This is a genomic window from Planomonospora sp. ID82291 (assembly GCF_015711645.1).
Lineage (GTDB): Bacteria > Actinomycetota > Actinomycetes > Streptosporangiales > Streptosporangiaceae > Planomonospora.
Map to the genome: position 1 here is coordinate 1,365,809 of NZ_JABTEX010000002.1, position 56,638 is coordinate 1,422,446.

Below are 56,638 nucleotides of genomic sequence, written 5' to 3' on the forward strand. Positions count from 1 at the left end.
GCTCGTCGTGAGCCCGGAGGAGGAGGACCGCGAGCTTCTCGAGTCCTTCGACATCGAGTTCGGCGAGGACGAGGGCGACGACGCCGACCTGGTCGCCCGTCCGCCGGTCGTGACCGTCATGGGTCACGTCGACCACGGTAAGACCAGGCTGCTCGACGCCATCCGCAAGACCAACGTGGTGGCGCGCGAGGCCGGCGGCATCACCCAGCACATCGGCGCCTACCAGATCGGCACCGAGCACGAGGGCGAGCAGCGGCGGATCACCTTCATCGACACCCCGGGTCACGAGGCGTTCACCGCCATGCGTGCCCGTGGTGCCAAGGTCACCGACATCGCCATCCTGGTGGTCGCGGCCGACGACGGTGTGAAGCCGCAGACCATCGAGGCGCTGAACCACGCCCAGGCGGCCGACGTGCCGATCGTGGTCGCGGTCAACAAGATCGACAAGGAGGGCGCGGACCCGAGCAAGGTGCGTGCCCAGCTCACCGAGTACGGCCTCGTCGCCGAGGAGTACGGCGGCACCACGATGTTCGTGGACATCTCCGCCAAGAACGACATCGGCATCGAGAGCCTGCTCGAGGCGGTCCTGCTCACCGCGGACGCCGAGCTCGACCTGCGGGCGAACCCGACGATGGACGCCCAGGGCGTCGCCATCGAGGCCCACCTCGACAAGGGCCGCGGTCCGGTCGCGACCGTGCTGGTCCAGCGCGGCACGCTCCGCGTCGGCGACTCGATCGTCTGCGGTGAGGCCTTCGGCCGCGTCCGGGCGATGCTGGACGACAACGGCGAGTCGATCGAAGAGGCCGACCCGTCGCGTCCGGTGCTGGTCCTCGGTCTGACCGCGGTGCCCGGCGCCGGTGACAACTTCATCGTGGTCACCGACGACCGGATGGCGCGCCAGATCGCCCAGCAGCGGGCGGCGCGCAAGCGCATCGCGGACATGGCCAAGTCCGGCCGCCGCCGCACCCTCGAAGAGCTCTTCAGCGAGATGGAGAAGGGCCAGGTCGACGAGCTCAAGCTCATCATCAAGGGTGACGTCTCCGGTTCGGTCGAGGCCCTCGAGGACGCCCTGCTCAAGATCGACGTCGGCGAGGAGGTGCGCCTGCGGGTGCTCCACCGCGCGGTCGGCGCCATCACCGAGTACGACGTCAACCTGGCCGTGGCCGACGACAACGCCGTCATCATCGGTTTCAACGTGCGTCCCGAGGTCCGGGCGCGCGACCTGGCCGAGCGCGAGGGCGTCGACATCCGCTACTACTCGGTCATCTACCAGGCGATCGAGGAGATCGAGGCGGCCCTCAAGGGCATGCTCAAGCCCGAGTTCGAAGAGGTCCAGATGGGCACCGCCGAAGTCCGCGAGGTCTTCAAGGTGCCGAAGATCGGCAACATCGCCGGTGCGCTGGTCCGTTCGGGCACGATCGTCCGCAACAGCAAGGCGCGGATCATCCGCGGTGGTGTCGTCATCTCCGACAACCTCACCGTCTCCTCGCTGCGCCGGTTCAAGGACGACGCGACCGAGGTCCGCGACGGCTACGAGTGCGGTATCGGTGTCGGCTACAGCGACATCAAGATCGACGACGTCATCGAGACGTTCGAGATGCGGGAGAAGCCGCGCGTCTGACGCCTCGTTCCCTCCCCGCGCCGGTGCGCACCGCCGCACCGGCGCGGGCCGGGAGTGAGCATGCGCGGTGAACTGACATGTACGTAGGTGCCCTGACGTTGGACATCCTGCTCGGCGACGTTCACTCGCTGAAGCAGAAGCGCTCCGTGGTGCGTCCCATCATCGCCGAGGTGCAGAAGAGGTTCCCGGGGGTGGCGGTCGCCGAGACCGGCCACCTGGACCTGCACCGCCGTACGGAGATCGGGATCGCGGTCGTCTCCGCCACCGCCGCCAACTGCGGCGCGGTGCTGGACGACTGCGAGCGCCTGGTCGCCGGCCGCCCGGAGATCGAGCTGCTGTCCGCGCGGCAGCGGCTCTACAACGAGGACGAGGACTAGCAGACGCAGAGGACCGGTCGCGAAGACGCCTTCGTGCCCGGTCCTCTCTGTGAGAAGAGGGGAGCGACGATGGACGCCGCACGCGCGCGCAAGATCGCTGACCGTATCCAGCAGGTGGTGGCGGAGATGCTGGAGCGCCGGATCAAGGACCCGCGACTCGGCTTCGTGACCGTGACCGACGCCCGGATCACCGCCGACCTCGGGGAGGCGACGGTGTTCTACACCGTGTTCGGCTCCGAGGCCGAGCGGGCCGACTCCGCGACGGCGCTGGAGAGCGCCAAGGGGCTCATCCGCTCGGAGGTGGGCCGCCAGACCGGTCTGCGCCACACGCCGACGCTGACGTTCACCCACGACCCGCTCCCGGACAGCGCCCGCCACCTGGACGACCTCTTCGCCGAGGCCAGGGCCAGGGACGAGGAGATCGCCAGGAAGCGGGAGAAGGCCCGGCACGCCGGGGAAGCCGACCCGTACCGGCGGCCCAGGGACGAGGACGCCGAGGACGCCGGGGACACCGAGGACGCCGGGGACACCGGGGACGGGGAGTCGGGCCGAAGCACGGACGGAGCACCGGACCGCGCCGGACGTCCGGCGACGTGACGTCCGGCGAGATGGCGTCCGGTGAGATGGGGTCCGGTGGTGCGACGACCGGCGTGCGCGGCGGCGGTCGCGGGGGAGCGGTTCCGGACGCGGACTGGGACCGGGCCGTCGAGCTGATCTCGTCCGCGGGCGAGGTCGCGCTGGCCTGCCACGTGTCGCCGGACGGCGACGCCCTCGGCTCGATGCTGGCGGCCGGTGCGGCGCTGCGCGCGGCGGGCAAGCGGGTGGCGGCCTCCTTCGGCGACCGCCGCTTCGCGGTCCCCCGGCTGCTGGGCTTCCTGCCGGGCCAGGATCTCCTGGTCGAGCCCTCCGGGTATCCCGAGGCCCCGGAGCTGATGATCACCTTCGACGCCTCCACCCTGGACCGGCTGGGCACGCTGGCGGGGAACGCGGGCCGGGCCCGGGAGCTGATCGTGGTGGACCACCACCCGTCCAACCCCGGTTTCGGCACCCTCAACCTGATCGACCCCGCCGCCGCGTCCACCACCGCGCTCGTCGAGCGGCTGCTCCACCGGCTCGGCCTGCCGATCGACGAGGCCATCGCCACCTGCCTGTACGTCGGCCTGGTCACCGACACCGGCTCCTTCCGGCACTCCTCGACCACCCCGGCGGCCCACGAGATGGCCGCCAGACTGGTGGCCGCCGGGGTGGACACCGAGGAGATCGCCCGGCGGCTGTGGGACAGCTCGCCGGTCGGCTACCTGCGGGTGCTGGGGACCGTCCTCGGCCGGGTGAGGCTGGAGCCGGAGGTGGGCGGAGGCCTGGCGTGGACGTTCGTCACCCGCGCCGACCGGGCCTCGTACGGCCTGCCGTACGAGGAGGTGGAGGGGATCATCGACGTCGTCCGGCGCGCCGAGGGGGCGGAGGTGGCCGTCGTCCTCAAGGAGGACGACGACGGCGCCTGGCAGGTCTCCACCCGCTCCCGGGGCGGGGTGGACGTCGCCCGCGTCTGCTCCGCGCTGGGCGGCGGCGGGCACGCCAGGGCCGCGGGCTTCACCTCGCGCCTGCCCGTCGAGGAGACCATGGCCGGTCTGCGCGCGCTGCTGTAGGGCGGCGCACCCTGGACAACCGTGCGGACGTCCCCGCGCCGGGGACGCGTCGCCGGCCTCTCCCCGCTCCGGGGCGGAGGCCCCCGTGATCGAGGAGTTGTGATGAGTACGGCCCGCGTCAAGCGAACCCCGCCGCCGAGCGGACTGATCATCGTGGACAAGCCCGCCGACTGGACCTCGCACGACGTCGTCGGCAAGCTCCGCGGCATCGCGGGCACCCGCCGGGTCGGCCACGCCGGGACCCTGGACCCGATGGCCACCGGCGTGCTGGTGGTGGGCGTGGAGAAGGCGACCCGCCTGCTCGGCCACCTGGCGCTGACCGAGAAGGGCTACGACGGCACGATCCGGCTGGGCCGGTCGACCAACACCGACGACGCCGAGGGGGAGGTCATCGCGACGGCGTCGGCCGCAGGCGTGGCCGAGGAGGACGTCCGCAAGGGGATCGCGGCGCTGACCGGCCGGATCATGCAGGTCCCGCCGCAGGTGAGCGCCATCAAGGTGAACGGGCAGCGGGCCTACAAGATGGCCAGGGCGGGGGAGGCGGTCGAGCTCGCGGCGCGCCCGGTGACGGTGTCCGGGTTCGAGGTCACCGCCGTCCGCCGCGAGGGCGACCTGCTCGACGTCGACGTCTCGGTGACCTGCTCCAGCGGCACCTACATCCGGGCCCTGGCCCGGGACCTCGGCGCGGCCCTGGGCACCGGCGGCCACCTGACCTCCCTGCGCCGCACCCGGGTCGGGCCGTACGACCTGTCGATGGCGCACACGATCGAGGAACTCGGCCGGGAGTGCGTGATCCTGCCGATGGCCGACGCCGTCGCGGCGGCCTTCCCCCGGCGCGACGTGACCGCCGAGGAGGCCCGCACGGTCGCGCACGGCGGCCGGCTGCCCGCCGCGGGGCTGGGCCCGGGACCGGTCGGGGTGTTCGGACCGGACGGCGCCCTCGTCGCCCTCGTCGAGGAGCACGGCAAGGTCGCCACGTCCCTGGCCGTCTTCGCGGGCTGACCCGGACCGGACGCGGGCCGGACGCGGGCCGGGCCGACCTGGGCCGACCCGCCGGGACCGGTCGGGACCGCAGCGACCTCGCCCGACCTCGCCCGACCAGGACCGGACGGACCCGGATCCGCTGCGGATCGGGCGGGGTCCCCCGCGCCGTAGGGCCTCCCCGATGCGGTGGGAGCGCCCCGCGCATGGCACGCTTGAGACGTCGATCCGTCACCGGATACTCAGGGCGGAGGACCTGCCCCTCGGGTCAGGGCGGAACCCCCGATCCCCGGCGGTTCACGCAGGGGAGACGTCGAGAAGGAAGAGGCTGCGGTGCGAAGCTGGCACGGACTGGACGATGTTCCCGGCGACTGGGGCAGGTCCGTCATCACGATCGGCGTCTTCGACGGAGTGCACACCGGCCACCAGCAGATGGTGGCCCGCGCCGTCGCGATGGCCGGGAGGCTCGGGCTCCCCTCGGTGGTCGTGACCTTCGATCCGCACCCGGAGGAGGTGGTCCGCCCCGGCACGCACCCGCCCCGGCTGACGACGGCCAGGCACCGCACCGAGCTGCTCGGCGCGCTCGGCGTGGACGCGGTCTGCGTGCTCCCCTTCACCCTGGAGTTCTCCCGGATGAGCCCGGACGAGTTCGTGCAGACCGTGCTGGTGGACCGGCTGCACGCCGCGGGGGTCGTGGTGGGGGAGAACTTCCGCTTCGGCCACAAGGCCGCGGGCGACGTCGAGACGCTGCGGACGCTCGGCGAGAAGTACGACTTCGAGGCCGAGGGCGTCCCTCTGGTCGCCGACGGCGAGACCATCTCCTCCACCATGATCCGCGAGCGGCTCGCCGCGGGGGACGTGGAGACGGTCACCGCGGCGCTGGGCCGCCCGCACCGGGTGGAGGGCGTGGTGGTCCGCGGCTACCAGCGCGGCCGGCAGCTCGGCTTCCCCACCGCCAACGTCGAGTCGCCCGAGTTCACCGCGATCCCGCCGGACGGGGTCTACGCGGGCTGGCTCCAGGGCATCGCGGTGGGCAACCTGCCCGCCGCCTACGGCGGCGAGCGCTGGCCCGCGGCGATCTCCGTGGGCACCAACCCGACGTTCGAGGGGGTGGCCCGCACCGTCGAGGCCTACGCGCTCGACCGCGACGACCTGGAGCTGTACGGCGCGCACGTGGCGGTGGAGTTCGGCCGCCGGCTCCGCGACAACCAGCGGTTCGACTCGATCGAGGCGCTGATCGAGCAGATGCACGCCGACGTCGACGAGGCCCGCCGCTTCACCTCCTGAACGTCCGACCAGGCCCGGCCCGCGCCGGGCCGGGCCGGGAGGCCGGGCGCCGCGGGGCGTGCGAGCGGGCGACGGCCGGTGGTAGCCTGGCATGTCAGCTCTGTAACCGGTGGTGTCGTAACCCCCGGCCTCTGATCCGCCACGGCGACTGTAGGCACGCACGGTCGCTCGGGCTCCCGAGATCGCGCGTGCCCGTAGACGTTCAAGGAGAGATGTGTCGCTCGACACCGGCGCCAAGAAGCAGATCATCAGTGAGTACGCCAAGAGCGAGACCGACACCGGTTCGCCCGAGGTGCAGATCGCGCTGCTCAGCAAGCGCATCAGCGAGCTCACCGAGCACATGAAGCGCAACAAGCACGACTTCCACAGCCAGCGCGGTCTGCTGCTGCTGGTCGGCCGTCGTCGTCGTCTGCTCAAGTACCTGCAGAGCAAGGACATCCAGCGTTACCGCTCGCTCATCGAGCGGCTCGGCCTGCGCCGATAGCATGACGGGGGAGCGGCGTCCGCGCCGCTCCCCGCCTCATGGCCCGGTCTCCGGCGCGTCGCGTCGCGTGAACGCCGGTTCCGCGGGCACACTGATCAACCGAACTGAATAGCCGAGAAAGTGCCCCGCGTCCGAGAGCAAGTGCGCCCCACGGCGTCGAAGGGCCGGTCCTCGGTAGTGGCCCCCGGTCATCGCGGCTCGTGCCGCACGCGAACCGGGCGCTTCGATCGAAGACCGGCGCTGCACCTACGGGGCGGCGAAAAGAGGCCCAGGCGCGACACGCGTGCCTGGGGGACGCGGGCGACCGACCAAAGGAGGTCCCCCGTGGAGGGTGTCCACAGCAGCGAAGCCGTCATCGACAACGGCTCTTTCGGCACGCGTACCGTCCGGTTCGAGACCGGCCGCCTCGCGCGCCAGGCGGCGGGTTCCGCCGTCGTCTACCTGGACGACGAGACGATGGTCCTGTCCGCGACCACCGCGTCCAAGAACCCCAAGGAGAACCTCGACTTCTTCCCCCTCACGGTGGACGTCGAGGAGCGCATGTACGCCGCGGGCCGCATCCCCGGATCGTTCTTCCGGCGTGAGGGCCGCCCGTCCGAGGACGCCATCCTCACCTGCCGCCTGATCGACCGGCCGCTGCGCCCGTCCTTCGTCAAGGGCCTGCGCAACGAGATCCAGGTCGTCGCCACCATCATGGCGCTGCACCCCGAGCACCTCTACGACGTGGTCGCGATCAACGCCGCCTCCCTGTCCACGCAGCTCGCCGGCCTGCCGTTCTCCGGCCCGATCGGCGGCGTGCGCGTCGCGCTGATCGAGGGCCAGTGGGTGGCCTTCCCGACCAACACGGAGCTGGAGAGCGCCACCTTCGACATGGTGGTCGCCGGCCGGGTCCTGGACGACGGCGACGTCGCGATCATGATGGTCGAGGCCGAGTCCACCCGCGGCACGCTCAAGCTCATCGCCGAGGGCGCCGCCGCGCCCACCGAGGAGACCGTGGCGCAGGGTCTGGAGGCCTCCAAGCGGTTCATCAAGGTCCTGTGCGACGCGCAGGCCAAGGTGGCGCAGGTCGCCGCCAAGGAGACCCGCGAGTACCCCCTCTTCCTCGACTACCAGGACGACGTCCTGGAGGCCGTGACCGCCGCGGTGAAGAGCGAGCTCGCCTCCGCGCTGACCATCGCCGGCAAGCAGGAGCGCGAGGCCGAGCTGGACCGGCTCAAGGCCCTGGCCGCCGAGAAGGTCGCCCCGGACTTCGAGGGCCGCGAGAAGGAGATCGGCGCCGCCTTCCGGTCGCTGACCAAGTCGCTCATGCGCGCGCGGGTCATCGCCGAGGGCGTCCGCATCGACGGCCGCGGCGTGAAGGACATCCGCCAGCTCAACGCCGAGGTCCACGTCGTGCCCCGGGTGCACGGCTCGGCCCTGTTCGAGCGCGGCGAGACCCAGATCCTGGGCATCACCACGCTGAACATGCTCCGCATGGAGCAGATGATCGACACGCTCAACCCCGAGCGCACCAAGCGCTACATGCACAACTACAACTTCCCGCCGTACTCCACCGGCGAGACCGGCCGGGTGGGCTCGCCCAAGCGCCGCGAGATCGGCCACGGCGCGCTCGCCGAGCGGGCGCTGCTGCCGGTGCTGCCGACCCGCGAGGAGTTCCCCTACGCGATCCGGCAGGTGTCCGAGGCCCTCGGCTCCAACGGCTCCACCTCGATGGGCTCGGTCTGCGCCAGCACGATGTCCCTGCTGGACGCGGGCGTCCCGCTGAAGGGCATCGTCGCGGGCATCGCGATGGGCCTGATCAACGAGGGCGACCAGTACGTCACGCTGACCGACATCCTCGGCGCCGAGGACGCGATGGGCGACATGGACTTCAAGGTCGCCGGCACCAAGGACGTCATCACCGCCCTGCAGCTCGACACCAAGCTCGACGGCATCCCCGCCTCGGTCCTGGCCGCCGCGCTGAAGCAGGCCAAGGGCGCCCGCCTGGCCATCATCGACGTGATGCAGGAGGCCATCGACTCCCCGGCGGAGATGAACGTCACCGCCCCGCGCATCATCACGATCAAGGTCCCGGTCGACAAGATCGGCGAGGTCATCGGCCCCAAGGGCAAGATGATCAACCAGATCCAGGACGACACCGGCGCCGAGATCACGATCGAGGACGACGGCACCATCTACATCGGCGCCACCGACGGCACCTCCGCCGAGGCGGCCCGGTCGGCGATCAACGCCATCGCCAACCCGCACATGCCGGAGGTCGGCGAGCGCTACCTGGGCACGGTCGTCAAGATCGCGGCCTTCGGCGCGTTCATCTCCCTCATGCCGGGCAAGGACGGCCTGCTGCACGTCTCCCAGATCCGCAAGCTGCACGGCGGCAAGCGCATCGAGAACGTCGAGGACGTCATGAACGTGGGCGAGAAGATCCAGGTGGAGATCGCCGAGATCGACTCCCGCGGCAAGCTCTCCCTCGTCCCCGTCGAGGTCGTCGAGAAGGAGGCCGAGACGGGCGGCGAGGCCGGTACGCCCGAGTCGGGCGCGACGGACGCCGCCCCCGCCGCGGAGCGGCCCGCCGCCGCGCCCGTGGAGGACAAGCCCCGCCGCACCCGCACCCGCACCCGTACGAACGGCGGCGGGAGCCGCGGGGAAGAAGACCGCAACTCGTGATCACCACCACTCTGCACCCCGGCTCCGGCGGGGCCGGGGTCGTGCGGCGCACCGTCCTGCCCGGTGGGCTCCGGGTGGTGACCGAGACCATGCCGACCGTGCGGTCCGTCGCGGTCGGCATGTGGGTCGGCATCGGGTCGAGGGACGAGGACCCCGAGCACATGGGGGCGTCCCACTTCCTCGAACACCTGCTGTTCAAGGGGACTCCCACACGGGACGCGCTGGAGATCTCCGCGGCGATCGAGGGCATCGGCGGTGAGATCAACGCCTTCACCGCCAAGGAGTACACCTGCTACTACGCGCGGGTCCTCGATGAGGACCTGCGGGTGGCGATCGACGTGCTCGCCGACGTGGTGACCTCCTCGCTGATCACCGCCGACGACGTCGAGGCCGAGCGGGGCGTGATCCTGGAGGAGATCGCCATGCACGACGACGACCCGTCGGACGTGGTGCACGAGCAGTTCTCCGCCGAGATGTACGGCGACACGCCCATCGGACGGCCGATCCTCGGCACGGTCGAGACGATCAACGCGATCGGCCGCGACCGGATCGACGAGTACTACCGGAGCCGGTACCTCCCCGCGTGCACCGTCGTGTCGGTGGCGGGCAACGTCACCCACGAGCAGGTCGTGGAGCTGGTCGCCGCCGCCTACGAGCGGGCGGGGGCGCTGGGCGGCGACGCCGAGCCGGTCCCGCCGCGCGTGTCCGGCGAGGCCGTCCCGGCCCGCTCCGGCGTCCGGGTGCTGCACCGCCCGACGGAGCAGGCCAACCTGGTGCTCGGCACGATCGGCCTGACCCGCACCGACGAGCGGCGCTTCGCGCTCGGCGTGCTCAACGCGGCGCTCGGCGGCGGCATGTCGTCCCGGCTCTTCCAGGAGATCCGGGAGAAGCGCGGCCTGGCCTACTCGGCGTACAGCTACACCTCGCAGTACGCCGACACCGGCCAGTTCGGCGTCTACGTCGGCTGCCTGCCGTCCAAGGCGGACGAGGTGCTGAAGATCTGCCGGGAGGAGCTCCTGCGGGTGGTCGCCGACGGCTTCTCCGAGGAGGAGATCGCCCGCGGCAAGGGGCAGATGCGCGGCGGCCTCGTGCTCGGCCTGGAGGACACCGGCTCCCGGATGTCCCGGATCGGCAAGGGCGAGCTCGTCTACGACGAACTGCTCTCCGTCGACGAGGTGCTGGCGAGGATCGAGGCCGTGACCCCGGAGGAGATCTCCGCGGTCGCCGCCGACGTCCTCACCCGGCCGAGGACCCTCGCGGTCATCGGGCCCTACCAGGACAAGGACTTCGGCTGGGCCGTCTCGGCCTGAAGGAGGCCGGCCGGGCCGTCCCGGACCGGCGTGATTTGCGCGGACGGCCCCGGCACCGAGTGCCGGGGCCGTCCGCCGTTCCGCGGCGGTATACCCTTGGGGCCGTGATCAGGGTAGGAGTTCTGGGCGCCCGCGGGCGCGTCGGTGTCGAAGTGTGCAGGGCCGTCGAGGCGGCGGACGACCTGGAGCTGGTCGCGGCCGTCGACAAGGGCGATCCGATCGAGGCCCTGGAGGGCGCCGAGGTCGTGGTCGACTTCACCCACCCCGACACGGTCATGGACAACATGCGCTGGTGCATCGAGCACGGGATCCACCCGGTGGTCGGCACCACCGGGTTCGACGCCGACCGGCTGGCGCGGGTCCGCGGCTGGCTGGAGGCCAACCCCGGCGTCAACGCGCTGATCGCGCCGAACTTCGGCATCGCCGCCGTGCTGATGATGCACTTCGCGCAGCAGGCCGCCCGCTACTTCGACTCCGTCGAGATCGTCGAGCTGCACCACCCCAACAAGGCGGACGCCCCCTCGGGCACCGCCCGCCGTACGGCCGAGCTGGTCGCCGAGGCGCGGCGCAAGGCCGGGACGGCCCCGATGCCCGACGCGACCAGCTCCGAGCTGGACGGCGCCCGGGGCGCCGACGTGGACGGCGTCCACGTGCACGCCGTACGGCTGGCGGGCCTGATCGCCCACCAGGAGGTGCTGCTGGGCGGCGACGGGGAGATCCTCACGATCCGCCACGACACCATGAACCGGGCGTCGTTCACCCCCGGGGTGCTGCTCGGCGTCCGCCGGGTCCGGGAGATCCCGGGTCTGACCGTGGGACTGGAGCACCTGCTCGACCTGTGAGGGACGGCCGGCGGAGCCGTCTCCGGGGACGTCGCGCGGTGCCGCGGCCGGAACTCCGGCCGCGGCACCGTTCGTCGTACCGGTATGACGCGACCTTCGCTCGCCTGTCCGCTCTGCGGCAACTCGGAGTTCCAGCAGGAAGAGGGGCGGCTGGACGGCCGGTGGGGGATGACCTCCCACCGGTTGACTCTGATGATCTGCACGCGCTGCCGCTATATCCTCCATTTCTATGACAAGCACTCCATCTTCGACTTCGACTGAGGTCCGCTGGGCCACGGCGGGCGAGCTGCCGGGGCTGGCGGCGGTGGAGGTCGCGGCCGACGGGGTGTTCGCCCAGGTCGGGATCACCTTCCCGGCCGGGACGACGATGGTCGAGGAGGCCGGTGACCCGTCCCGGGTACTGGTGGCCGGTGACCCGCCGGTCGGGTTCGCCATGTTCGGCTGGATCGACGGGAACGTCCACCTCGACCAGCTCGCGGTCCACCCCGACCACGGGCGGCGGGGCATCGGCGGTCGCCTGGTGGAGGCCGTCTGCGCCCACGCGGCGTCGATCGGCTCGGCGGCCGTCACCCTCACCACGTTCCGGGACGTCCCGTGGAACGGGCCCTGGTACGGCCGCCGCGGCTTCGCCGTGCTGGACGCGGCCGAGTGGGGGCCCGAGCTGGCCGCCCTGGTGGCCCGCGAGCGGGAGCTGGGCATCGAGCTCGCCCCCCGCGTCGTGATGCGCCGCCTCCTCTCCCCCTGGAGTGCCGGGCCGAGGTCCTCCTAGAGTGCCAGGCCGAGGGTGAACAGCACGCCGAAGGCGAGCTGGAAGCGGCCGGTCTGCTGGAGGGTCGCGATCAGCGCCGGGCCGGCGGCGCCCGCGCGGACCGCCCTGACCGGACCGATCGCCAGCGGGGCGGCGAGCACGCCCAGCGCCGCGAACGGGTGCCAGGGGGCCAGCGCCGACGAGATGACGAGCGGCAGGACCAGGCAGAGGACGTAGAGGGTGCGGGTGCGGGCGTCGCCCAGGACGACCGCCATCGTGCGCTTGCCCGCGGGGCCGTCGGTGACGATGTCGCGCAGGTTGTTGACCACCAGCATCGCGCAGGACAGCAGCCCGACGGGGACCGCGGCGGCCAGGGCGGTCCAGGGCAGCCACTCCAGCTGGACGAACGTGGTGCCCGCCACGGCGACCAGGCCGAAGAAGACGAAGACCGAGATCTCGCCGAGCGCGCGGTAGCCGTACGGGCGGGAGCCGCCGGTGTAGAACCAGGCCGCCGCGATCGACGCCGCGCCGACCGCCAGCAGCCACCAGGCGCCGGTGGCCACGACCAGCGCCAGCCCGGCCGCGGCGGCGGCCAGGAAGCAGGCCAGGGCGGCCGTCAGGACCTCGCGCGGGGACGCGGCGCGCGACCCGACCAGGCGCATCGGGCCGACCCGCTCGTCGTCGGTGCCGCGCACGCCGTCGCTGTAGTCGTTGGCGTAGTTCACGCCCACCTGGAGGGCGAGGGCCACGAACAGGGCCAGCAGGGCGCGCCACCACACCGCCCCGCCGTACCCGACGGCGACGCCGGTGCCGACGGCGACGGGGACGACGGCGGCGGGAAGGGTGCGCGGACGGGCTCCGGCGATCCACTGGCGCGGGGTGGCCATGGCGGTGGCGGGTTTCCTCTCGGACGTGTGGGGGCGCTTCGCGGGCCCGTCGGTGCGGCGGAAGCAGGGTGGGACGCCTCCGGGCGGTGCTCCGCGGACCTTCCGCCGCGGCGGGGCCGCACCGCTTCCCGGACGATGCCGGTGGTCGCGCGGATCACCGGCCGACGCGCCGGTGACCGGACGGACGGTCAGCTGATGTCGGTGGCCAGGCGGACCATCCGCACGGGGCGGCCCATGTCCAGGACCCGCTCGGCGCCGTCCTCGCCCCAGCCGGCCGACTCCAGGAACCCGAGCAGGGCGTGGTTGTCGGCGAACACCCAGGTGACGACGGTGCGGTAGCCGTCCTCGCGCAGGTGGTCGACCGTGGCGTTGAGCAGGCGGCTGCCGTGGCCGCGCCGGACGTGGTCGGGGTCCACCAGGAAGGAGAGCATCTCGGCCGTGACGGTGGGGTCGAGGTCGGGGTCCTCGGCCGGGGCGTGGGAGGCCAGGCCCACCACGCGCTCGGCGCCCTGCATCGCGGCCATGGCCTCGATCCCGCCGGGGCCGAGCGCGGGGAACGCGTCGGTGTCGAGGACGACCTGCTCCACCGCGACGAGCACGCGGTGCAGGGAGGTGGGCGGGGTGACGATCGCCTCGTCCCACTGCCGGCGCCACATCTTCTCGGCGGCCGGGCCGGTCATCTGCTCCAGCGGCCCCTCGGGCAGGAACTCCCTGTAGCCGTATCGCCAGGCGCGGATCTGGGTCCTCGTCACCGCGTCGACATCATCGTGCCGAGCCGCCCGCACGCCTACGTCTGCCATCTCGGCCCGCTCCTTATCTGCCGTACGCCGCCAGGGACGCGCTGCCTCGCAGGTCTCGTGCCACGCGAGCGGGCATCAGGCGGGTGGACCCGGGAGACAGGCAGTTACACCGTATCGGGGAATCTGGCTCACAGATGACGCGAACCTGTCCCGCTCTGGCGGCGTGCCCGATATGCCCTGGTCTTGGTGCGATTTCCACACACCTTCATCGAGCACCATGATCGGGAACGGTTCTTGGAGGAGTCGACGAACGCCCACTGGCAGGTGCTCTCGGTGCACACCTTGAGCCGCGGCCAGAGGCCTTCGACGCGGACCTCCACCATCGCCGCCGCGATCCTCGCGAGCCCGGCCAGGACGCCGGTTCCGGTCGGCTCCAGCACGGGCCCGCCGGGGGTGAGGACGACCGCGACCGGCAGCCGGTCGAACGGGCGGGGGAGTGGTGAAACGCGCTCCGGGGTGCGGTCGGGGCCGGGGGCGTGGTTGGCGCGCAACGCCGCGCGCAGGGTCTCGCGGAGGTCGACGGCGGCGGCCAACTCCTCGTCACCCGCGGGGTCGCCGGTCCCGGCCAGGCCGCGTCGGGCGAGCCAGGCGACGAGCGCCGCCGGGGAGGAGAGCGCGTCGGTGTCGCTCTCGACGTCGTAGCTGTTGACGAACTCGCACACCAGGACGGCGGACTCGGGCATGGACGGATCACCCCTTCGTCACCACTGTATGGCAGTAGATGGTTCTCCTCGCCTCCGATACCTCCGGAAGGCCGCCGGCGGCGTGTCCGGCGGGCCGGCCGTGGCGCTGCCCCGGGGACGGCAAGGCGGCCTGACGAGCCGTGCGGCGCTCCCCGGGCCGCGAGAGGGCCTGATGAGCCGTACGGCCCTGCCTCGGGGGCCGCGAGGAGGTCCGGGACCGGATCATGAGGCCACCCGCTCCACCGCCAGGGCCAGCCGCCGGACCCCCTCGGCCAGTTCGGAGAGGTGGGCCGCGGCCGTGTGGGTGAGGCGGAGCCGGGGCCCCGGCGGCTCGGCGGGGTAGTGGACGCGGCCCGGGCCGACCAGGACCCCTTCCCTCCGGGCCGCCTCCACCACGGCGTCCTCGTCGAGGTCCTGCGGAAGCCGTACCCACAGGTGCAGGCCGCCCCGGGGCACGAGGTGGGGCTCGGCTGCAGGCAGCCTGGCGGCGAGGGCCGCGAGGAGCGCGTCCCTGCGGGCGGCCAGCTCGCCGGTGAGAGCGGACAGGTGGCGCGGCCAGGCGGGGGAGCCGACGAACTCCAGCACCGTCTCCTGCAGCGGCCTGGCCACGAAGAAGGAGTCCACCACCTGACTCGCCCTGAGCCGGTGGGCGGCCGGGCCCCGGGCGACGACCCCCGCCACGCGCACGCTCGGGGACAGGACCTTCGTCAGGGAGTTGACGTGGACCACGGTGCCGTGGGTGTCGAGCGCCACCAGCGGCGGAGGGACGGGCGCGGTCGTGAAGTAGCGGGCGTAGTCGTCCTCCACCACGAACGCGCCCGCAGCCCGGGCCACCGCCAGGACCTGCTCGCGGCGCTCCAGGCCGAGCGTCGCGCCGGTGGGGTTGTGCAGGGTCGGCTGGCAGCAGAAGACCCGCGCGCCGGTGACGGCGAACGCCTCGGCCAGGAGCTCGGGCCGCACCCCGTCGCGGTCCGTCGGCACGGCGGTCGCCCGCAGCCCGGCGGCCCGCGCGGCGGCGAGCGCGCCGGGATAGGCGGGGGTCTCGACGAGCACCGGGGAGCCGGGGGCGGCCAGGGCCCGGAAGGCGTGGGCGAGGGCCGACTGCCCCCCGCCGGCCACGAGGACGTCGGCGGGGGCGACGTCCCCCCCGGCCTCCTGGGCGAACCACCGGCGCAGCTCCGCCAGCCCGGTGACCGGCGGGACCGCCCAGGCGTCGGGACGGCGCAGGGCGCGGGCGGCGGCGGTGCCGAGCGCCCTGGACGGGCAGAGTGCGGGATTGAGGTAGCCGCCGGTCATCGGGACGGTCCCCTCGGGCGGCGGCGTGAGCAGCCCAACCACCCGGGTGTCGTCCACCACCCGATCGCCCAGGGCGACCGTCTGCCACGAGAGGTCGGCGGGCTCGCTCTTCACGCGGGCGGTCCGGGGCGCGACGTAGGTGCCGCTGCCCGGCCGGGTCACCACCCGTCCCTCGGCCGCCAGCCGGCCGAGCGCCCGCGAGACGGTCACCGGGCTGACGCCGTGGCGGCGCATCAGCTCCCGGCTCGACGGCAGTCTGTCCCCCGGCCGGAGCCGTTCCGTCTCCTCGCGGAGGATGGCGGCCAATCGGAGGATACTGCTATCTTCATTCATGAGAAATAAGAGTAGCGCTATCACTCCCGCGCGGATAGCGGATGCGGTCGGCCCCTTCGTCCAGAGCGGGTCCACCGGTCCCGAGGTCTTGGGAGTCCCCGGCCTCTCCGTGCCGCCCTCCTCCCGCCCGAAGTCCTCCGTCCCGGGCTCCCCCAGCCGGACCCCCTCCGTCCCGAGTGCTCCGGCAGGAGCCTGGCAGGGGACGCTGCTGGCCGGGCTCGGGGTGCTCGCGTTCTCCGGCTCGTTCCCCGCGACGGTGTTCGCGATGGAGGGCTTCGACCCCTACCTGGTGGCGATCGGCCGGGCCGTGGTCGGGGCGGTGGCGGCGCTGGCGTTCCTCCTGGCGGCCCGGGTGCCGCTGCTGCCTCCCCGCTCCCAGCTGAGGTCCTACCTCGTCATCGTGGCCGGCGTGGTCTTCGGCTTCCCGCTGCTCAGCGGGCTCGCGCTCGACGCCGGGACGAGCGCGGGGCATGCCGCCGTGGTCATCGGGCTACTACCCGCCGCCACGGCCGCCTGCGCCGTACTGCGGGCCGGAGAACGGCCCCGGCCGCTGTTCTGGCTCGCCTGCGGCCTGGGGGCGGTTTCGATCACGGTCTTCAGCCTCAGCCGGGGCGGCGGCCGCGTCAGCGGGGCCGACCTGCTCCTGGTCGGGGCGCTGCTGGCGGCCGCCGCCGGCTACACCGAGGGCGCGCGGCTGACCCGCGAGACCCCCGGCTGGCAGGTGATCTCCCGCGCCCTGGTGGTGGCCGCGCCGCTCACCGTCCCCGCGACCGCCGTCCTGGCGCTGACCACCGAGGTCCGGCCGGGGGCCCTCCCGCTGGCCGGATTCGCCTACGCCGGGCTGGTCGCGATGTTCCTCGGCTTCATCCCGTGGTACGCGGGCCTGGCGCGGGGAGGCATCGCCCGCGCCGGGCAGACCCAGCTCGCCCAGCCGCTGCTGACGCTGGTGTGGTCCTGGCTCCTGCTCGGCGAGGAGGTGGGGGCGGCGACGGTGGGGGCGGCGCTGGCCGTACTGGCGTGCGTCGCGCTGACCCAGCGCGCCCGCTCCTGAGCGTCGCGCAGACCTCTTCCTGCGGCGTCCGAAAGGTGTGATGGCCGGAGCGTCACCGCGCCCGGTCCTGTGTGACGGGCTCATCGCCGGTTCCCGCGGCCCGCAGCCGGGCCGACAGCGTGCGGACGAACTCCCCGGGGTCGTCGGCGTGCAGGCGGACGAGCGAGGCCGCGCCGGTACGGCCCAGCGGCAGGGTGACGGGGACGGGCTCGGCCAGTTCGACGGTGACCGACGTCCGCGCCGAGACGACCACCTCCAGCCGGTCCCCGTCCAGCCGGACGGTGCCGCCGTCGTGGACGCGCCGGTCCAGCCGGACCCCGGTGATCAGGTGGAGCGGGATCCGCAGGTCGAAGGCGGCGCCGTACCGGACGCGCAGTTCCCCGGCCGAGACCACGTGCGGGCGGGTGATCCCGGCCGCGACGGAGCCCAGGACCTGCGCGACCAGGCCGACGTGCAGTACCAGCGCGGCCAGGTGCACGACGGGCCAGGGGATGAGGAACGCCATGGCCGCGCCTTCGAGGACAAGGACGAGGAGCATCGCCAGCATCACCGGGACCTCGCCGCGCAGGTAGCCGAACGCACGGTCGCCCTCGCGCACGCCGTGCCTCCCGCCGGTTGGCCAGAGCAGCAGACTCGTGATCGTCCGCCTCTGGTGGTGGACCAGCCCGCCCGCGGCGGTCAGGACGGCCTGCCGCGTCCACCGGTGGGTCATGTGGCGCTCCTGTCCGCCAGCAGGGCCATGACCTGGCGGACCACCTCGGCCTGGGCGGGCGGCAGGTCGGCGAGGAACGCCCGCGCGAACGCCTCCTGCTCCCCGGCCGGAGCCTCTCCGTCCGCGCCGCCGTCGCCGTCGCCGTCGGCGTCCGCGGGCCGCAGGGCCGGGCCCAACAGACCGGAGCGGAGCATCTCCGGAGGTACGGCGTCGGCCAGCCGCTCGGCCAGTCCGAGGACCCGCGGATCACCGGGGTCGGCGTCGGCGAGCGCGTCCAGTTCCCGGTACAGATCCTCCACCTCGCCCATGCGGCCGGCGTCGGGGGCCGTCTCCAGCAGCAGGCGGTGCGTGTCCGGTCCGGCGGCGGTGTCCAGCAGGGCGAGCAGTTCGCGTTCCCTGGCCAGCATGCCCGTCTCCGCCTGCGGCAGGCAGCTCAGCAGGCCGGCCATCCCGGGGGAGATCGGGTCGTCGGGGTGGAGACTGTCCCGGGTGAGCAGCTCGGCCAGGCGGGCGCGCCTGCGCCGGATCCCCTGCTCCTGGCGGGCCAGGTCGGCGTCCAACTCCGTGAGGATCTCCCGCAGGTCGCGGCCCCGGTCGTCGGCCAGCGCGTCGCCGACCTCGGCCAGGCTGAGCCCCAGCTCGGTCAGGCGCCTGATCCTGGCCAGCGTGACCGCGGCGCGCAGGCCGTACACGCGGTAGCCGTTGGCCCGCCGTTCCGGCTCGGGCAGCAGGCCCAGCCGGTGGTAGTGGCGCACGGTCCTGGTCGACACGCCCGCCAGGGCGGCCAGCTCTCCGATTCGCATGCGCCCATTAGAGACGTTGACGCTACGGCAAGGTCAACGTCCACGGGTGATCATGACCCGGCATGCGGCGTTCACGTTGGCAACGGTGAGTCACCGCCGCACGGGGCGGGGACATCGTCACACCGGGGTGAAGCCGAGTGCCGCGGCCGCCTCGGACTGGGCGGTGTCACGGCTGGCGAAACCGAGCTTGTCTCCCGGACTCTCCAGCAGCGGGACGGCGGCCAGCTCGGCGGTCGCGAGATGGAGCGCGTCGAGGGCCCTCAGCCCGTGGGCGTACACGATCTGGGTGGCTCTGCGCTCCACGGTGTCGCGGGGTGCGGCGATCAGAGTGACCGGACCGTCCTCTCCGAGGTCCGACGCGAGGGCGGCGAGCGTCATGTCCAGCTCCAGCAGCCGATGGCAGCGGGAGGCGCGGACGAGCACTCCGGTCACCTCCACAACGGTCAAGGTGCCGGTGACGAGGAGGTGATCGGAGCTCTGGAGCAGGGTGCGCGCCCTGTCGTGCCCGGGTTCGTCGAAGAGGTACGCGCAGGCCAGGACGGAAGAGTCGACGTAGGTGAGCATCCGGTTCAGCGGCCTTCGGCCCAGAGGGTGTCGAGGATGGGGCCGAGACCTTTGGAGCTGGAGAGCGCACGCTCACGCTCGGCCTCGGTGATCGGAGCGGAGGGGAGGGGGTCGGCGAGGACGCCGAGCCGTCGGGCGCGTGCGCGAAGCTCCGCCCGGGCGTCCAGCACTTCGTCGGACACGCCGCGGGCGAGGATCTCCCCGGCGGTGGCGTTGATGGAACGGCCGGTCCGCTGGGCCCGTCGGGTGATGCGCTGGTGGAGATCGTCGTCGATGCGAAGGAGCAACTGCTTCATGAAGGGATGATATCAATAAAAGGAAATAAATGATATCACTTTCTTGGTGGTGACCCGTGTCCGCTCTTCCCGGGAGACCCTGCGGTCGGCGGGACGGACGAGAGGTCCGGGACGCCTTGTCAACCGGCGGCCCGGCGTACCGTCACGTCCCGGCGCGCGGTGTAGGGGGGTGACGGCGCGACCGCGGCATGGGCGTGGGCGGGACGAGGACCGGCCGCAGGAGTCGGCCGGTCCGGGGCCGGGCCCGGGTGTTCTCTCCGGGCCCGGCTCCTCCGTCTCACTCCCGCAGGAACCCCCTCAGCGCGGGGGCCAGGACCTCCCAGTCCACGTCGTGGCTCTGGCCCGCCAGGACGTGGCAGCGCGCGTCGGGCAGGGCGGCGGTGAGCGCCCGCGCCATCTCGCCGGTCCAGGACCCGGTCTCGGAGCCGTGCAGGACGAGCACCGGAGCCTTGACGGAGGAGATCAGGCCGGGCGGGAGCGTGCCGTCGCCCATGACGGCGGCGTCGTAGGCGAGCGTGTGGGCCAGCGCCTCCAGCTCCGGCCACATCGGCGCCCGGCGCATCGCCTCGACCATCTCCCCGGGCAGGCCCACGGTCGCCATGAACAGCGCCATGGCGTCGCCGCGACGGCCCGCGCCGAGGAGCTCGGCGAGCCGGGCGGCGTACTCCCGCTGCCGGCGCGGGGCGTCCGGGTCGAGCATGAACGGCGGCTCCCAGAGCGCCAGCCGGGTGACGGGCAGACCGGCCGCCGCCGCGCGCAGGGCGAGGACCGCGCCGGAGGAGTTGCCGAAGAGCGCCGCCGACCCGCCGGCCGCGCCGATCAGCGCGTCGAGATCCTCGATCTCCCGCTCGACCGCGTACGGCGCGGTGTCACCGCTCCCGCCCCGCCCCCGGCGGTCGTGGTTCAGCACCGTGAACTCCGCCGCCAGCAGCCCGGCCAGGGGCGCGTGGACCGTCCGGGTGCAGGAGGCGCCGCTCACCAGGACGACCGGCGGCCCGTCTCCCCGCCGGTCGAACGCGATCTCGGTGCCGTCGGCGGAACGTACCTTCTCCATGGGAATCCTCTTCCCTCGTATGCGGGTGTGTCCGACCTGGCGACGAACGGGCCGGGTCCGGACGGACAGGTCCGCGGGAGGAATCCTCGGAAATCTCAGAGAGCCCGCGGCCCCGTCGCCTCGGTGAGCCGCCGGGCGAGGTAGCGGCGTTCGGCGCCGGTGGGCGCCAGGCCGATCGCCGCGCGGTAGGCGGCCGCCGCCTCGTCCGCGCGGCCCAGGCGGCGCAGCAGGTCGGCGCGGGTGGCGGGCAGCAGGTGGTAGCCGCCCAGTTCTCCGGCCGCCTCCAGCCGCTCCACCAGTGCCAGCCCGGCGGCCGGGCCTTCTGCCATGCCCACGGCGACCGCCCGGTTCAGGCCCACCACCGCGGAGGGGACCAGCCGCGACAGCACGCCGTACAGCGCGGCGATCTGGGCCCAGTCGGTCTCGGCGGCGGTGGCCGCGGTGGCGTGGCACGCGGCGATGGCGGCCTGGACCTGGTAGGGCCCGGGCCGCCGCCGCAGCAGCGCGTCCTCCAGCACCCGCACGCCCTCGGCGATCGCGGCCGCGTCCCACCGCGTGCGGTCCTGCTCCTCCAGGGGCACCGGCTCGCCCGCCGCGTCGAGGCGTGCGGTACGGCGGGCGTCGTGCAGCAGCATCAGCGCGAGCAGGCCGCCGGCCTCGGGCTCGTCCGGCATCAGCCGGGCGAGGAGCCGGGCCAGCCGCACGGCCTCGGCGGTCAGGTCCCGGCGGAGCAGATCGGCGCCGGAACCGGCCGCGTAACCCTCGTTGAACAGCAGGTACAGCACGCCCAGGACGGAGGCGGTCCGCTCCGGGAGCAGGCGGGCGGGCGGCACCCGGTACGGCACGCCCGCGTTGCGGATCTTGTTCTTGGCCCGGGTCAGCCGCTTGGACATGGTCTCCTCGGAGACCAGGAACGCCCGGGCGATCTCGGCGGTGGTCAGGCCCGCCAGGGTGCGCAGGGTGAGCGCGACCCTGGCCTCGAACGCCAGCGCCGGATGGCAGCAGGTGAACATCAACCGGAGCCGGTCGTCCGGCACGCCGGCGTCCGCCTCCCGGCCCTCCTCGCCGTCGCCGTCGCCGTGTCCGCCGGCCCCGGAGCCCCGCCCGGCCGCGGCCTCCAGCAGGGCCGCCTCGCGCAGCTTGGCCGCGCCCACGGCCTTCCGGCGGAGCAGGTCGACGGCCCGGTTGCGGGCGGTGACGGTCAGCCAGGCCCCGGGGTTGCGCGGCACGCCGTCGTACGGCCAGCGCTGGAGAGCCCGCGCGAAGGCGTCCTGCGCGCACTCCTCGGCCAGGTCCCAGTCACCGGTCAGCCCGATGAGGGTCGCGACGATCCGCCCCCACTCCTCCCGGAAGACCCCGGCGACGACCGCCTCGACCTCGCCGGAACCTCCTCCGGCCGTCACGGGGGACCGCCGGGTCGCGGGGATCGGCCGGCCGGATAGGGGAGCGCGCTCATGCCGGCAGGAGCGGACGGACCTCGATCGTGCCGTGCCGGGCCACCGGGTGCCGGGCGGCCGCCTCCAGGGCCTCGTCGAGGTCGGCGCACTCGATCAGGGAGAAACCCGCGACGACCTCCTTGGTCTCGGCGAACGGCCCGTCGGTCAGCAGCACCTCGCCGCCGCGCACCCGGACCGTCGTGGCGTCGTCGGGCGGCCGCAGCCCTCCGGTCTCCACCAGCGCGCCGCGCCGCCGCATCTCGTCGGCCCAGGCGTCGCAGTCCGGCAGGAAGGACCCGTCGGCCTGCATCGCCTCGTACGCCGGAAGATCACCGCAGACCAGCAGCATGTAACGCATGCCCCTCCTCCAGGACGACCGGACGCCGACCCTACTCGGAACCGGGGACAGAAGAAACGGCGCGGACCGCTCGTCCCCCTTCCCGCCATCGTCGGCATGCCTCTCCCGCTACAGGTCGCCGTTCTCCTCCGGCCACTCGCCGGGCGGGTTCACGTAGGTGCCGCGTTGAGGGACGGTGTAGACCCAGCCCTGCTCTCGCAGGAGTCCGACGGCACGCCGTACCGTTTCCCTGGCCACGCCGTGCCGCTGGACCAGCGCCGTCTCACTCGGGATGGGACGGCGTGGTTTGAGATCACCGCGTGTGATGCGAGTGATCAGATCGTCGGCGATCTCCCGATACAGAGGAGTCGCGCGGTTCGCACGTCGAGGACCGTCCGGCAGGCCGACGAACGTCCCCTCTCCCGGGACCGCGTGGACGAGACCTTCGTCGCGGAGCATCCGGACGGCTCTCCGGGCTGTGGTGCGGGCGATGCCGAACTCGTTCCGGAGTTCCGACTCGCTGGGTACGGCGGAGCCGGGGCGGATCACACCGTCGGAGATGCGCCGCCGGATGATCTCGGCCACCTGCAGATAGAGATGGGTGTCGCCTTCGTGGTCCAGCATGAGGTCACTGTAGTGACAGGACCGGATAAAAGCATCCGTCTACTTGACCCATGAATACGTGCCTGGACTAGCAGATACCTGTTTATGATGATTGATCATTCTTTTGGCCAATCCTCACGAGGTGAGACATATGTCCCTCGATAGGGCACGGTGAAGACCCATCCCTGGTCGCGGAGGAACGCCATGGCCTGGCGCACGGTGGCCTTGGCGACGCCGTACTGCTTGATCAGCTCTTTCTCTCCGGGAATCCGCCGGTTCGGAACCAGTTCGCCACGCACGATGCGCTCCCGGACCTCCGCCGCGATCCGCTGGTAGACCGGAATGCGGTCGTCGGGGCGGGGCGTGCCCGGCTCGCCGACGAAGGTGCCCTCTCCCTGGACCGTATAGACGAGCCCCTGCTCACGGAGCTCCCTCGCCACTCGGCGCGCCGTCGTGCGGGCGATGTCATATTCGACCTCGAGTTCGGCCTCGCTCGGCACCGGCTCGCCGGGACCGAGATCACCGGCCAGGATGCGTCCGCGAATCTCCTCGGCGATCTGTTTGTAGACCGGAACCGGCCCTTCACGGTCAAGCATGTCCGAATGATAGACCAAAAGGCACATGGAGGAATAAATGGTACATCCAATGAACCATTGGATAGGTGTAGTAGACCAGTAGGGGTGGAGTGGCCTATTGTCGGTGCGTGGAGGGCGCGGGAACGGCAGGGGTCATGGTGCTGGGAGAGGAGCTTCACGGTCGTCATGTGGGGGCGCTGCGGGAGAGACATCAGCGGATCGACTGGCGGCCGGAGGTGCCGCGGGCCGATCGGATCCGGGTGAAGGAGCACACGTGCTGCTGCAAGGCGACGTTCTACGAACTCTGCCAGGCGGGCGGGCTGATGTTCGTCCGGCGTACGCACCGCTTGGGAGACGCGGTGGTGGTACACGAGTCGCCGTGGGTGCGGGTGAAGGAGGCGGAGGAACTGTGGTTCCTGCTGTTGATGGGAAGCGCCCGCTGACGGGTTCGGCCGGGCCGTCCGCACCGAGGTCCGGCCGGCCGGTCGGCCGGGCCGACCGCGTCGACGGGCCGGGCCGAGGACCCCGGTCTGAAGACCATCGGGGCTTCCGCGCTGGAGGCGGCCGATGAGAGGTCCGCACCGATGGGCCGGTAGGCGCGTCCGGTGGCGTCGAGGGCGCCGCCGGCATCGGAGAGCTCCCGGTCCTTCCGCGTGCCAGGGGTCACCGGAAGGACCGGGCGGTGGTCCCGCGACCTTGAGGGGGGACGCGGGGCCACCGATCGAGAACCCCCGGCAGCAGTCCCTCACATCCCACCTGCTGCCGGGCTCAGGCCTGTCACGTCCCCTTTCGCTCGGTGCAGAGGAGGGCGCCCTTTCCTCGCAGAGGAAAGGGAAACCGGTGGCAGGTCCTCGGACACCCGTCGGTGGAGCACCGGCCCGGCGGGTCCGGTGGCCCGGCCCTGGAGGGGGAGTCGGGCCACCGCCATGGATTCCCGGCCGTCGCCGCATTCCGGGTGCGGCGGCGGCCGGTGGGCGGCGGGGTCACCCGGCGATGCGGCGCCAGGCCGTGTCGGTGACGATCACGTGGTCGAGGAAGCGCAGGCCGACGGTCTCGGCGGCCTCGCGGAGGCGGGCGGTGACGTCGAGGTCGGCGGGGCTGGGGTCGAGGGAGCCGCCGGGATGGTTGTGGGCGAGGCCGAAGGAGGAGCCGCCGGAGGTGAGGACGAGCGTGATGATCTCTCGGACGGGCGCCGGGGCGTGGTCGGCGCCGCCCTCGCTGACGATCGCCCGGCGGGTGACCGCGCCGGCGGAGTCGCAGACCACGGCGACCACCCGCTCGTGGCCGAGGTGCCGCAGGAGCGGCGAGGCGACGGCCGCCAGGTCGGCCGAGCCGGTGACGCGGCGGCGCTCCGGCTCCGCGTGCGCCTGCCGTACGAGGTGGAAGGCGGCGATGATCCGGGCGGCCTTGGCCGGGCCGACGCCGCGGACGGTCATCAGGCGGTGCGCGTCGGAGCGGCCGAGGCCGCGCAGGTCGCCGCAGTGGGCGATCAGCTCGGAGGCCAGCTCGACCGCGTTGGTGCCCCGGCCGCCCGAGCCGAGCAGCAGGGCGAGGAGCTCCCGGTCGGCCAGGGCGGTGGCGCCGAGGGCGAGAAGCCGCTCGCGCGGCTGGTCGGTCGGGGGCATGTCCTTGACGCGCAATCGGCACCTCCGGCTCGGGAACCCGGGTCGGTTGTACCAGGCGGCACCGACATCCGTCCTGATCGCGGAGCCTGCGGCCGTGCCTCCCGGAGGCTCCGCGATCAGGGCCGTGTGTGAACGGCGCCGTACGGCGCACCCCTGTCGTCCTGCGGCCGGGGACGCGCCCTACGGGTGGAGCGGGTGCGAGTAGACCAGGCGGAAGCGGTCGGCGGGGATGACGATGTCGCTGGTCTCGACCGGACGGTCGCCGGCCCAGTGGGTGCGCTCGACGTGCAGGACGTGCACACCGGCGGGCAGCGCCAGGGTGTCGATCTCGGCGGGCTCGGGGACGCGGGAGGAGACCTGCTCGACGATCTCGGTGACCTTCACGCCGGAGGAGGACAGCCGGGCGATCAGGCCGCGCGGGGGATCCTCGGGGATCGTCTCGGCGAACTCGGCGGGCTCGTGGGAGACGGCGAGCTGGACGGGCCTGCCGTCGCTGCGGACGACGTAGCGGGTGCGGGTGAGCGGGGCCGACTCGGCCAGATGGAGGCGGTGGGCGATGTCGGCGGTGGCCTCGACCTGCTCGGCGCGCCGGTCCCAGGTGAGGGGGGAGCCCTGCGACCGCAGGTCGGCGCCGAAGGGGGCGGCGTGATCCGGGAGGCGCCAGCGGTGCAGAGGGGTGAGCGCCGGTCTGGCGCGGACGTAGTGGCCGGAGCCGACGCGGCCGACGATGAGGCCTTCGGCGGCGAGCACGCGCAGCGCGTGCCGGGCGGCGGTCTCCCCGATGTTGTACTTCCGGGTCAGTTGGGCCCGGGAGGGGATCGGGGCGTCGGGGGGCAGCGAGCCGTCGACGATCTGGCGGCGGATGTCGGCGACGACGCGCAGGTAGACAGGATCGGAACTTGCCACGTGTCCATCCCTGAGGAGGCGAGGTGACGGTCCATCCTGCCGTATTCGCCGGACAACTCAGGGTAATGACGGCAATTTGGAGCTCCAACTTTGGGAGACGCGCAAGATCTTTTGAGAAGGGCGGAAAATATCTTGGTGAATCCTGTAACGCCCCTGGGGGTGGCCCCGATTGAACGGTAGAGGTCGTCGATGTGTGTACCCCCGAGCACATATCGGCGGCCTCTTTTTCGTGCCCTCTTCGTGACGTGGACCCCGGCTGTACCGGCAAAGCGGACATAAATATTATTACGCCCCGTGTGTGGATATTTAGTGCGATCTTTAACGGCCGTGTTCGTGGCCGTCCTCGTCGTCGCGACGGCGGCGGTGCCGGCCGGGGCCGGAGCCCGGCAGGACTCCCTCCCGGCCGTGGTGCCCGCGCCGACCGGATGGACGGGCGGCGAGGGATCGTTCCGGCCGGTCCGGGGCTCGCGGGTGCTGGCGGGGGAGGAGGCGAAGGAGGAGGCCGAGCGGCTCGCCGCGGACCTGCGCGAGGTGACGGGCCTGCCCGTGCCCGTGGTCGTCGGCGGGACTCCGGAGCCGGCGGCCGGTGACGTGCTCCTGACCGGGGAGAATGGTGCCGGTGTCAGCGGCGCCGAGGGCGGCGGCGGCGTCGAGGGCGGCGGGGAGAAGGCCGCGGAAGGCGGGGCCCCGCAGGCGGTCGAGGATCCGCAGCGCGCCGGGGAACCGGGGGTGACCGGGGAGCCGGAGACGGCCGGGGAGCCGGGGGCCGCCGGAACGCCGGAGGGCTACCGCATGGAGGTCGGCGCGCACGTCGAGATCGCCGCGTCCGCACCGGCCGGGCTCTTCTACGGCGGGCGCACGCTGCTCCAGCTGCTCAGGGCCGGAGGCGCGGCGCCGTACGGCACGGTCGAGGACCGGCCCGAGGCGGGCAGCCGCATGGTCGTCCTCGACGTGCAGGGCGGGTTCTGGCCCGTCGGGCGGATCGAGGACCTCGTCCGCCGGATGTCCTGGCTGAAGCTGAACACGCTCTACCTGCGGCTCTCCGGGGACGCCGCGCTCCGGTTGCACGATCCCGCCTTCGCCGAGGCGGTCCCCGGGCTGAGGTACACCCGCTCCGACGTCGAGACGCTCCGGGCCACGGCCCGCCGCCACCACGTCACCGTGGTGCCGGAGATCGACGTGCTGGGGGACGCGGCGGCGCTGACCCCCTCCCGGCGCTGCGCCGCCGAGCGCGTGCCCGATCTGGCGGATCCCGGGGTGAGGCGGCGGCTCACCGCCGTGCTCGACGCCTTCGCGGGCTGGTTCGACGCGCCGCTCGTCGGCCTCGGCCGGATCGACGCCTGCGACGAGCCGGCGTGGCGGGAGGGGGCGGCCGAGCTGGTCGCGCACGTCGAGGCCGCGGACCGGCGGCCGGTCCTGCGGGTCCGCGACCGCGTTCCGGCGCTGGACGGCCGCCCGGTGATCCTCAACGAGGGCTCGCCGGAGACCGGGGCGATCGTGCGGAACGGGGGGTACGACGTCATCGACGCCTTCCCGGCCGCGGGCTCGTCCGGCGGGGACCTGCTGGCGTGGACTCCGGACGCCGGGGGCCTCGGCCGGGCGCTGATCGCCGACACCGCGGTCTTCGGCGACCCGGGAGCCGCCGAGGCGGTCCTGGCGGGTCCCCGCGCGGAGTTCGCCGAGCGGGCGTGGAACCGGCTCTCGCCCGCGGAGGGGTTCGCGGACAGGGTGCGCGCGGTCGGCGACGCGCCGGGCGTCTCCCGGGAGAAGCCGCCCGTCCGGGCGGAGCACCGCTACGACTTCGACGCGCCGCACGTGCCCGGGGGCGACACCCACGTCCCGGCCGCGTGGCGGGACGGGTCGCTGGTCACGGCGGCCGACCGGGCGGGCGGCGCGCACGCGACCGCCGCCGCGGGCGGCGCGCCGCTGTTCCCGGTGCCCGGCCGGGTCGGCGGCGCGGCCCGGTTCACCGACGGCCGCCGGTTCGCGCTCGGCGCCGCGTCCAAGAGCCCGCCGTGGACGGTCTCCCTGTGGGTGCGGACGGAGGACCGGGCGCGCGGCGTCCTGCTCGGCCGTCTCGACCAGGCCGTCGTCGTCGACGGCGGCGAGGTCGCCGTCTCGGGCGCCAGGGAGTTCTCCTTCGGCCGCCGCCTCCCGCTGGACCGCTGGACCCACCTCGTCCTGGTCGCCGAGCCCCGCGGCACCACCCTGTACGTGAACGGCCGACGGGCGGGCCGGGTGCCGGAGGTGATCGACCTGCCCACGGGGGTGATGGGCCCCTTCGGGGGGTCCCTGGACGAGGTCGTCATGTCGGGCCGGGCGCTGACGCCCGCCCAGGTCGCGGCGGCCTACGCGGCCCGTCCGGCGGTCCCCGCCCCGGTGCCGGACCGCGGGACGGCCTCCGGGTCCGCACCGGACCGCGGGACGGCCTCCGGGTCCGCACCGGAGCGCGGGGCCGCGCCCGACCTGGCGCTGGGCCGCCCGGTGACCGCCTCGGGCGTCGAGGGCGCGGGCCTCGGCCCGGAGAAGGCCGTGGACGGGGACCCGGAGACCCGCTGGGCCTCGGCGCTGAAGGCCGACCCCCAGTGGATCGCGGTCGATCTCGGCGTGCCCCGTGACGTCGCGCGGGTGGTGCTCCGCTGGGAGCGGGCCTACGGCTCCCGCTACCGGATCGAGGGCTCCGCCGACGGCGTCTCGTGGACGCCGATCCGCGAGGTCGCCGACGGGAACGGGGGCGTGGACGAGGTGAAGGGCCTGTCCGCCACCGCCCGGTACATCCGTGTGTACGGTGTGAAACGGGGCACCACATGGGGATATTCGCTCAGAGACCTGGCGGTGTACGGGAGGTGAGAGGGGTGGCGGGGTCCACCGCCTCTCCGGATCCGGGTACCGTTCGGTTTATGGCAGCGCCGACGACAACCTCCGACGCCCCCTTTGGCCGCATGCTGACCGCCATGGTCACGCCGTTCACCGACGACGGCGCGGTCGACTACGCGGGGGCGCAGCGACTGGCCACCTACCTGGTGGACGAGCAGCGCAATGACGGGCTCGTGGTGAGCGGTACGACGGGCGAGTCCCCGACCACCACCGACGAGGAGAAGGAGCGCCTGCTGCGCGCCGTCCTGGAGGCGGTCGGCGACCGCGCCGTCGTGGTGGCCGGAGTCGGCACCAACGACACCCGCCACAGCGTCGGGCTGGCCCGCGCCGCCGAGCGCGCCGGGGCCCACGGCCTGCTCGTGGTGACGCCGTACTACAGCAAGCCGACGCAGGAGGGGCTCTACCGGCACTTCGCCGCGGTGGCGGACGCCACCGGCCTGCCGGTGATGCTCTACGACATCCCCGGCCGCAGCGGGGTGCCGATCCAGATCGAGACCCTGGTCCGGCTGGCGCACCACGAGCGCATCGTCGCGGTGAAGGACGCCACGGCGGACCTGTTCGCCGGTTCGCAGGTCATGGCCTTCACCGATCTGGTCTTCTACTCGGGTGACGACACGCTGAACCTGCCGTGGCTCTCGGTCGGGGCCGCCGGGTGCGTGAGCGTCGTGGGGCACGTCGTGGGCGCCGAGCTCGCCGAGATGATCCGGCTGCACCGCCGCGGTGACGTGGCGGGTGCGCTGGAGATCCACCGCAGGCTGCTCCCGGTGGTCTCGGGCATCATGATGCAGGCCGGTGGCGCGATCATGGCCAAGGCGGCGCTGGCGCTGGTGGGGCGCCCCGCGGGCCCCCTGCGCCTGCCCCTGGTGGAGGCCACCGAGCAGCAGGTGGCGAACCTGCGCGCGGAACTCGTCGCGGGCGGCGTGAAGCTGTCCGACACGGATGCGGCATGAGAAGGAACGTCGCGACCGGAAGCGGTCGCAGCATGGTCGCGACCGGAAGCGGTCGCAGCTTGGAGGAAAAGCGGTTTGAAGCAGAGAAGACACCACGGCCCGCCGCGGTCCGGAGCGTTCGGCGAGGGAGCGGTCCCGGCGGCCCGCGGGGCGGACGACACATGTGAGAGAGGTGTGGCCGGATGAGTCACCCCCATCCCGAACTCGGGCCGCCTCCGCCGCTGCCCGACGGCGCGCTGCGCATCGTGGCGCTGGGCGGTCTCGGCGAGATCGGCCGCAACATGGCGGTGTTCGAGTTCGAAGGGCGGCTGCTGATCGTCGACTGCGGGGTGCTCTTCCCCGAGGCCGAGCAGCCGGGGATCGACCTGATCCTGCCCGACTTCGACTACATCCGGGACCGCCTGGACGACGTCGAGGCGGTCATCCTGACGCACGGTCACGAGGACCACATCGGCGCCGTGCCGTACCTGCTGCGCGAGCGCCGCACCATTCCGGTGGTCGGCTCGAAGCTGACGCTGGCGCTGCTGGAGGCCAAGCTGACCGAGCACCGGATCCAGCCGGTCAAGGTCGAGGTGGCCGAAGAGGAGCGGCGCTCCTTCGGTCCGTTCGACTGCGAGTTCCTCGCGGTCAACCACTCGATCCCGGACGCGCTGGCGGTGGCGGTCCGCACGCCCGCGGGCATCGTCCTGCACACCGGCGACTTCCGGATGGACCAGCTGCCCAGCGACGGGCGCCTGACCGACCTGGGCGGCTTCGCCCGGCTCGGCCGCGAGGGCGTCGACCTGCTGATGTCGGACTCCACCAACGCCGAGGTGCCGGGCTTCGTCACCAGCGAGCGGGAGATCGGCCCGGTCATCGACGAGGTGGTCCGCACCTCGGCCAAGCGGGTGATCGTGGCGAGCTTCGCCTCCCACATCCACCGGGTGCAGCAGGTCATCGACGCCGCCGAGCGGCACGGTCGCAAGGTCGCCCTCATCGGCCGCTCCATGGTGCGCAACATGGGCGTGGCGCGCGACCTGGGCTACCTGCGGATCCCGCCGGGGCTGGTCGTCGACTCCAAGGAGATCGAGGGGTGGCCGCCGGAGGAGGTGGTGCTGATCTGCACCGGTTCCCAGGGCGAGCCGATGGCGGCGCTGTCGCGCATGGCCAACCGCGACCACCCGATCCGGGTCGCCGAGGGCGACACCGTGCTGCTGGCCTCGTCGCTGGTGCCCGGCAACGAGACCGCGGTCACCCGGGTGATCAACGGGCTGACCCGCTGGGGCGCCCGGGTGGTGCACAAGGGCAACGCCAAGGTGCACGTCTCCGGCCACGCCGCCGCGGGCGAGCTGCTGTACGTGCTCAACCTGACCCGGCCGTCGAACTTCATGCCCGTGCACGGCGAGTGGCGGCACCTGCGGGCGCACGCCAAGCTCGCCGCGCTGACCGGCGTGCCCGACGACCACATCGTGATCGCCGAGGACGGCGTCGTGGTGGACCTGGTCGACGGGCGCGCGCGGATCACCGGCGCGGTCCAGGCCGGCTACGTCTACGTGGACGGCACCTCGGTGGGCGACGTCACCGAGTTCGCCCTCAAGGACCGGCGGATCCTGGGCGAGGAGGGCTTCATCTCGGTCGTCATCGTGGTCGACTCCACCACCGGCAAGGTGACCGCGGGCCCGGAGATCCACGCGCGCGGCTCCGGCATCGACCCCGACCGGTTCGGCGAGGTCCTGCCGCAGCTGGAGAAGGTCCTGCAGGAGAACGCCGCCGACGGGGTGGTCGACATCCAGCAGATCCGCCGTGTGGTCCGCAGGACCGTCGGGAGCTGGGTGAGCACCACCTACCGCCGCCGTCCGATGATCATCCCGGTGGTCGTCGAGGTCTGACCGGCCATGGCGGCCCGCCGGTCGCCTCCGCTTTTCGACGACGCCCATCCTGACGACGCCGCCTCCCGGTCGATGTACCGGGGGGCGGCGTCGTTGTATGCTCAAGGTGTTCCATATAGCGAATTTTAATTTCATGTAACAGAACAAGGAGGGCCGATGGAGGTACGGCACGCCACGGCGCCCGACCAGATCCCGGGCGCCACCACGGACTGGCTGCGCTCACGGTTCCTGGTGGAGGACCTGTTCGCTCCCGGACAGGTGCGCCTGGTCTACTCGCACGAGGACCGGATCGTGGTGGGCGGGGCCCTGGGGCGGGCGGCGCTGCCCAACCCGGATCCGCTGCGCGCCGGGCACTTCCTGGAGCGCCGGGAGCTGGGCGCGGTCAACGTGGGGGACGGGCCGGGCACGGTGACCGTGGACGGCGTGCCGTACGAGCTGGGGCCGAAGGAGTGCCTCTACGTCGGCCGGGGGAGCCGCGAGGTGGACTTCGACGGGGCCTTCTACCTCGTCTCGACCCCCGCGCACGCCGACCATCCGACGGCGCGCAGCACCCTGGCCGACGCCGAGCCCGTACGGCTGGGCGGCCCCGAGGGCTCCAACGACCGCACCATCTACAAGCACGTCCACGCCAAGGGGCTGCAGAGCTGCCAGCTGGTGCTCGGCGTGACCGTGCTGGAGCCCGGCAGCATGTGGAACACCATGCCCTGCCACACCCACGAGCGCCGGACCGAGGTCTACTTCTACTTCGGCCTGCCGGAGGGCCAGCGGGTGATCCACCTGATGGGCCGCCCCGACGAGACCCGCAACCTGGTGGTCGCCGACCGGCAGGCGGTCGTCTCGCCGCCCTGGTCGGTGCACTGCGGCTTCGGCACGCACGCCTACTCCTTCGTCTGGGCCATGGGCGGAGAGAACCAGGCGTACGACGACATGGAGTCGGTCGCGATCGGCGAACTGCGCTGATGGGGGCGGAGGAGGAGGGGATGTTCTCGCTGGCGGGCCGGACCGCGCTCGTCACCGGGGCGCGGACCGGCATCGGCCGGGCGGTGGCGCTGGCCCTGGCCGCGGCCGGGGCCGACCTGGTGCTGCACAACCGCGACGACGACCTCGACGAGGTCGAGGCCGAGGTGCGCGAGACCGGCCGGCAGGCCTCCCGGTGGATCCTCGACCTGTCGGACCCCGCCCGGATCCCCGAGGCGGCGGAGCGGCTGGGCCCGATCGACGTGCTCGTCAACAACGCCGGGATCATCCACCGCGCACCCGCGGCCGAGCACCCCTACGCCGCCTTCCGCGAGGTGCTCGACGTCAACCTCGACGCCGTCTTCCTGCTCAGCCAGACGGTCGGGGCGGGCATGCTGGCCCGGGGCTCGGGGAAGATCATCATGATCGCCTCCATGCTCTCGTTCCAGGGCGGGATCAACGTGCCCGGCTATACCGCGGCCAAGCACGGGGTCGCCGGGCTCACCCGGGCGCTGGCGTCCGAGTGGGCGGCCAGGGGGGTGCAGGTCAACGCGATCGCGCCGGGGTACATCGCGACCGCCAACACCGAGCGGCTGCGGGCGGACCCGGTGCGCGAGGCCGAGATCTCCGGGCGCATCCCCGCGGGCCGCTGGGGGAGGCCGGAGGACCTGGCGGGGGCGGCCGTCTTCCTGGCCTCCCGGGCCTCCGACTACGTCAACGGGCACGTGCTGGCGGTCGACGGAGGCTGGTTGGCGCGCTGACCATTAGGATCGCCACGTGGCCAGGGAAGGAAGTTCCATCGACAAGGCGCTGACGGTGCTGGAGGCGATCGCCGAGCACCACCGCGTCACCGACATCGCCGCCGAGACGGGGGTGTCGAAGTCGACCGTCCACCGGATCCTCCAGTCGCTGGTCGAGTGGGGGTTCGCGCGGACGGACGGGAACGGCGGGTACGAGCCCGGCCCCCGCATCCTCACCCTGGCGGGCCGGGTCATGAACCGGTTCGATCCGGCCCGCCAGGCCTCCGGCGCGCTGAGCGCCCTGCACGAGCGGATCGGCTACACCACGCACTTCGCCGTCCGCAGCGGCGACGAGGCGGTCTACGTCGCCAAGCTGGAGGGCCGCCGGCCGTACCAGATGCCCTCGCGCGTCGGGATGAGCCTGCGCCTGCACTGCACCGCCATCGGCAAGGCCGTCCTGGCCTGGCTCCCCGCGGAGGAGGTCCGCGGGATCTGCGCCCGGACCGGCCTGCCCCGGATGACCCCGGGCACGCTGACCGAGGCGGACGACCTCCTGGCCCACCTCGCCGGGGTGCGCGCCCGGGGCTACGCGCTGGACGACGCGGAGAACCATCCGGAGATCCTCTGCGTGGGCGCCCCGGTCTTCGACCACACCGGGCAGGTCCTGGGCGGCATCTCCATCTCCGCCCTCGCGATGGACATGGACCGCGAGGGCCTGGAGCGGCTGGCCCCCGAGGTCGTCGCCACCGCGCGGGAGGTCTCGCTCGCGCTCGGCGCCCCCCGCTCCGCCGTCCGCGACTGATCCCGGGACATCCGGGCCCCCCTGGAGCGTTCCGCTATGGGCAAGCGCTTTCCGTCGCAGCCGGGATGGCCTATTGTTTCATGTAGCGGGACTTAGTCTTATGTCATGCAACATGGAGGCCGACATGCCCAACATCACCGTCGAACTGCTCTCCGGACGGACCCTCGACCAGCGCCGCGAGTTCGCGGCGGCGGTGACCGAGGCCGCGGTGAACGTCCTCAAGGCCCGCCGCGAGGCGGTGCGCATCCTCTTCACGGAGATCGAGAAGTCCGACGTGGCCAACGGCGGCGTCCTGGAGTCCGACAAGTAGCCGCAGGGGGCGAACGCCGAGGAGGGGGCCGGACGGATGTCCGGCCCCCTCCTCCGTGTGGTGGGGCGTCCCCGCGGGCTCAGGGTTTCCGCGGGCGCCTCCCGCCGCGCGCTCAGGCGCCGGCGGCGGCCCGCTCGGGCTCCGGGTCGGTGTCGAGCGAGTCGACGAGCGCGTCCCGCTCCGGGGTCGCCTCCGGCTTCAGCAGCCCGATCGCCACGTAGAGGACCAGCGAGGTGACCAGCGGGACGCCGACCACCATCGCGGTGTCCTTGGACTCGAGGATCCACTTGACGTAGGCCCAGACGCCCAGCCCGGCGGCCCACGAGGCGATCGCGGCGGTCGGCCCGCTCCGCTTGAACCAGGGGAGCATGCCCAGCATCAGCGGGATGGAGATCGGTCCCATGGTGGCCGCGACCAGGTCGACGACGATCTTCAGCACGACGCCCTGGCCCTCGGTGGAGATCGCGATCACCATGCTGATCAGCACGAAGGTGAACGTGGTCACCCGGGCGAAGGTCAGCTCCGCGTGCGCGGACAGCTCGCGCACCCGGCGGACGATCACCGGGGCGATGTCCCGGGTGATGACCGAGGAGATCACGTTGGCGTCGGAGGCGACCATGGCCATGGTGTGCGAGAAGAAGCCCGCGAGCACCAGCCCGATCAGACCCTGCGGCAGCAGGGTCTGCGCCAGCTTGACGTAGGCCTCCTCGGCGTTGGCCAGGCCCGGGACGATCAGCGGGGCGGCGAACATCGGGATGAACAGGATCAGCGGCCAGACCAGCCAGAGCACGCTGGACAGCAGTGCCGAGCGCTTGGCCGCCGAGCCCGAGGGGGAGGCCATGTAACGCTGGGCGAGGTTCCACATGCCGCCGTTGTACTCGAAGGTCTTGATGAACAGCATGGCCAGGAAGAACGTCGTGGTGTACGGCCCGGCGAAGGGGTCGCCGTGGCCCTCGGGGAGCTTGTCCCACATCGTCCAGAGCGTCGCGACGCCGTCCAGGTGGGACATGATCGCGACGAACATGGCGATGCCCGCGACGCCCTGGATGACGAACTGCCCGAAGTCGGTGAGCACGTCCGCCCAGAGGCCGCCGGCGGTGATGTAGACCAGCGTGACGGCCCCGGTGATCAGGATCCCCCACAGGATGGGGATGCCGGCGAAGCCCTTGAGCAGCACCGCGATCGCCACCCACTTGGCGGCGATGTCCACCACCTTCAGCAGTGCGCCGCTGTAGGCGAGCACCTGCTGGGTGGGGAGGTTGTAGCGGCGGGCGAGGTACTCCAGCGGGGAGGCCACCCCGTGCTTGGAGCGCAGCCGGTTCCACCGGGCGGCCCAGACGAAGGCGCCGATCCCGACGCCGAGGCCGATGGTCAGCGCCCACCAGACGTACATGGCCAGGCCGTAGTTGTAGGCGACCGCCGCGAAGGCCACGAACATGATCGCGCTGTAGCCCGACATGTGATGGGAGATGCCGGACAGCCACCAGGGGATCCGGCCTCCCGCGGTGAAGAAGTCGATCACGTTCCTGATCCGGCTCTTGGACCACACGCCGATGGCGACCATCACAAGGAAGTACGCGCCCAGCACGGACCAGTCGAGTGCGGACATGGTCTCTCCTCCCAACGTCCTGTTTGGTGAGGAGGTTCTACTACATAGAACGTCATGTCAATACATAGAACGGAAGGCGCTTTCCTTTGCGGGTGATTCCGTTATGCGACGGCTGCGGAGAACGGGAGGCGGAGGTGATGCGGGGGAGAGGACGTCCGTCTCGTCCGGTTGCGGCGAGTCTCCGGGCGATCCGTCCGTGCGATCGTTAACCTCCCTAGCATGGCCACCCGTACGTCCAAAGGCGCCTCAGGCAAAACTCCGGCCAAGGGAGCCTCCAGCCGGTCGAGGCCCACCCCTGCCCGTACGGCTTCCGCCCGGCGGCCCGCCGCCCGCCCGAAGGCCGCGGCGCGCCGGCCGTCCTCCGCCCAGCCCGACCCGCTCGGCTGGCTCCTCACCATGGTCGCCAAGCTGCTCGTGGGGATCTGGATGCTGCTCGCGGGCGCCGTCGGCAGCGCGGCGCGCGCCCTGGGACGGAACGCGCGGGAGCTGGACCCGGTGCACCGCCGCGACGGCCTGGGGCTCGCGGTGTTCTCCGGGGCGATCGTGCTGGCCGCCATGACGTGGCGGGCTCCCACGGGCGCGGTCACCGAGGTGGTCGACGCCGTCATGCGCGGCGTCTTCGGCTCGCTGACCTGGCTGATCCCCGTCATGCTGGCGCTGCTGGCCTGGCGGATCCTGCGCCACCCCGACCAGAACCCCGACACCGGCCGGATGATGATCGGGTGGTCCGCCCTCGTGATCGGGGTGCTCGGCATCGTGCACGTCGCGCACGGCACGCCGTACCCCTCGGGCGGGCCCGCCGACGGCATGGACAAGGTGTCGGCCGCCGGCGGCATGATCGGATTCGTCATCTCCGCGCCCCCCGCGAGCATCCTGCCCGCGTTCATCACGATCCCGCTGCTGCTGATCCTGTCCGGCTTCGGCGTCCTGGTGATCACGGCGACCCCGGTGCACCGCGTCCCCGAGCGGCTGGGCGAGATCCGGCACATGCTCTTCAACCGGGAGGCCGCCCTGGCCGCCCGGACGGCCGGGGCGCCCCGGACGGCGGCGAAGCGGCCCGCGGGCAAGCGGCCGGGGCGCAGGGCGGACGGCGCGGAACCGGGCGCCGCCGAGCCGGGCGACGGCGTCAAGCCGTACGACACGCCGGTGATCGCCGAGACGCCGGGCAGGCTCGCCGGGCACTCCCCGGAGATCGTCCCCGGGCTGGTGGACGACGACGAGGGGGCCGCGGACCCCGCCGGGGCCCCGGCGGCCCCGGTGACGGCCCTGCTGGAGCCGCCCGCCCCGACCCCGGCGCCGCGCAAGGTGGAGCAGCTGGTGCTCTCCCCGCAGGCCGGGCCGTACACCCTGCCCGACGCGCAGCTCCTGCACCCGGGAACCGCGCCCAAGCCGCAGACCAAGGCCAACACGGTCGTGGTCAACGCGCTGACCAGCGTGCTGGAGCAGTTCGGGATCGACGCCCAGGTGATCGGCTTCACCCGGGGGCCGACGGTGACGCGCTACGAGATCGAGCTCGGCCCGGCGGTCAAGGTCGAGAAGGTCACCGCGCTCACCAAGAACATCGCCTACGCGGTCAAGTCGGCCGACGTCCGGATCCTGTCGCCGATCCCCGGCAAGTCGGCGATCGGCGTGGAGATCCCGAACACCGACAAGGACCTCGTCTCGCTCGGCGACATCCTGCGCTCGCAGGTGGCCCAGGCCGACCACCACCCGATGATCGTCGGTCTCGGCAAGGACGTCGAGGGCCGCACCATCGTCGCCAACCTGGCCAAGATGCCGCACCTGCTCATCGCGGGCGCCACCGGCGCCGGTAAGTCGGTCTGCGTCAACGGCCTGATCTCCTCGATCCTGATGCGCGCCACCCCCGACGAGGTCCGGATGGTCCTGGTCGACCCCAAGCGGGTGGAGCTGTCGGTCTACGAGGGCATCCCGCACCTCATCACGCCGATCATCACCAACCCCAAGAAGGCCGCCGAGGCCCTGGAGTGGGTGGTGGGCGAGATGGACCGCCGCTACGACGACCTGGCCGCCAGCGGCTTCCGGCACGTGGACGACTTCAACAAGGCGGTGCGCGCGGGCAAGCTCGTGCCGCCGCCCGGCAGCGAGCGGGTCTACCAGCCCTACCCCTACCTGCTGGTGATCGTCGACGAGCTCGCCGACCTGATGATGGTCGCCCCGCGCGACGTCGAGGACTCCATCGTCCGCATCACCCAGCTCGCCCGCGCGGCCGGCATCCACCTGGTCATCGCGACCCAGCGCCCCTCGGTGGACGTCGTCACCGGCCTGATCAAGGCCAACGTGCCCTCCCGCCTGGCCTTCGCCACCTCCTCCCTCGCCGACAGCCGGGTCATCCTCGACCAGCCCGGCGCGGAGAAGCTGGTCGGCCAGGGCGACGCGCTCTTCCTGCCGATGGGCGCGAGCAAGCCCATGCGGCTGCAGAACGCCTTCGTCTCCGAGAAGGAGATCGCCGAGGTCGTCGCGCACTGCAAGGCCCAGATGCAGGCCGAGTACCGTCCGGACGTGCTGGCCGCCGCCGCCGTCAAGAAGGAGATCGACGAGGACATCGGCGACGACCTCGACCTGCTGGTGCAGGCGGCCGAGCTGATCGTGACCACCCAGTTCGGCTCCACCTCGATGCTCCAGCGCAAGCTGCGGGTGGGCTTCGCCAAGGCGGGACGCCTGATGGACCTGCTGGAGAGCCGGAACGTCGTCGGCCCGAGCGAGGGGTCGAAGGCGCGGGAGGTCATGGTCAAGCCGGACGAGCTGCCCGGCCTCCTGGCCGACCTGCGGGGCGGGTGAGCCGCGGGGCGGCCGGCCCGCAGGGCGCCGGTGACCGGGGCGGTCCGTGCGGGTGCAGGGCGGACCAGGACCCCCCTGCATGACATCCCTCTCATCACTGCTTGAATAGGACTCGCTACTCAACGTCAGAAGCGGAGGAGCGTGGACCAGTGAACGAGGGGAACGAGGGGGCCGCCCGGCGGGGCGCGGTCGCGCGGACGGGCGCCGGAGCGCGGAGCGGGGTGTCGCCATGAGCATCGGGGAGGTCCTGGCCCAGGCCCGCCAGTCCGCGGGCCTGACCGTCGAGCAGCTGAGCGCGCGCGCCTGCATCCGTGCGACGCTGATCCACGCCGTCGAGCGTGACGACTTCTCGCTGTGCGGGGGCGACTTCTACGCGCGGGGCCATGTCCGCAACCTCGCCCGGATCCTGGGCCTGGACGCCGAGGCCCTGGTCTGCGAGTTCGACGAACTGCACGGCGGCGTACCGCTGCCGGTGCGCGCGGCCAGCGTGTTCCAGGCGGACCGGCCCATCCGGATCCGCGAGCGCCGCTCGCTCAACTGGACGCTGGCCATGGCCGTCGCGCTGGCCGTCGTCGTGGTGTTCGGCGTGGTGCGGACGATGGGCGGGGCCGGGGACACCCCGACGGATCCCCGGCCGGTGGCGGCGCCCTCGCTGCCCACCCTCCCGCCGCCCTCGGCGCCTCCCGGGCCCGGCGCGTCCTCCGCCCCCGGCGTGCGGGGGGCGCCCGCCGTACCGGGAGCGCCCGCGGCCCCCTCGGCGTCCGCCGCGGCCGTCGACCCGGCGCGCGGGGCGGCCTCGGCCCGGCGCGGGGAGGAGGTCGTGCTCAGGGTCCGGGCGGAGCGCTCGTCGCGGATCAGCGTCAGGGACGCGAAGGGGCGGCGGCTTTTCTCCGGCCTGCTCAAGGCCGGCAAGAGCGCGCAGTGGAAGGCCAAGGGCGGGATGAAGGTCGTCTTCGACGACGCGGGAGCCGTCCTGCTGCAGGTGAACGGCGAGGACCTGGGGGCGCCCGGCCGTTCCGGGCAGAGCGTCGAGCGCTCCTACCGCGCTCCCGAGGCCAACCGGCGGTAGATCACCGGGGGCCGGGAATGGGGGAGGTGCATCGGGTAGTGGCCAACTCCCGATACCGTAGTGTTCACCATGTCATCCCGCCGAACCGCATCGCTGATCACACTGGGCTGCGCGCGCAACGAGGTCGACTCCGAGGAGCTCGCCGCGCGGCTTGAGGCTGCCGGCTGGCAGCTGGGCGACGACGACCCCGACGTCATCGTCGTCAACACCTGTGGCTTCATCGACTCAGCGAAAAAGGACTCCATCGACACGCTGCTCGCCGCGGCCGACTCCGGGGCCAAGGTGGTCGCTGCGGGCTGCATGGCCGAGCGGTACGGCGACCAGCTCGCCGACGCCCTGCCCGAAGCGGCGGCCGTCATCTCCTTCGACGACTACAGCGAGATCGGCACCCGCCTGGACGACGTGCTGGCGGGCCGTCCGCTGGTCCCGCACAGCCCGCGCGACCGCAGGACGCTGCTGCCCATCTCGCCGGTCGAGCGCGCCGCCGCCCCCAAGACGGGCATCCCCGGCCACGGCGAGCTGCCCGACGGCCTGGCCCCGGCCAGCGGCCCGCGGCCGCTGCGCAAGCGCCTGGGCGACGGGCCGGTGGCCTCGCTGAAGCTCGCCTCCGGCTGCGACCGGCGCTGCACGTTCTGCGCCATCCCCGCCTTCCGCGGCTCCTACGTCTCGCGCTCCCCCGAGGAGCTCCTCGGCGAGGCGGCCTGGCTGGCCGGGCAGGGGGTCAAGGAGCTCGTGCTGGTCAGCGAGAACTCCACCTCCTACGGCAAGGACCTGGGCGACCTGCGGGCGCTGGAGAAGCTGCTGCCGCGGCTCGCCGGGGTCGAGGGGATCGAGCGGGTCCGGGTCAGCTACCTGCAGCCCGCCGAGCTCCGCCCCGGCCTGCTGGAGGCGATCGCCGGGACCGACGGCGTCGCGCCCTACTTCGACCTGTCCTTCCAGCACGCATCCGGCCCCGTGCTGCGCCGGATGCGGCGCTTCGGCGACCCCCGGCGCTTCCTCGACCTGCTGGAGGGCGTCCGGGCCGCCGCTCCGGAGGCGGGCGTGCGCTCCAACTTCATCGTGGGCTTCCCCGGCGAGACCGAGGAGGAGTTCGGCGAGCTGGTCGACTTCCTGCAGGAGGCCAGGCTCGACGTGATCGGCGTCTTCGGCTACTCCGACGAGGAGGGCACCGAGGCGGCGGACCTGCCGGGCAAGCTGGACCAGGAGACCGTCGACGCGCGCGTGTCGGCCCTCACCGAGCTGGCCGAGGAGCTCATGGCCCAGCGGGCCGAGGAGCGGATCGGCACCGAGGTGGACGTCCTCATCGAGGAGGACCTCGGCGACGGCGGCTACGAGGGCCGGGCCGCGCACCAGGGCCCCGAGGTCGACGGCTGCGTCACGGTCCAGGGCATCGGCCTGGTCCCGGGGCAGATCGTCCGGGCCGTGGTGGTCGACTCCGAGGGGGTCGACCTGATCGCCCGCATCAAGGCCGCCCCGTGAGCGCGCCGCCGGGCCGGGAGAGCGTATGACCAACACGCCAGAGACCGGTACCGAAGCGACGCCGGCACCCGCGGTCCCCAGGAAGGTCAGCCTGTGGAACATCGCCAACGTCGTGACGGTGCTACGACTGGCGATGGTGCCGTTCTTCGTGGTCTGCCTCTTCCTGAACGGCACCGGCTGGCGGATCGCCGCGCTGGTGGTCTTCCTGGTGGCCTCGCTCACCGACCTGCTCGACGGCGAGCTGGCCCGCCGCTACGGGCTGGTCACCGACTTCGGGAAGATCGCCGATCCCATCGCCGACAAGGCGCTGACCGGGGCCGCGCTGGTCAGCCTCTCGATCCTGGGCGAGCTGCCCTGGTGGACCACCGCGGTGATCCTGGGGCGGGAGGCCGGGGTCACCCTGCTGCGCTTCGCGGTCCTCAGACACGGCGTCATCCCCGCCAGTTACGGCGGCAAGGTGAAGACGGCCCTGCAGATGCTCGCGATCACCTGCTACATCCTGCCGGGCGTGCCGGAGACGGCCCGCTGGATCGTCATGGGCGCGGCGGTCGTGGTGACCGTCGGGACCGGCCTGGACTACGTGATCAGGGCGGTCAAGCTCCGGCAGGTGGCCAAGCGGGCGCGGGCCTCGTCGTGACGGCCCCGGTGACGCCTCCCGGGGCGGTTCCCGACGCCGCGTCCGCACGGTCCGCGGCGGAGCCCGCACGGTCCGCGGCGGAGCCCGCTGCGACGCGGTCGTCCGCGCCCTCCGGAACGGCGGAGCCGGCGCCCGCGGCACGGGTGATCACCCTGCTCGCCGGCCGCGGGGAGACGGTCGCGGTGGCCGAGTCCCTGACGGCGGGGCTGATCGGCGCCGCCCTGACCACGCCGCCCGGGGCCTCCGCCGCCTTCACCGGCGGAGTCCTGTCCTACGCCACCGAACTCAAGCGGCGCCTGCTGGGCGTCCCCTCCGACCTGCTGGAACGCGAGGGGGCCGTGCATCCCGAGGTCGCGGCCGCCATGGCCGCCGGGGTGCGCGAGCTCACCGGCGCCACGTACGGCCTGGCCGCCACCGGCGTGGCCGGTCCCGACCCGCAGGACGGAAAGCCGGTCGGCACCGTCCACCTGGCTGTTAGCGGTCCCGCTGGGCGGGTATGGCTCCGGGACCTGCACCTGAGCGGTACGCGTGAGGAGATCCGGCGATGCACCGTGAACGAGGCCGTGGACCTGCTCAGGGGCGTGCTGGAGCCGATTCCGGAGGAACAATCCGGATGATTACCGCGTTACGTCCCCAGCGAACATGCTCACCGTGGTCTGCCGCGATGTCGGCGGATGCGGGTACGGTGGAGCTGTGACTGAGGGCAGCGTCAAGCGATGATGACGGCGAGGCGAATGTACGAAGGGTCGCGTTCGAAGAACGAGCGGCCCGAACCGATCGCGCGGAGCGTCGTGAAGACGTCCGCGCCGGGGAGGGAGCGACAGATGGTCCTGCTGCGTCAGCTGCTCGGTGACGTGCTGCGGCGGCTGCGGGTGCGGCAGGGGCGCACCTTGCGTGAGGTCTCCACGTTGGCCCGGGTCTCCCTCGGTTACCTGTCCGAGGTGGAGCGCGGCCAGAAGGAGGCGTCCTCCGAGCTGCTCGCGTCGATCTGCGGCGCGCTCGGCGTGCCGCTCTCCCAGGTGCTCCGCGAGGTCTCCGACCAGTTCGCCCTGGCCGAACTCCAGCACGCCCCGGTGCTCGCCGACGTTCCCGAGCGGGAGCGGCTGCCGATCCCCGAGACCGTGCCGGCCTCCCTGCCGGAGGACGCCTTCGAAGGCTTCCGTGCGGTCGTCCCGCCCATCGAGCACACTCCCGACGTCAAGGACATGGTCGCCGCCTGAACGCCGTCCGCAGGCCGGTTCAGTCCGGCTGGCAGCGCAGGCACCAGTAGACCAGCCGTTCCTGCGGCTGCGTCCCCAGCTCTCCCCGGCTGACCCGGGTCCCGCAGCGCAGGCACGCCCGGCCCGCCCTGCCGTAGACCCACATGCCCCGCCCCGGACGGAGATCCCCGGTGGTCACCCGGTCCGTCCGGTCCCTGTTCGCGTCCATCAGCCCGCGCGCGATCTCCACGACTCCCCGCAGGTCGTCGAGCGCGCCCACCGGCCGCCACGGTGAGACCCCGGCGAGGAAGAGCGTCTCCGCCCGGTAGATGGTGCCGATCCCGGCCAGGTTCCGCTGGTCGAGGAGGGCCTCGCCGACGCTTCTGCCCGGCTGCGCGGCCAGCCGCCGCGCCGCCTCCTGCGGATCCCAGTCCGGGCCGAGCAGGTCCGGGCCGAGGTGCCCGACCACCCGGTGCTCGGCCTCGGTCCTCAGCAGCTCCACCACGCCGAGCCGTACGCCCACGGCCTGCCAGCCGGCGTTGGCGAGCACCAGGCGGACCCGGTCGCCCGGGGGCGTCCGGCGGCCGGCGGGGGAGACGAGCCACTCGCCGTCCATCCGCAGGTGGGTGTGGACGGTCAGGCCGCCCTCGACGCGGGTGAGCAGGTGCTTGCCCCGGGCGGCGGTCTCCAGCACGGTCCTGCCGGTGAGGTCGGCCGTGGCGTACCGGGGCACGCGGAAGTCGGAGCGGGTCAGGACCCGGCCGTCGAGGGCCCGGCCGAGCCGCCCCGCGGTCCGGTGGACGACGTCACCCTCGGGCATGCGCCCAGGGTATCCGCGCGGAGGGAGGCGGCGGGGCGGGGCGGGGCGGACGCGCGACGGCGGTCCGCGGCCGGGGTCAGCCCCAGGCGGCGGGGTCGGCGACGAGCTTGCGGACCCGCTCGGGGAGGGCGCCCGTGGCCACGTTCTCCAGGGTGACCTCCTCCAGGATGGCCCGCTCGCTGGCCCGCAGCGCGATCCAGACCTGCTGCAGCGACTCGGCGGGCCCGCGGTAGTCGACGTGCTCGGGACGCTCGCCCCGCACGTTGGCCAGCGGGCCGTCCACCGCGCGGATCACGTCGGCGAGGGTGATCTCGGAGGCCGGGCGGGCCAGCACGTAACCGCCCTCGGGACCGCGCTGGCCGCGGACCAGTCCGGCCCGGCGCATCTGCAGGAGGATGTTCTCCAGGTACTTGGGCGGCATGTCCTGCTCCTTGGCGAGCTCGCCCACGGTGGTTGGCCCCTCACCGGCGGCGGCGAGTTCGGCGGCGGCACGCAGGGCATAGTCGACACGAGCGGAAAGGCGCATGCGATCGATTATCCCGCCTGCGGACGACCACTCAGGCGTGAGGTCCCGCGGTACGGGCGCCCGCGGCGGCCGGGGAGCGCTCCCGGCCGCCGCCCTCGGAGATCGGCCCGCGCGCTAAACTCTCCGGAAGTCTCATCGACGACCGACATCCCCCTTCTCTCCCGTCCCGGACAGCGATGGGAAAAGCCGAAAAGAAAGCATGCGTATGGAGCGACGTCCTGGCGTGCCCAGGCTGCTGAGGGAGATCAACGACCGGGCCGCCCTGGAACTGCTGCTCACCTCCGGCCCGCTGACGCGCGGGCAGATCGGAGAGCTCACCGGGCTCTCCAAGGTGACGGCGTCGCAGACGCTCGCCCGCCTGGAGGAGCGCGGGCTGGTCGAGGTGGCCGGGGAGCAGGCCGGCGGGCGGGGGCCGAACGCGACGCTCTACGGGATCGTGCCCTCCTCCGCCTACGTCGCGGGCCTGGACGTCGGGCCGGAGTTCGTCACCACCGCCGTCGCCGACATCCGGGGCAGGATCGTCGGCGAGGTGACGGTGGCCCCCGACGGGCACGACGACCCGGTCGCGCTGGTGCACGAGGCGGTGGTCAAGGCGTGCCGCTCGGCGAAGGTGGCGCTCTCCCGGCTGCGGGCGGTGGTGATCGGCACCCCGGGCGTCGTCGACCCGCGCACCGGCGACGTGCGCTTCTCCTTCGACCTGCCGGGCTGGCACGAGGGCATCCATGAGGCGATCGCCCGCGACCTGCGCCGCGAGGTGAGGATAGAGAACGACGTGAACCTCGTGGCCGTCGCCGAGCGCACCCTGGGCGCCGCCCGCGGCGTCGACGACTTCGTGCTGCTGTGGGTGGGCCGCGGGATCGGCCTGGGCGTCGTGCTCAACGGGCGGCTGCACCGGGGCCGTTCCGGCAGCGCGGGCGAGATCGGCTACCTGCCGGTGCCGGGCGTGCCGCTGGCCGCCGACGTGCGGGCGGTGCCCGGACGGCCGCCGTCGCTCGCGGGGGGCCTGCAGTCGCTGGTGAGCGCCGAGACGGTGGTCGGGCTGGCCGCCTCGTACGGCTTCGCCGGGCGGAACGCGGCCGAGTGCGTGGCGGCGGCCGTCGCGGCGGGCCCGGGCGGGGAGGCCCTGCTCGACGACGTCGCCGGGCGGCTGGCGCTGGGGGTGGCGTCGGTCTGCGTGGTGCTCGATCCGGGTCTGGTGGTGCTCGCGGGCGAGGTCGGCCGGGCCGGAGGGGACGCGCTCACCGCGCGGATCGAGGAGGCCGTGGCCCGCATCTGCCCGGTCCGCCCCCGGGTGGCGGCCAGTGAGGTGGAGGGGAACCCGGTGCTGCGCGGAGCCGTACTGGAGGCTCTGGAGCAGGCCCGGGAGGAGATCTTCAGCGTCTGACGGGACGGCGCGGGGTCCCGGGACGGGGGAAGGCGCGGGGCGCGCCCGGGGAAGGCGCGGGGCGGGGGTGCGCGGGCCGTGCCCGGGGCCCGCCGGGCGCGGGCCGCACGCGCGGAGGTCCCGGGCGGGGCGGTCCTGTGCCGACCGGCGCGGGGCGGGCGAGGGTCGGGCGGTCAGACCCCGAGCAGTTCGGCGGCGGCCTGCGCGTTGGCCCGGGCGGCCCCGTAGGTGGCCAGGTAGGTGACGCCCTCGGGCCGCCAGATCGGCAGGCCCATCTCCACCACGGTGGCGTCGGGCCGGGCGGCCAGCAGGGCGGAGACCACCGACCGGCTGGCCGCGTAGCGGTGCGCGTCCTTGACGACGACGATCAGCGAGCGCCCGGCGGCGTCCGCCAGGAGGGCGGGGACGTCCGCGCCCTCCGGCGTGACCCGCACCACCTCGGCCTGCGACAGCCAGGGCTGGAAGCCCCAGGGGACCTCGCCGACCGCGATGGTGGGCGGGGTGTCGACCTCGACCACCAGCGGGTCGACCAGCTGCGGGGCGGGACCGGTCAGCCGGACCGCGCGCCGGGCGGCGGTCAGGCCGATGCCGTCCGCCCCGGCCGCGATCTGCCGGGGGCCGCCGGACCAGGCGCGCAGCCGGGCCACCCGCTCGGCGGCCTCCTCCAGCCGGGAGACGGGCAGCCGGCCGTCCCCGGTCGCGGCGACGATCTCGGAGATGATCTTCCGGATGTCCGGCTCGGTGGGGATGGGGCCGAGGCAGAGCAGGTCGGAACCGGCGGCCAGGGAGAGCACCGCGCCGCCGGCCAGGCCGTAGGCGTCGGTGATGGCCTTCATGTCGAGGGCGTCGGAGATCACCACGCCGTCGTAGCCCAGCTCGCCGCGGAGCAGCCCGGTCAGCGCGGCGGGGGAGATCGTCGCGGGCAGTCCGCCGGTGAGCGCGGGGACCCGCACGTGCGCGGTCATGACGGCCTTCGTCCCGGCCTCGATGGCGGCGCGGAAGGGGACCAGCTCGCGCTCGTGCAGCAGTTCCAGGGAGGCGTCGACCAGCGGGATCTCCAGGTGGGAGTCCTGGCGGGTGGCCCCGTGGCCGGGGAAGTGCTTGACGCAGGCGGCCACGCCCGCGGACTGCAGGCCGCGCACGGCGGCGACGGTGTGCCGGGCGACGAGCGCGGCGTCCGAGCCGAACGCGCGGGTGCCGATCACCGGGTTGTCGTCGGCGGTGTTGACGTCGGCGTCCGGGGCCATGTCCAGGGTGACGCCGCAGCGGGCCAGGTCGTCGCCGATGGCGCGGTAGACGCTCCGGGTCAGCTCGGTGTCGTCGACGACGCCGAGCGCGGCGTTGCCGGGGTAGGGGCTGCCCACGTGGTAGGCGAGCCGGGTGACGTCGCCGCCCTCCTCGTCCAGGGAGATGACGGGGTCGCCGGCCGCGCGCAGGCTCGCGCTCAGCTCGGCCAGCCGGTCGGGGTCGGAGACGTTGAAGCCGAAGAGGGTCACGCCGCCGAGGCCGTTCTCCAGCTCCCGGAGCACCCACTCCGGAGCGGTGGTCCCCTGGAAGGCGACGAGCAGGGTGCCGGCCGCGAGGCGGTACAGCCCCTGGTCTCGGGGACCCGCGATGAAGTCGGACATGGCGGTGGAGGACTCCTTGCCTGAGGTGGGGAGGTCGCGTGGGGGCCGGTACGGCGCGGGCCCTGTCGTCGGCCGCGGGCCGTACCGGCGCTGTGCTGGGTGCGGGCCGGGACGGTCAGCCCTTGACGGCGCCCGCGACGAGGCCGGAGACCATCCGCCGCTGCACCAGGAGGAAGAAGACGACCACCGGGATGGTCATCATCGTGGAGCCGGCCATGATCGCTCCCCAGTCGGTGCCGCGCTGCCCGAAGAAGAACTGCAGGGCGACGGGCATGGTGTAGCCGGAGGAGTCCGACATGAGGATGAGCGCGAAGATCAGCTCGTTCCAGGCGGTGATGAACGAGAAGATGCTCGTCGCCACCAGGCCGGGGGCCACCAGCGGGAACAGGACCTTCCAGAAGGTGGTGAACCGGCTCGCGCCGTCGATCCAGGCGGCCTCCTCCAGGGACTTGGGCACCGCGGCGACGAACGTGCGCAGCATCCAGATGCCGAAGGGGAGGGTCAGCCCGACGTTGATCACGATCAGGCCGAGCAGCTGGTCGTAGAGGCCGAGCCGCTTGACGTTGAGGAAGAGCGGGATGAGCAGCGCCTCGGCCGGGATCATCTGGACGATGAGCAGCAGGACCAGGAAGGAGGTGCGGCCCCGGAAGCGGAACCGGGAGATGGCGGTGGCCGCCAGCAGGGCCAGCACGGCGCCGATCAGCACCGTGCCCAGGGCCACGATCGTGCTGTTGCGCATGTAGACCCAGATGGAGTTCCCGGCCACGCCCTCGGTGAGGATCCGGTCCACGTGGTCGAAGGTGATCTCCGTGGGGATCGGGATGAAGTCCGTGGTGAAGATCTGGTCGTTCGTCTTGAGGGCGGTGGAGACCATCCAGTAGACGGGGAAGACCGCGAACAGGAAGACCAGCACGCCGACGGTGTTGAGCCCCGCCCGGCCGAGCCGCCTGCGCCGCTTGAGCCTTCTGGCCTGTGCGGTCCGCCCGTCCAGGGGGGCGGGCGTCTTCAGCGCGGTCATCACATCTCCTCCGTCTTGACGATCTGCCGGACGTAGAGGGACGTGACGACGAGCAGGAGCAGCGTCAGCACGACGGCGATGGCCGCGCCGGTGCCCATCTTCGGCGGGCTGCGGAACGCCTCGGCGAAGGAGAACATCGACAGGTTGAAGGCCTCGCGGTTGGTCGGTCCGTTCATGAGCACGTAGAGCTGACTGAAGACCTTGAAGTTCCAAATGATCGACAGGATCGTCAGCACCGCGAAGACGGGCTTGAGCAGCGGGAACGTGATCTTCCTGAAGGTCCGCCAGGCGCTGGAGCCGTCGACCCGGGCCGCCTCGTACAGCTCGGAGGGGATGCCCTTGAGCCCGGCGAGCACCGAGACGGCGATGAACGGGAAGGACGCCCAGACGACGGTGATGACCAGCACCAGGTAGGTGGAGAGCGCGTCGTTCAGCCAGGGCTCCCCGGTCCAGTCGGCCCGGCCGAACAGCAGCCGGGAGAACCAGTCGGGCAGCAGGTTGAGCCCCCAGTTGATCATTCCGGCGTCGGCGTCGAAGAGCCAGCGCCAGATGACGCCCTGCGCGACCGGCGGCACCGCCCAGGCGGACATGATGCCGACGACCACGAAGGTGGACATCCGCGTGCTGAGCCGGTTGAGCAGGGTGCCCACCGCGGTGCCCAGGACCAGGGTGAGGCTCACCGTGACGACGGCGAACCCGACGGTGTTGCGCAGGGAGGACCAGAAGATCTCGTTGCCGAAGACCTGGGTGTAGTTGTCCCAGCCCACCCATTCGGCGGGCACGCCGCGGATCTGGCGCAGCCCCACCTTCTGGAAGGACATGACGATCATCTGGAACAGCGGATAGAGCAGCAGCGCGGCGATGACCAGCAGGCCCGGGACGAGCAGGACGTACGGCACGACCCAGGCGGGCAGCCCGCTGGCCTTGGCCGGGCGCGGGGGACTCTGGCGGCGCCGCCCCGGGGCGGGGGATGCCCCCCCGCCCCGGGCGACCGTGGACGTGTTCGTCATGGTTACTGCTGGTTCAGGATCGATTCGAGCTCGCCGTTGGCCTTGGCGAGGGCCTCGTCGATGCTCGCCTTGCCCTCGATGACGGACCGGGCGGCGTTCTGCAGCACGGCCTTGGTCTCACCGGCCTCGGTCCAGTTGGGGTCGGCCGGCAGGGCCTTGGCCTTGGCGAAGGCCTCGGCGAACGGTGCCTGGGCCGGGTCCTCGCTCAGCTTGGCCAGCGCGTCGGGGTAGACCGGCAGCAGGCCGCCCTCGGTGGCGTACCGGGTGGCCCACTCCTTGCTGGTGGCCAGCTTCACGAACTCGGTCGCCAGCTCCTTGTTCTTGGCGTCGTTCCAGACGGCGATGTCGTTGCCGCCGAAGAAGGACGGGGTGGCGCCGCCCGCCTTGGCGGGCAGCGCGAAGAACCCGAGCTTGTCGCCCTTGAGCTTGCCCTTGCTGTCCTCCTCGATCCCGGGGAGGTCCCAGCCGGCGGTCAGGTACATGCCGACCTTGTCGTTGGCGAAGCGCCGGCGGATGTCGACCGTGTTCTGGGTGAGGCGGGACTTGCCGGACAGGCCCTCGGTGACCAGGCCGGTGTAGGTGGTGAAGCCGTTCTTGAAGGCCGGGTCGGTCAGCTTGCCGACCCACTTGTCGCCTTCCTTGACGGCGTACTCGCCGCCCTCGGACCAGGCGAGCGCCGCCAGCAGGTGGTTGGCGTCGGAACCGCCGTTGAAGGCGAAGCCGTCGACGTCCTTGCCCTTCTCCGCCTGGATCTTCTTGGCGGCGGCGACGACCTCGTCCCAGGTCTTCGGGATCTCGATGCCCAGGTCGGCGAACCAGTCCTTGCGGTAGAGCACCGCCCGGGAGCCGGCGCCCCACGGCACGGCGTAGACCTCGTTGTCGATGGTCTCCAGGCCGAAGAGGTTCTTGGGGATCTGCGCCTGGTCGCCGGCGCCGACGATCGGGGTGATCGGGTGCAGGGCGTCCTGGCTCTGCCAGAGCGGCACCTGGTCGTTGCCGATCTCGGTGACGTCCGGGCCGGCGCCGCCCGCGGCGGCGGCGGTGAACTTGTCGTTCACCTGGGGCCACGGGATCCACTCGACCTTGACCTTGGCGCCGGTCTGCTGCTCGAAGGCGGCGACCAGCGCGTCGGTGTACTTCTGAGCGGCCGGGTTGCTGTCCCCGAGGCGCCACATGGTGAGCGTCTCGCCCGCGAACTTGGGCCCCGCGGCGGAGGAGTCCGCCTTCGGCGTCGCGGTCTCGGCGGGCTCGCTGGAGCCGCATGCGGCAAGGCCCAGGGCCAGGGCGGCGGTGGTGGCCGTCGTAACGGCGATCTTCATGATCTTCACTTGGGGGTTCTCCCTTCCCGGCTTCGCGTCGGGGTCGCGCTTCGGGCGGCGGCGCGGTCCCCATGCCGTGCCGTACCTGGTCGAAGACGCCCTCCATACGGTCGGCGCTCTGGCATCCCGAGGCGTTCTCCTGCACTTGCCTGCGGGCTGACTGCGGCTAAACTAACAAGAAACTTTCTTAAAAGAAACGATCGTTAGCGGATCGTGACGGGGGAGGCAGACCGTGCCCAGACCTCCGGGGACACCCCGGTTGCTGCGCCAGCTCAACGACCGGGCGGCGCTCGAACTCCTGCTGTCCGGTGGTCCGCTCACCCGGGCCGAACTGGGGGAGCGGACCGGCCTGTCCAAGGTGACCGCGGGCCAGCTCCTGTCCAGGCTCCAGGAGCGGGAACTGGTCTCGGTGGTCGGCGAGCAGGCCGGGGGACGCGGCCCCAACGCCGCACTGTACGGGGTGGTCCCCTCGTGCGCCTACGTGGCCGGCCTGGACGTGCTGCCCGACCGGATCAGCGCGGGGATCGCCGACATCACCGGGGAACTCGTCGCCGAGGTGACCGTGGACATCCCCGCGGGCGTCTCCGCGGACCGCTCCGGGGCACCCGGCGGGGAGCAGGACCCGGTGCGGCTGGTGCGCGGCGCCGTCCGCAGGGCCTGCGCGGCGGCGGGCGTCGCCCGCTCCCGGCTGCGCGCCTTCGTGATCGGGACCAGGGGCGTCGTCGACCCCCGCAGCGGCGACGTGAGCTTCTCCCTCGACCTGCCGTCCTGGCACGGGGGCGTGCTCACCGAGCTCCGCCGGGGGCTGGGCATCCCGGTGGCGATCGAGAACGACGTGAACCTGGCCGCGCTCGCCGAGCGCGAGTACGGCGCGGCCTTCGGGGCGGACGACTTCGTGCTGGTCTGGGCCGGGGTCGGCCAGGGCCTGGGCGTCATGCTCGGCGGGCGGCTGCACCGCGGCTTCACCGGGGGCGCCGGCGAGATCGGCTGGCTCCCGGTCCCCGGCGAGCCGCTCCCGACCGACGTGAGCGAGCCCCAGTCGGGCTCCTTCCAGCGTTTGGTCGGCGGGGACGCCATCACCGGTCTGGCGGGCGCGTACGGCCTCGACGACGGCCTCGGCGGCGGGGGCGACGGTGACGGCTCGGTCGGCGGGTACGTCCGCACGGCCGTCGCCGAGGGGGCGGAGGGCTTCCTCGACGAGCTGGCGGGCCGGCTCGCGGTCGGCGTGGCGGCGGTGGCGGTGGTCCTGGACCCCGGCCTGATCGTGCTCGGCGGCGACGTCGGCCGGGCGGGCGGGCCGGCGCTGGCCTCGCGGGTGGAGGAGGCCGTGGCCCGGGTCTGCCCGACCCGGCCCAGCGTCGCGGTGACGGAGGTCGAGGGCAACCCGGTGCTCCGCGGCGCCCTGGTCTCCGCCCTGCACCAGGCCCGCGAGGAGGTGTTCTCCGGCACCGTCTGAGCCCGGTCCCCGGCCGGTGCGCCGTTCGGCGGGGAGCCCCGGTGCGACGTCCGCACCGGGGCACGGCGGAGGCCGCCCCTTTCAGCCGGAGACGGGGAAGTTGCCGCGGAAGACGCCGTGCGGGTCGTGGCGGCGTTTGACCTCGCGCAGGCGGTCCAGCGCGGCCGGGGCGAAGGCGTCGGCCGCGGTCTCGCCGGGGGCGAGGAAGGTGAGGGGCTTGCGTCCGCTCACCGGGAGGCTGTCGGCGAACGCGCGCTGCCTGGCGGTGACGGCCCCGGCCGTCGCCGGGTCGGCCGGCACCCCGAACAGGTAGAGCGCGTAGGGCTCGGTCAGCGGGCCGTGCGGGCTGTCGGACGCGCGGGCCAGCGCGCCGCCCAGATGGCGTATCTGCACGCTCATCAGCGGGGCGATGGGGTCGGCGAGCAGCGCCTCGGCCGTCGCGTCGTCCAGGCCGGTGAGCAGTTCGCCGCGGGAGGAGCCCGCACCCGGGTCGGTGGGCTCGGCGGTGATGGAGCCGAGTTCGGCGACGGTCATCGTCCGCCTGCCGTCGGCGAGCGGGCGGGGGAGGCGGTCCAGCGGGCTCAGCAGGTCGCGGGCCTCGGCGGCCTCACCGAGGTGGGTGGCGTCCACCGCGATCACCGGGTCGGCGCCGGGGAAGTGCAGCAGGTCCAGCCAGAGGGTCAGCGCGTCGGGCGCGGTGGCGGTGATCCGCCGGTAGGCCTCCAGCACGGCCGCGCCGTGCTCGATCGGCCACACCGTCCGCCCGCCGTACAGGGACGGCGCGCGGTGCAGGGAGAGCTCCGCGGCGGTGACGATCGCGAAGTCGCCGCCGCCGCCCCGCATCGCCCAGAACAGATCGGGATCGGCATCGGCGGTGACCCGCCGCCGCCGTCCCTCGGCGTCCACGACGTCGAACGCGGTGACGCTGTCGGCGACCCAGCCGTGGGCGCGGCCGAACCAGCTCAGCCCGCCGCCGAGGGCGACGCCGGTGACGCTGACGACCGGCGAGCTGCCGGGCAGGCCGGTCAGGCCGTACGGCGCGGCGGCCGCTTGCAGGCGGCCCGAGGGCAGCCCCGCGCCGACGCGGGCGCGCCGGGCGTCCGGGTCGATCTCCAGGGCGTCCAGCCGGCGGGTGCGCAGCAGGATCGCGCCGTTCAGGGCCGGGGTGGCGCCGTGGCCGTTGGGCTGGGCCGAGACGGTCAGCCCGCGCGCCCGGGCGAAACGGACCAGGGCCGCGACGTCGGCGGCGTCGGCGGCCTCGACCACCGCGGGGACGGACTGCTCGACGGCCAGGTTCCAGGGCCGCCGGGCCTGGTCGAAGCCGTCGTCTCCGGGCAGCAGGACCCGTCCGCGGACGTGGGTGCGCAGGTCGCGCAGGTCGTCGATCATCTCTCTCCGATCAGGGGGACGGGTTCGAGGCGGCGGGCAGGAGCGGGACGGTGATCGTCGATCACCGAAGACCGCGGGGGCGCCGGCGCACTTCGAGTGGCTTCCACCCTCTTGCGGGGCGGTCGGCCGATCAATGGGGCCCTGTGCAAGGATCGTGAAGCCTGAGTTAACGATGGGGAGGAGCGCCATGCTGGAGCGGCACGAGGTGGAGGCGTTCCTGACCCTCGCCGAGGAACTGCACTTCGGCCGCACCGCCGACCGCCTGCGCGTGTCCACCGCCCGGATCAGCCAGACCATCGCCAAGCTGGAGCGCCGTGTCGGGATCCCGCTGTTCAACCGCACCAGCCGCCGGGTGGAGCTGACCGCGGTGGGACGGCGGCTGCAGGAGGAGGTCCGCCCGGCCTGGGAGCAGATCACCGCCGCGTTCGAGCACGCCGTCGAGACCGGCCGCGGCCTGACCGGTACGCTCCGGGTCGCCTTCGTCGGCGCGGCCGGCGGGCAGCTGCTGGCGGGGGCGGCGGAGCTGTTCCGCCGGCGCCGTCCCGACTGCGACGTCCTGCTCCGCGAGGCGCAGATGGTCGACCTCATGCCCTGGCTGCGCGACGGGCGCGTCGACCTGGCCCTCGGCACCTTCCCCGTCGACGAGCCGGACATCGCCACCGGCGCGGTCCTGGTCTCCGAGCCCCGCATGCTCGCCGTGCCCGCCCCGCACCCCTTCGCCCGCCGTACGTCGGTCTCCCTCGAAGACCTGGCCGCGGTGAAACTGCTCCAGCTGCCGGACACCCTGCCCGGTTCCCTGCGCGAGGACCGCACCCCGCGCACCACCCCCGGCGGGCGGCCGATCGCGGCCGGTCCCTCGGCCTCGACGTTCACCGAGATGCTCACCCTCATCGGCGCCGGCCGCGGCGTCTTCCCCGTCGGCGCGCACGCCAGGCGCTACTACGCCCGGCCCGACGTCGCCTACGTGCCCATCGGGGACGCCCCGCCGCTGCGCTGGGGGCTGCTGTGGCGGGCCGACGGAGCCACCGCCCGCGTCCGCGCCTTCGCGCGGGCCGCGCAGGACCTGGTCGGCGAGGGCGCGGCCGTGATCTGAGGGGCGGTCGCGAGCTTCTCGAACGGCCCTGCGGCGGCGCACGGATCGAAGGAAGGGGCGGGTGGGAGAATCGCGGCTATGCGCGACATCGTTCTGATCTCCGACTCCCGCGTCGCCGCGATCCCGGTCGAGGAGAACGGCGAGCCGCTGGTCGACGTGCGGGGGCGGCTGCGGGTCGACGGGCGGTCCGCCGATCCGGACGGGGCCTTCGCCCATCTCCGGGAGGGGCTGCTGCTCCGGCTGGAGGAGGCGCAGGCGCGGCTTCCCGCGGGGCACCGCCTGCTGGTGGTGGAGGGGTACCGGCCGATCGCGGAGCAGCGGCGGATCTTCGAGGACTACGCGGCATTCCTTGAGATGAAATTCCCGGACATGTCGCCTGGATGGATCCGGTCCGCGGCGAGCCGCTACGTCTCGCCGGTGGAGGTCGCCCCGCACACCGCGGGTGCGGCGGTGGACCTGACCCTGTGCACCGGGGACGGCGTCGAGCTCGACCTGGGCACGCCGCTCAACGCCACCCCCGAGCAGAGCGACGGGGCGTGCTACACCGGGGCCCCCGGCCTGTCCGCCGAGGCCCGCCACCACCGCAGGCTGCTCGGCGCCGCGCTGGAGTCGGCGGGGCTGGTCAACTACCCCACCGAGTGGTGGCACTGGTCCTACGGCGACCGCTACTGGGCGATGGCGACCGGCGCCCGCGCCGCCCGCTACGGCCCCCGCTTGCTCTGAACCGTCCGCTACGGTCCCCGCCTGCTCTGAACCGTCCGCGCTGATCCGCTCCTCCGGGCACCGGCCGGTCCGCCCCGCCCGTCCCGGGCCGCTCGGCGGGGGATCCGCGGCCCGGCCGGGGATCTGCGGCTCAGCCGGGGAGCGCGGCGCGCCAGCGGAGGGGGGCGTCGGGGGCGGCGGCGATCAGCCGTCCGGCGTGGGCCGCCAGCGCGGCGGCCCCGCCGGAGCCGCACAGGCCGGTCCACCCGGCCGGGGCGGGGACCGGCAGGCGGGTGCGGATCCGGCCGTCCGCGCAGGCGGCGTAGAGGCGGCCGTTCATGCCGGTGAGGGCGACGACGCCGGGAGCGGGGCCGACGGGCCGCCAGGAGCCGCCGTCGGCCGGGCCCGAGTGCCACAGGAGGTCGGCGGCGGCCGCGAACAGGGCGCCGTTCACCATGGCCAGGCCGACCGCGCCGGCAGGCGCCTGGCCGAGCGCGGTCCACGTGCCGTCGTCCTCGCGCCGGACGAGGCGGTCGCCCGAGGCCAGGCCGTACAGGGCGACGGGGTGGGCGGCGGTCGCCTCGCGGGGGACGGCCAGGGCGGTCACGCCGGGTGCCGGGCCGGCCTCGCGCCAGCGGAGGTTCTGGCCGCAGACGTCCCGGGTGAGCAGGGAGCCGTCCGGCGTGACGCCGTACAGCGCCGGGCCGCCGTACGGCGCCAGGCCGCCGCCGTGCACCGGGCCGCCGCCGTGCACCGGCGAGCCGGCGGCGGTCAGCGCGCGCAGCGGGCGGGCCGGGCCGATCGCCTCCCAGCCGCCCGCCGGCGCCGACAACCGGTCCAGCACGTTGCGGGTGATGCGGTCCACGGCGGGGTCGTGCAGGGTGTTGCCCCAGTTCACGGTGGCGGCGGTGAACACCGTCCCCGCGCCCAGGTGCATGGCGCCCATGGTGGCCATGCCGCCCTGGCCGTACCGGGCCCAGTGGCGCAGGTCCGCGGTGGCGAGGACGACGAAGGAGGGCGGCGTGCCGTCGCGGCCGGTCGCCAGCGGCACGCCGTCGACCTCGGTGAAGTCGCAC

At 73.2% G+C, this 56,638-nt stretch carries 54 protein-coding genes (2 of these 54 cut by a window edge); 30 read left to right on the forward strand and 24 right to left on the reverse strand.

The window, feature by feature from the left end:
- The 11 genes from infB to HS045_RS17100 form a co-directional block, all read left to right on the forward strand.
- Positions 1–1,621, forward strand: partial view of a translation initiation factor IF-2 gene (infB, locus tag HS045_RS17050; protein WP_196452314.1) — the 3' portion only. Its footprint begins 1,517 nt before the window's first position; 1,621 of the gene's 3,138 nt are visible here — the last part of the coding sequence; its start codon lies beyond the left edge, outside the window; its stop codon occupies positions 1,619–1,621.
- A 77-nt stretch (positions 1,622–1,698) separates the two neighbouring features.
- Positions 1,699–1,998, forward strand: coding sequence for a DUF503 domain-containing protein (locus HS045_RS17055; protein WP_196452315.1), 300 nt, complete (start codon positions 1,699–1,701; stop codon positions 1,996–1,998).
- Between the two features lie 69 nt (positions 1,999–2,067).
- Positions 2,068–2,595: a 30S ribosome-binding factor RbfA gene (gene rbfA, locus HS045_RS17060; RefSeq protein WP_196452316.1), complete on the forward strand. Its 528-nt coding sequence runs from the start codon at positions 2,068–2,070 to the stop codon at positions 2,593–2,595.
- Positions 2,596–2,606: 11 nt separating this feature from the next.
- The gene (locus tag HS045_RS17065) at positions 2,607–3,644 is read left to right on the forward strand and encodes a bifunctional oligoribonuclease/PAP phosphatase NrnA (protein WP_230884071.1); all 1,038 of its coding nucleotides are present in this window, start codon (positions 2,607–2,609) and stop codon (positions 3,642–3,644) included.
- A 102-nt stretch (positions 3,645–3,746) separates the two neighbouring features.
- On the forward strand, positions 3,747–4,646 hold the full coding sequence (gene truB / locus HS045_RS17070; protein ID WP_196452317.1) for a tRNA pseudouridine(55) synthase TruB: 900 nt from the start codon (positions 3,747–3,749) through the stop codon (positions 4,644–4,646).
- Between the two features lie 312 nt (positions 4,647–4,958).
- A complete protein-coding gene (locus HS045_RS17075; protein ID WP_196452318.1) occupies positions 4,959–5,912 on the forward strand; it encodes a bifunctional riboflavin kinase/FAD synthetase in 954 nt (317 codons plus the stop codon).
- Positions 5,913–6,126: 214 nt separating this feature from the next.
- The gene (gene rpsO, locus HS045_RS17080; RefSeq protein ID WP_196452319.1) at positions 6,127–6,396 is read left to right on the forward strand and encodes a 30S ribosomal protein S15; all 270 of its coding nucleotides are present in this window, start codon (positions 6,127–6,129) and stop codon (positions 6,394–6,396) included.
- 324 nt (positions 6,397–6,720) lie between these two features.
- Positions 6,721–9,060, forward strand: coding sequence for a polyribonucleotide nucleotidyltransferase (locus tag HS045_RS17085; protein WP_196452320.1), 2,340 nt, complete (start codon positions 6,721–6,723; stop codon positions 9,058–9,060).
- Positions 9,060–10,370: a pitrilysin family protein gene (locus tag HS045_RS17090; RefSeq protein WP_196452833.1), complete on the forward strand. Its 1,311-nt coding sequence runs from the start codon at positions 9,060–9,062 to the stop codon at positions 10,368–10,370. Before HS045_RS17085 ends, HS045_RS17090 begins: the two co-directional genes overlap by 1 nt.
- A gap of 104 nt (positions 10,371–10,474) precedes the next feature.
- Complete coding sequence (dapB, locus tag HS045_RS17095) at positions 10,475–11,212, forward strand: 4-hydroxy-tetrahydrodipicolinate reductase (protein WP_196452321.1); 738 nt, start codon at positions 10,475–10,477, stop codon at positions 11,210–11,212.
- Between the two features lie 229 nt (positions 11,213–11,441).
- The gene (locus HS045_RS17100; RefSeq protein WP_196452322.1) at positions 11,442–11,981 is read left to right on the forward strand and encodes a GNAT family N-acetyltransferase; all 540 of its coding nucleotides are present in this window, start codon (positions 11,442–11,444) and stop codon (positions 11,979–11,981) included.
- Here HS045_RS17100 and HS045_RS17105 read toward each other — a convergent pair.
- From HS045_RS17105 to HS045_RS17120, 4 genes are all read right to left on the reverse strand, one after another.
- Complete coding sequence (locus HS045_RS17105; protein ID WP_196452323.1) at positions 11,978–12,847, reverse strand: 1,4-dihydroxy-2-naphthoate polyprenyltransferase; 870 nt, start codon at positions 12,845–12,847, stop codon at positions 11,978–11,980. The genes HS045_RS17100 and HS045_RS17105 overlap by 4 nt on opposite strands.
- A gap of 188 nt (positions 12,848–13,035) precedes the next feature.
- Entirely contained in the window at positions 13,036–13,647 is a 612-nt protein-coding gene (locus tag HS045_RS17110) for a GNAT family N-acetyltransferase (RefSeq protein ID WP_196452324.1), read from the reverse strand.
- Positions 13,648–13,775: 128 nt separating this feature from the next.
- Positions 13,776–14,330: a CGNR zinc finger domain-containing protein gene (locus HS045_RS17115; RefSeq protein WP_196452325.1), complete on the reverse strand. Its 555-nt coding sequence runs from the start codon at positions 14,328–14,330 to the stop codon at positions 13,776–13,778.
- Positions 14,331–14,552: 222 nt separating this feature from the next.
- Entirely contained in the window at positions 14,553–15,941 is a 1,389-nt protein-coding gene (locus HS045_RS17120; protein ID WP_374191393.1) for a PLP-dependent aminotransferase family protein, read from the reverse strand.
- A 127-nt stretch (positions 15,942–16,068) separates the two neighbouring features.
- Between HS045_RS17120 and HS045_RS17125 the strand changes: the two genes are divergently transcribed.
- Positions 16,069–17,010 carry a DMT family transporter gene (locus HS045_RS17125; RefSeq protein ID WP_307827565.1) on the forward strand — a complete coding sequence of 314 codons (942 nt, stop codon included), beginning with the start codon at positions 16,069–16,071 and terminating at the stop codon, positions 17,008–17,010.
- A gap of 52 nt (positions 17,011–17,062) precedes the next feature.
- On the opposite strand, the gene HS045_RS17130 is transcribed toward HS045_RS17125, so the two are convergent.
- The 9 genes from HS045_RS17130 to HS045_RS17170 form a co-directional block, all read right to left on the reverse strand.
- Positions 17,063–17,722, reverse strand: coding sequence for a hypothetical protein (locus tag HS045_RS17130; RefSeq protein ID WP_196452328.1), 660 nt, complete (start codon positions 17,720–17,722; stop codon positions 17,063–17,065).
- Positions 17,719–18,525 carry a MerR family transcriptional regulator gene (locus HS045_RS17135; RefSeq protein ID WP_196452329.1) on the reverse strand — a complete coding sequence of 269 codons (807 nt, stop codon included), beginning with the start codon at positions 18,523–18,525 and terminating at the stop codon, positions 17,719–17,721. Before HS045_RS17135 ends, HS045_RS17130 begins: the two co-directional genes overlap by 4 nt.
- Before the next feature lie 117 nt (positions 18,526–18,642).
- Positions 18,643–19,089 (reverse strand): type II toxin-antitoxin system VapC family toxin, encoded by a 447-nt coding sequence (locus tag HS045_RS17140; RefSeq protein ID WP_196452330.1) that lies wholly within the window; start codon positions 19,087–19,089, stop codon positions 18,643–18,645.
- Positions 19,090–19,094: 5 nt separating this feature from the next.
- Positions 19,095–19,385 carry a hypothetical protein gene (locus tag HS045_RS17145; protein WP_196452331.1) on the reverse strand — a complete coding sequence of 97 codons (291 nt, stop codon included), beginning with the start codon at positions 19,383–19,385 and terminating at the stop codon, positions 19,095–19,097.
- A 277-nt stretch (positions 19,386–19,662) separates the two neighbouring features.
- Positions 19,663–20,439 carry an alpha/beta fold hydrolase gene (locus HS045_RS17150; RefSeq protein ID WP_196452332.1) on the reverse strand — a complete coding sequence of 259 codons (777 nt, stop codon included), beginning with the start codon at positions 20,437–20,439 and terminating at the stop codon, positions 19,663–19,665.
- A gap of 95 nt (positions 20,440–20,534) precedes the next feature.
- Positions 20,535–21,842, reverse strand: coding sequence for an RNA polymerase sigma factor (locus HS045_RS17155; protein WP_196452333.1), 1,308 nt, complete (start codon positions 21,840–21,842; stop codon positions 20,535–20,537).
- Positions 21,843–21,891: 49 nt separating this feature from the next.
- Complete coding sequence (locus tag HS045_RS17160) at positions 21,892–22,233, reverse strand: YciI family protein (RefSeq protein ID WP_196452334.1); 342 nt, start codon at positions 22,231–22,233, stop codon at positions 21,892–21,894.
- 108 nt (positions 22,234–22,341) lie between these two features.
- Positions 22,342–22,836, reverse strand: a complete 495-nt coding sequence (locus HS045_RS17165) for a winged helix-turn-helix domain-containing protein (RefSeq protein ID WP_196452335.1) — start codon at positions 22,834–22,836, stop codon at positions 22,342–22,344.
- Between the two features lie 95 nt (positions 22,837–22,931).
- Entirely contained in the window at positions 22,932–23,411 is a 480-nt protein-coding gene (locus HS045_RS17170) for a GntR family transcriptional regulator (protein ID WP_196452336.1), read from the reverse strand.
- A gap of 107 nt (positions 23,412–23,518) precedes the next feature.
- Here HS045_RS17170 and HS045_RS17175 point away from each other — a divergent pair, with 107 nt between their 5' ends.
- Positions 23,519–23,833 carry a hypothetical protein gene (locus HS045_RS17175; protein WP_307827566.1) on the forward strand — a complete coding sequence of 105 codons (315 nt, stop codon included), beginning with the start codon at positions 23,519–23,521 and terminating at the stop codon, positions 23,831–23,833.
- Between the two features lie 540 nt (positions 23,834–24,373).
- Here the strand turns inward: HS045_RS17175 and HS045_RS17180 are convergent.
- Positions 24,374–25,015, reverse strand: coding sequence for a RadC family protein (locus tag HS045_RS17180; RefSeq protein ID WP_230884072.1), 642 nt, complete (start codon positions 25,013–25,015; stop codon positions 24,374–24,376).
- Positions 25,016–25,195: 180 nt separating this feature from the next.
- Entirely contained in the window at positions 25,196–25,921 is a 726-nt protein-coding gene (locus HS045_RS17185) for a GntR family transcriptional regulator (protein WP_196452339.1), read from the reverse strand.
- A 327-nt stretch (positions 25,922–26,248) separates the two neighbouring features.
- Between HS045_RS17185 and HS045_RS17190 the strand changes: the two genes are divergently transcribed.
- The 7 genes from HS045_RS17190 to HS045_RS17220 all read left to right on the forward strand — a co-directional run bounded on the left by HS045_RS17190 (position 26,249) and on the right by HS045_RS17220 (position 34,425).
- Positions 26,249–28,771 (forward strand): discoidin domain-containing protein, encoded by a 2,523-nt coding sequence (locus HS045_RS17190; protein ID WP_196452340.1) that lies wholly within the window; start codon positions 26,249–26,251, stop codon positions 28,769–28,771.
- A gap of 50 nt (positions 28,772–28,821) precedes the next feature.
- A complete protein-coding gene (gene dapA, locus HS045_RS17195; protein WP_196452341.1) occupies positions 28,822–29,748 on the forward strand; it encodes a 4-hydroxy-tetrahydrodipicolinate synthase in 927 nt (308 codons plus the stop codon).
- 182 nt (positions 29,749–29,930) lie between these two features.
- Complete coding sequence (locus HS045_RS17200; RefSeq protein ID WP_196452342.1) at positions 29,931–31,616, forward strand: ribonuclease J; 1,686 nt, start codon at positions 29,931–29,933, stop codon at positions 31,614–31,616.
- A 156-nt stretch (positions 31,617–31,772) separates the two neighbouring features.
- Positions 31,773–32,576: a 5-dehydro-4-deoxy-D-glucuronate isomerase gene (gene kduI / locus HS045_RS17205; RefSeq protein ID WP_196452343.1), complete on the forward strand. Its 804-nt coding sequence runs from the start codon at positions 31,773–31,775 to the stop codon at positions 32,574–32,576.
- Positions 32,577–32,596: 20 nt separating this feature from the next.
- On the forward strand, positions 32,597–33,334 hold the full coding sequence (locus HS045_RS17210) for an SDR family oxidoreductase (RefSeq protein ID WP_196452344.1): 738 nt from the start codon (positions 32,597–32,599) through the stop codon (positions 33,332–33,334).
- 16 nt (positions 33,335–33,350) lie between these two features.
- Positions 33,351–34,115 carry an IclR family transcriptional regulator gene (locus HS045_RS36185; RefSeq protein WP_196452345.1) on the forward strand — a complete coding sequence of 255 codons (765 nt, stop codon included), beginning with the start codon at positions 33,351–33,353 and terminating at the stop codon, positions 34,113–34,115.
- A gap of 124 nt (positions 34,116–34,239) precedes the next feature.
- Positions 34,240–34,425: a tautomerase family protein gene (locus HS045_RS17220; RefSeq protein ID WP_191895694.1), complete on the forward strand. Its 186-nt coding sequence runs from the start codon at positions 34,240–34,242 to the stop codon at positions 34,423–34,425.
- Between the two features lie 112 nt (positions 34,426–34,537).
- Here HS045_RS17220 and HS045_RS17225 read toward each other — a convergent pair whose 3' ends face one another.
- Complete coding sequence (locus HS045_RS17225; protein WP_196452346.1) at positions 34,538–36,034, reverse strand: sodium:solute symporter family protein; 1,497 nt, start codon at positions 36,032–36,034, stop codon at positions 34,538–34,540.
- Positions 36,035–36,253: 219 nt separating this feature from the next.
- Here HS045_RS17225 and HS045_RS17230 point away from each other — a divergent pair, with 219 nt between their 5' ends.
- From HS045_RS17230 to HS045_RS17255, 6 genes are all read left to right on the forward strand, one after another.
- Positions 36,254–38,833, forward strand: coding sequence for a DNA translocase FtsK (locus tag HS045_RS17230; RefSeq protein WP_196452347.1), 2,580 nt, complete (start codon positions 36,254–36,256; stop codon positions 38,831–38,833).
- A gap of 229 nt (positions 38,834–39,062) precedes the next feature.
- On the forward strand, positions 39,063–39,902 hold the full coding sequence (locus HS045_RS17235; protein ID WP_196452348.1) for a helix-turn-helix domain-containing protein: 840 nt from the start codon (positions 39,063–39,065) through the stop codon (positions 39,900–39,902).
- A gap of 69 nt (positions 39,903–39,971) precedes the next feature.
- Positions 39,972–41,381 (forward strand): 30S ribosomal protein S12 methylthiotransferase RimO, encoded by a 1,410-nt coding sequence (rimO, locus tag HS045_RS17240; protein ID WP_196452349.1) that lies wholly within the window; start codon positions 39,972–39,974, stop codon positions 41,379–41,381.
- 25 nt (positions 41,382–41,406) lie between these two features.
- On the forward strand, positions 41,407–42,018 hold the full coding sequence (pgsA, locus tag HS045_RS17245; RefSeq protein ID WP_196452350.1) for a CDP-diacylglycerol--glycerol-3-phosphate 3-phosphatidyltransferase: 612 nt from the start codon (positions 41,407–41,409) through the stop codon (positions 42,016–42,018).
- A gap of 143 nt (positions 42,019–42,161) precedes the next feature.
- Entirely contained in the window at positions 42,162–42,635 is a 474-nt protein-coding gene (locus HS045_RS35505) for a CinA family protein (protein ID WP_196452351.1), read from the forward strand.
- Between the two features lie 207 nt (positions 42,636–42,842).
- A complete protein-coding gene (locus HS045_RS17255) occupies positions 42,843–43,238 on the forward strand; it encodes a helix-turn-helix domain-containing protein (protein ID WP_068897105.1) in 396 nt (131 codons plus the stop codon).
- A 19-nt stretch (positions 43,239–43,257) separates the two neighbouring features.
- On the opposite strand, the gene HS045_RS17260 is transcribed toward HS045_RS17255, so the two are convergent.
- The gene (locus HS045_RS17260) at positions 43,258–44,037 is read right to left on the reverse strand and encodes an Fpg/Nei family DNA glycosylase (RefSeq protein WP_196452352.1); all 780 of its coding nucleotides are present in this window, start codon (positions 44,035–44,037) and stop codon (positions 43,258–43,260) included.
- Between the two features lie 76 nt (positions 44,038–44,113).
- On the reverse strand, positions 44,114–44,563 hold the full coding sequence (locus tag HS045_RS17265; RefSeq protein ID WP_196452353.1) for an Rrf2 family transcriptional regulator: 450 nt from the start codon (positions 44,561–44,563) through the stop codon (positions 44,114–44,116).
- Between the two features lie 205 nt (positions 44,564–44,768).
- Here HS045_RS17265 and HS045_RS17270 point away from each other — a divergent pair, with 205 nt between their 5' ends.
- Positions 44,769–45,947: an ROK family transcriptional regulator gene (locus HS045_RS17270; RefSeq protein ID WP_196452354.1), complete on the forward strand. Its 1,179-nt coding sequence runs from the start codon at positions 44,769–44,771 to the stop codon at positions 45,945–45,947.
- Between the two features lie 173 nt (positions 45,948–46,120).
- Here HS045_RS17270 and HS045_RS17275 read toward each other — a convergent pair whose 3' ends face one another.
- The 4 genes from HS045_RS17275 to HS045_RS17290 form a co-directional block, all read right to left on the reverse strand.
- On the reverse strand, positions 46,121–47,575 hold the full coding sequence (locus HS045_RS17275) for a glycoside hydrolase family 3 protein (RefSeq protein WP_196452355.1): 1,455 nt from the start codon (positions 47,573–47,575) through the stop codon (positions 46,121–46,123).
- Between the two features lie 115 nt (positions 47,576–47,690).
- A complete protein-coding gene (locus HS045_RS17280; RefSeq protein WP_230884073.1) occupies positions 47,691–48,593 on the reverse strand; it encodes a carbohydrate ABC transporter permease in 903 nt (300 codons plus the stop codon).
- A complete protein-coding gene (locus HS045_RS17285) occupies positions 48,593–49,603 on the reverse strand; it encodes a carbohydrate ABC transporter permease (protein WP_196452356.1) in 1,011 nt (336 codons plus the stop codon). Before HS045_RS17285 ends, HS045_RS17280 begins: the two co-directional genes overlap by 1 nt.
- A 2-nt stretch (positions 49,604–49,605) precedes the next feature.
- The gene (locus HS045_RS17290; protein WP_230884074.1) at positions 49,606–50,922 is read right to left on the reverse strand and encodes an extracellular solute-binding protein; all 1,317 of its coding nucleotides are present in this window, start codon (positions 50,920–50,922) and stop codon (positions 49,606–49,608) included.
- Between the two features lie 232 nt (positions 50,923–51,154).
- Here HS045_RS17290 and HS045_RS17295 point away from each other — a divergent pair, with 232 nt between their 5' ends.
- Positions 51,155–52,378, forward strand: a complete 1,224-nt coding sequence (locus HS045_RS17295) for an ROK family transcriptional regulator (RefSeq protein ID WP_196452358.1) — start codon at positions 51,155–51,157, stop codon at positions 52,376–52,378.
- 81 nt (positions 52,379–52,459) lie between these two features.
- Here the strand turns inward: HS045_RS17295 and HS045_RS17300 are convergent, their stop codons facing one another.
- Positions 52,460–53,767, reverse strand: coding sequence for an FAD-binding oxidoreductase (locus HS045_RS17300; RefSeq protein WP_230884075.1), 1,308 nt, complete (start codon positions 53,765–53,767; stop codon positions 52,460–52,462).
- A 154-nt stretch (positions 53,768–53,921) separates the two neighbouring features.
- On the opposite strand from HS045_RS17300, the gene HS045_RS17305 reads away from it, so the two are divergent.
- Both HS045_RS17305 and HS045_RS17310 read left to right on the forward strand, forming a co-directional pair.
- Positions 53,922–54,860 (forward strand): LysR family transcriptional regulator, encoded by a 939-nt coding sequence (locus HS045_RS17305; RefSeq protein WP_307827567.1) that lies wholly within the window; start codon positions 53,922–53,924, stop codon positions 54,858–54,860.
- A 78-nt stretch (positions 54,861–54,938) separates the two neighbouring features.
- Complete coding sequence (locus tag HS045_RS17310; RefSeq protein ID WP_196452359.1) at positions 54,939–55,583, forward strand: M15 family metallopeptidase; 645 nt, start codon at positions 54,939–54,941, stop codon at positions 55,581–55,583.
- 130 nt (positions 55,584–55,713) lie between these two features.
- Here the strand turns inward: HS045_RS17310 and HS045_RS17315 are convergent, their stop codons facing one another.
- Positions 55,714–56,638, reverse strand: the final stretch of a protein-coding gene (locus HS045_RS17315; RefSeq protein ID WP_196452360.1) for a N,N-dimethylformamidase beta subunit family domain-containing protein. It continues 950 nt past the right edge of the window; the window shows 925 of its 1,875 coding nt (coding positions 951–1,875); its start codon lies off the right edge, out of view; its stop codon occupies positions 55,714–55,716.

Bases quoted from the DNA above. Each gene is read 5' to 3' on its own strand.
- HS045_RS17130 (WP_196452328.1), bottom strand. From the start codon at position 17,722: ATGACCCACCGGTGGACGCGGCAGGCCGTCCTGACCGCCGCGGGCGGG.
- HS045_RS17225 (WP_196452346.1), bottom strand. From the start codon at position 36,034: ATGTCCGCACTCGACTGGTCCGTGCTGGGCGCGTACTTCCTTGTGATG.
- pgsA (WP_196452350.1), top strand. From the start codon at position 41,407: ATGACCAACACGCCAGAGACCGGTACCGAAGCGACGCCGGCACCCGCG.
- HS045_RS17300 (WP_230884075.1), bottom strand. From the start codon at position 53,767: ATGATCGACGACCTGCGCGACCTGCGCACCCACGTCCGCGGACGGGTC.
- rbfA (WP_196452316.1), top strand. From the start codon at position 2,068: ATGGACGCCGCACGCGCGCGCAAGATCGCTGACCGTATCCAGCAGGTG.
- HS045_RS17055 (WP_196452315.1), top strand. From the start codon at position 1,699: ATGTACGTAGGTGCCCTGACGTTGGACATCCTGCTCGGCGACGTTCAC.
- HS045_RS17100 (WP_196452322.1), top strand. From the start codon at position 11,442: ATGACAAGCACTCCATCTTCGACTTCGACTGAGGTCCGCTGGGCCACG.
- rimO (WP_196452349.1), top strand. From the start codon at position 39,972: ATGTCATCCCGCCGAACCGCATCGCTGATCACACTGGGCTGCGCGCGC.
- HS045_RS17285 (WP_196452356.1), bottom strand. From the start codon at position 49,603: ATGACGAACACGTCCACGGTCGCCCGGGGCGGGGGGGCATCCCCCGCC.
- HS045_RS17280 (WP_230884073.1), bottom strand. From the start codon at position 48,593: ATGACCGCGCTGAAGACGCCCGCCCCCCTGGACGGGCGGACCGCACAG.
- HS045_RS17140 (WP_196452330.1), bottom strand. From the start codon at position 19,089: ATGCTCACCTACGTCGACTCTTCCGTCCTGGCCTGCGCGTACCTCTTC.
- HS045_RS17065 (WP_230884071.1), top strand. From the start codon at position 2,607: ATGGCGTCCGGTGAGATGGGGTCCGGTGGTGCGACGACCGGCGTGCGC.
- HS045_RS17260 (WP_196452352.1), bottom strand. From the start codon at position 44,037: ATGCCCGAGGGTGACGTCGTCCACCGGACCGCGGGGCGGCTCGGCCGG.
- HS045_RS17235 (WP_196452348.1), top strand. From the start codon at position 39,063: ATGAGCATCGGGGAGGTCCTGGCCCAGGCCCGCCAGTCCGCGGGCCTG.
- HS045_RS17220 (WP_191895694.1), top strand. From the start codon at position 34,240: ATGCCCAACATCACCGTCGAACTGCTCTCCGGACGGACCCTCGACCAG.
- HS045_RS17115 (WP_196452325.1), bottom strand. From the start codon at position 14,330: ATGCCCGAGTCCGCCGTCCTGGTGTGCGAGTTCGTCAACAGCTACGAC.
- HS045_RS17170 (WP_196452336.1), bottom strand. From the start codon at position 23,411: ATGCTTGACCGTGAAGGGCCGGTTCCGGTCTACAAACAGATCGCCGAG.
- kduI (WP_196452343.1), top strand. From the start codon at position 31,773: ATGGAGGTACGGCACGCCACGGCGCCCGACCAGATCCCGGGCGCCACC.
- HS045_RS17265 (WP_196452353.1), bottom strand. From the start codon at position 44,563: ATGCGCCTTTCCGCTCGTGTCGACTATGCCCTGCGTGCCGCCGCCGAA.
- HS045_RS17110 (WP_196452324.1), bottom strand. From the start codon at position 13,647: ATGGCAGACGTAGGCGTGCGGGCGGCTCGGCACGATGATGTCGACGCG.
- HS045_RS17165 (WP_196452335.1), bottom strand. From the start codon at position 22,836: ATGCTGGACCACGAAGGCGACACCCATCTCTATCTGCAGGTGGCCGAG.
- HS045_RS17160 (WP_196452334.1), bottom strand. From the start codon at position 22,233: ATGCGTTACATGCTGCTGGTCTGCGGTGATCTTCCGGCGTACGAGGCG.
- dapA (WP_196452341.1), top strand. From the start codon at position 28,822: ATGGCAGCGCCGACGACAACCTCCGACGCCCCCTTTGGCCGCATGCTG.
- HS045_RS17200 (WP_196452342.1), top strand. From the start codon at position 29,931: ATGAGTCACCCCCATCCCGAACTCGGGCCGCCTCCGCCGCTGCCCGAC.
- HS045_RS17310 (WP_196452359.1), top strand. From the start codon at position 54,939: ATGCGCGACATCGTTCTGATCTCCGACTCCCGCGTCGCCGCGATCCCG.
- HS045_RS17105 (WP_196452323.1), bottom strand. From the start codon at position 12,847: ATGGCCACCCCGCGCCAGTGGATCGCCGGAGCCCGTCCGCGCACCCTT.
- HS045_RS17275 (WP_196452355.1), bottom strand. From the start codon at position 47,575: ATGTCCGACTTCATCGCGGGTCCCCGAGACCAGGGGCTGTACCGCCTC.
- HS045_RS17255 (WP_068897105.1), top strand. From the start codon at position 42,843: ATGGTCCTGCTGCGTCAGCTGCTCGGTGACGTGCTGCGGCGGCTGCGG.
- HS045_RS17270 (WP_196452354.1), top strand. From the start codon at position 44,769: ATGGAGCGACGTCCTGGCGTGCCCAGGCTGCTGAGGGAGATCAACGAC.
- HS045_RS17150 (WP_196452332.1), bottom strand. From the start codon at position 20,439: ATGGAGAAGGTACGTTCCGCCGACGGCACCGAGATCGCGTTCGACCGG.
- HS045_RS17145 (WP_196452331.1), bottom strand. From the start codon at position 19,385: ATGAAGCAGTTGCTCCTTCGCATCGACGACGATCTCCACCAGCGCATC.
- HS045_RS17290 (WP_230884074.1), bottom strand. From the start codon at position 50,922: ATGAAGATCGCCGTTACGACGGCCACCACCGCCGCCCTGGCCCTGGGC.
- HS045_RS17135 (WP_196452329.1), bottom strand. From the start codon at position 18,525: ATGCGAATCGGAGAGCTGGCCGCCCTGGCGGGCGTGTCGACCAGGACC.
- HS045_RS17180 (WP_230884072.1), bottom strand. From the start codon at position 25,015: ATGCCCCCGACCGACCAGCCGCGCGAGCGGCTTCTCGCCCTCGGCGCC.
- HS045_RS17210 (WP_196452344.1), top strand. From the start codon at position 32,597: ATGTTCTCGCTGGCGGGCCGGACCGCGCTCGTCACCGGGGCGCGGACC.
- HS045_RS17230 (WP_196452347.1), top strand. From the start codon at position 36,254: ATGGCCACCCGTACGTCCAAAGGCGCCTCAGGCAAAACTCCGGCCAAG.
- truB (WP_196452317.1), top strand. From the start codon at position 3,747: ATGAGTACGGCCCGCGTCAAGCGAACCCCGCCGCCGAGCGGACTGATC.